The 40,860-nt window shown below is 43.0% G+C and carries 35 protein-coding genes; 17 read left to right on the forward strand and 18 right to left on the reverse strand.

The window, feature by feature from the left end; all coding sequences use genetic code 11:
- The first annotated feature begins 507 nt into the window (after window positions 1-507).
- The 4 genes from KFV02_RS03225 (at window position 508) to KFV02_RS03240 (ending at window position 5,470) form a co-directional block, all read left to right on the forward strand.
- Window positions 508-696, forward strand: a complete 189-nt coding sequence (locus KFV02_RS03225) for a hypothetical protein (protein ID WP_252380095.1) — start codon at window positions 508-510, stop codon at window positions 694-696.
- Window positions 697-722: 26 nt separating this feature from the next.
- Window positions 723-3,743: a formate dehydrogenase-N subunit alpha gene (gene fdnG / locus KFV02_RS03230; RefSeq protein ID WP_252380096.1), complete on the forward strand. Its 3,021-nt coding sequence runs from the start codon at window positions 723-725 to the stop codon at window positions 3,741-3,743.
- An 11-nt stretch (window positions 3,744-3,754) separates the two neighbouring features.
- Window positions 3,755-4,483 (forward strand): 4Fe-4S dicluster domain-containing protein, encoded by a 729-nt coding sequence (locus KFV02_RS03235; RefSeq protein ID WP_252380097.1) that lies wholly within the window; start codon window positions 3,755-3,757, stop codon window positions 4,481-4,483.
- 312 nt (window positions 4,484-4,795) lie between these two features.
- A complete protein-coding gene (locus KFV02_RS03240; RefSeq protein ID WP_252380098.1) occupies window positions 4,796-5,470 on the forward strand; it encodes a phosphoadenosine phosphosulfate reductase family protein in 675 nt (224 codons plus the stop codon).
- Window positions 5,471-6,443: 973 nt separating this feature from the next.
- On the opposite strand, the gene KFV02_RS03245 is transcribed toward KFV02_RS03240, so the two are convergent.
- The 5 genes from KFV02_RS03245 to KFV02_RS03265 all read right to left on the reverse strand — a co-directional run bounded on the left by KFV02_RS03245 (window position 6,444) and on the right by KFV02_RS03265 (window position 13,037).
- A complete protein-coding gene (locus tag KFV02_RS03245) occupies window positions 6,444-7,736 on the reverse strand; it encodes a phenylacetate--CoA ligase (RefSeq protein WP_252380099.1) in 1,293 nt (430 codons plus the stop codon).
- A gap of 408 nt (window positions 7,737-8,144) precedes the next feature.
- Window positions 8,145-9,503, reverse strand: coding sequence for a TRAP transporter large permease (locus KFV02_RS03250; RefSeq protein ID WP_353617284.1), 1,359 nt, complete (start codon window positions 9,501-9,503; stop codon window positions 8,145-8,147).
- 79 nt (window positions 9,504-9,582) lie between these two features.
- On the reverse strand, window positions 9,583-10,095 hold the full coding sequence (locus KFV02_RS03255) for a TRAP transporter small permease (protein WP_252380100.1): 513 nt from the start codon (window positions 10,093-10,095) through the stop codon (window positions 9,583-9,585).
- A gap of 67 nt (window positions 10,096-10,162) precedes the next feature.
- The gene (locus tag KFV02_RS03260) at window positions 10,163-11,185 is read right to left on the reverse strand and encodes a TRAP transporter substrate-binding protein (RefSeq protein WP_252380101.1); all 1,023 of its coding nucleotides are present in this window, start codon (window positions 11,183-11,185) and stop codon (window positions 10,163-10,165) included.
- A gap of 388 nt (window positions 11,186-11,573) precedes the next feature.
- On the reverse strand, window positions 11,574-13,037 hold the full coding sequence (locus KFV02_RS03265; protein ID WP_252380102.1) for a GGDEF domain-containing protein: 1,464 nt from the start codon (window positions 13,035-13,037) through the stop codon (window positions 11,574-11,576).
- 292 nt (window positions 13,038-13,329) lie between these two features.
- On the opposite strand from KFV02_RS03265, the gene KFV02_RS03270 reads away from it, so the two are divergent.
- The 6 genes from KFV02_RS03270 (at window position 13,330) to mltG (ending at window position 21,473) form a co-directional block, all read left to right on the forward strand.
- A complete protein-coding gene (locus tag KFV02_RS03270) occupies window positions 13,330-14,964 on the forward strand; it encodes a glycosyltransferase family 4 protein (RefSeq protein WP_252380103.1) in 1,635 nt (544 codons plus the stop codon).
- A gap of 62 nt (window positions 14,965-15,026) precedes the next feature.
- Window positions 15,027-15,239: an exodeoxyribonuclease VII small subunit gene (xseB, locus tag KFV02_RS03275; RefSeq protein ID WP_252380104.1), complete on the forward strand. Its 213-nt coding sequence runs from the start codon at window positions 15,027-15,029 to the stop codon at window positions 15,237-15,239.
- 25 nt (window positions 15,240-15,264) lie between these two features.
- On the forward strand, window positions 15,265-16,155 hold the full coding sequence (locus KFV02_RS03280) for a polyprenyl synthetase family protein (protein WP_252380105.1): 891 nt from the start codon (window positions 15,265-15,267) through the stop codon (window positions 16,153-16,155).
- Window positions 16,156-16,327: 172 nt separating this feature from the next.
- Complete coding sequence (locus KFV02_RS03285; protein WP_252380106.1) at window positions 16,328-19,870, forward strand: FAD-binding and (Fe-S)-binding domain-containing protein; 3,543 nt, start codon at window positions 16,328-16,330, stop codon at window positions 19,868-19,870.
- Window positions 19,871-20,000: 130 nt separating this feature from the next.
- Window positions 20,001-20,417 (forward strand): Holliday junction resolvase RuvX, encoded by a 417-nt coding sequence (ruvX, locus tag KFV02_RS03290; protein ID WP_252380186.1) that lies wholly within the window; start codon window positions 20,001-20,003, stop codon window positions 20,415-20,417.
- A 45-nt stretch (window positions 20,418-20,462) separates the two neighbouring features.
- Window positions 20,463-21,473: an endolytic transglycosylase MltG gene (gene mltG / locus KFV02_RS03295; RefSeq protein WP_252380107.1), complete on the forward strand. Its 1,011-nt coding sequence runs from the start codon at window positions 20,463-20,465 to the stop codon at window positions 21,471-21,473.
- An 11-nt stretch (window positions 21,474-21,484) separates the two neighbouring features.
- On the opposite strand, the gene KFV02_RS03300 is transcribed toward mltG, so the two are convergent.
- Entirely contained in the window at window positions 21,485-21,883 is a 399-nt protein-coding gene (locus KFV02_RS03300) for a response regulator (protein WP_252380108.1), read from the reverse strand.
- A gap of 48 nt (window positions 21,884-21,931) precedes the next feature.
- Between KFV02_RS03300 and KFV02_RS03305 the strand changes: the two genes are divergently transcribed.
- From KFV02_RS03305 to KFV02_RS03320, 4 genes are all read left to right on the forward strand, one after another.
- Complete coding sequence (locus KFV02_RS03305; protein ID WP_252380109.1) at window positions 21,932-22,129, forward strand: ubiquitin family protein; 198 nt, start codon at window positions 21,932-21,934, stop codon at window positions 22,127-22,129.
- A 61-nt stretch (window positions 22,130-22,190) separates the two neighbouring features.
- On the forward strand, window positions 22,191-23,096 hold the full coding sequence (locus tag KFV02_RS03310; RefSeq protein WP_252380110.1) for an adenine nucleotide alpha hydrolase family protein: 906 nt from the start codon (window positions 22,191-22,193) through the stop codon (window positions 23,094-23,096).
- A 46-nt stretch (window positions 23,097-23,142) separates the two neighbouring features.
- Window positions 23,143-24,045, forward strand: a complete 903-nt coding sequence (locus KFV02_RS03315) for a DMT family transporter (RefSeq protein ID WP_252380111.1) — start codon at window positions 23,143-23,145, stop codon at window positions 24,043-24,045.
- A 140-nt stretch (window positions 24,046-24,185) separates the two neighbouring features.
- Window positions 24,186-24,752, forward strand: coding sequence for a nucleoside deaminase (locus tag KFV02_RS03320; RefSeq protein ID WP_252380112.1), 567 nt, complete (start codon window positions 24,186-24,188; stop codon window positions 24,750-24,752).
- Here the strand turns inward: KFV02_RS03320 and KFV02_RS03325 are convergent.
- Window positions 24,740-25,138, reverse strand: a complete 399-nt coding sequence (locus KFV02_RS03325; RefSeq protein ID WP_252380113.1) for a transposase — start codon at window positions 25,136-25,138, stop codon at window positions 24,740-24,742. The two genes, KFV02_RS03320 and KFV02_RS03325, sit on opposite strands and share 13 nt — an antisense overlap.
- A 238-nt stretch (window positions 25,139-25,376) precedes the next feature.
- On the opposite strand from KFV02_RS03325, the gene KFV02_RS03330 reads away from it, so the two are divergent.
- Window positions 25,377-25,571: a transposase family protein gene (locus tag KFV02_RS03330; protein WP_252380114.1), complete on the forward strand. Its 195-nt coding sequence runs from the start codon at window positions 25,377-25,379 to the stop codon at window positions 25,569-25,571.
- 55 nt (window positions 25,572-25,626) lie between these two features.
- Here KFV02_RS03330 and KFV02_RS03335 read toward each other — a convergent pair whose 3' ends face one another.
- Window positions 25,627-27,444, reverse strand: coding sequence for an IS1634 family transposase (locus KFV02_RS03335; RefSeq protein WP_252380115.1), 1,818 nt, complete (start codon window positions 27,442-27,444; stop codon window positions 25,627-25,629).
- 137 nt (window positions 27,445-27,581) lie between these two features.
- Between KFV02_RS03335 and KFV02_RS03340 the strand changes: the two genes are divergently transcribed.
- On the forward strand, window positions 27,582-28,553 hold the full coding sequence (locus tag KFV02_RS03340; RefSeq protein WP_289510058.1) for an ISAs1 family transposase: 972 nt from the start codon (window positions 27,582-27,584) through the stop codon (window positions 28,551-28,553).
- 149 nt (window positions 28,554-28,702) lie between these two features.
- On the opposite strand, the gene KFV02_RS03345 is transcribed toward KFV02_RS03340, so the two are convergent.
- Window positions 28,703-29,305, reverse strand: a complete 603-nt coding sequence (locus KFV02_RS03345) for a diheme cytochrome c (protein WP_252380117.1) — start codon at window positions 29,303-29,305, stop codon at window positions 28,703-28,705.
- 473 nt (window positions 29,306-29,778) lie between these two features.
- On the opposite strand from KFV02_RS03345, the gene KFV02_RS03350 reads away from it, so the two are divergent.
- A complete protein-coding gene (locus KFV02_RS03350; protein WP_434800280.1) occupies window positions 29,779-30,210 on the forward strand; it encodes a DUF4143 domain-containing protein in 432 nt (143 codons plus the stop codon).
- A gap of 123 nt (window positions 30,211-30,333) precedes the next feature.
- Here KFV02_RS03350 and leuB read toward each other — a convergent pair whose 3' ends face one another.
- The 9 genes from leuB to KFV02_RS03395 form a co-directional block, all read right to left on the reverse strand.
- The gene (gene leuB, locus KFV02_RS03355) at window positions 30,334-31,407 is read right to left on the reverse strand and encodes a 3-isopropylmalate dehydrogenase (RefSeq protein ID WP_252380119.1); all 1,074 of its coding nucleotides are present in this window, start codon (window positions 31,405-31,407) and stop codon (window positions 30,334-30,336) included.
- Window positions 31,408-31,662: 255 nt separating this feature from the next.
- On the reverse strand, window positions 31,663-32,157 hold the full coding sequence (locus KFV02_RS03360; protein WP_252380120.1) for a 3-isopropylmalate dehydratase small subunit: 495 nt from the start codon (window positions 32,155-32,157) through the stop codon (window positions 31,663-31,665).
- 128 nt (window positions 32,158-32,285) lie between these two features.
- Window positions 32,286-33,545, reverse strand: a complete 1,260-nt coding sequence (leuC, locus tag KFV02_RS03365) for a 3-isopropylmalate dehydratase large subunit (protein WP_252380121.1) — start codon at window positions 33,543-33,545, stop codon at window positions 32,286-32,288.
- 94 nt (window positions 33,546-33,639) lie between these two features.
- A complete protein-coding gene (locus KFV02_RS03370) occupies window positions 33,640-35,178 on the reverse strand; it encodes a 2-isopropylmalate synthase (RefSeq protein WP_252380122.1) in 1,539 nt (512 codons plus the stop codon).
- Window positions 35,179-35,342: 164 nt separating this feature from the next.
- A complete protein-coding gene (gene pssA, locus KFV02_RS03375) occupies window positions 35,343-36,107 on the reverse strand; it encodes a CDP-diacylglycerol--serine O-phosphatidyltransferase (protein ID WP_252380123.1) in 765 nt (254 codons plus the stop codon).
- 35 nt (window positions 36,108-36,142) lie between these two features.
- Window positions 36,143-36,787, reverse strand: a complete 645-nt coding sequence (locus KFV02_RS03380; protein ID WP_252380124.1) for a phosphatidylserine decarboxylase family protein — start codon at window positions 36,785-36,787, stop codon at window positions 36,143-36,145.
- A gap of 328 nt (window positions 36,788-37,115) precedes the next feature.
- Complete coding sequence (locus KFV02_RS03385) at window positions 37,116-38,381, reverse strand: CgeB family protein (protein WP_252380125.1); 1,266 nt, start codon at window positions 38,379-38,381, stop codon at window positions 37,116-37,118.
- Window positions 38,365-38,793, reverse strand: coding sequence for an rRNA maturation RNase YbeY (ybeY, locus tag KFV02_RS03390; protein WP_252380126.1), 429 nt, complete (start codon window positions 38,791-38,793; stop codon window positions 38,365-38,367). Before ybeY ends, KFV02_RS03385 begins: the two co-directional genes overlap by 17 nt.
- Window positions 38,794-38,805: 12 nt before the next feature.
- Window positions 38,806-39,801 (reverse strand): PhoH family protein, encoded by a 996-nt coding sequence (locus KFV02_RS03395; protein ID WP_252380127.1) that lies wholly within the window; start codon window positions 39,799-39,801, stop codon window positions 38,806-38,808.
- Window positions 39,802-40,860: the final 1,059 nt, after the last annotated feature.

The raw sequence follows: 40,860 nt of genomic DNA on the forward strand, positions 1-40,860 counted from the left end.
ACATGAACAAAATGAACAACGAAACAAATCGCCTAACTTATTGCCTTTATTGAAATATTTTTAACCGGACACTAGTGATTAAATATTTACATAAATACAATCTATATTTATTGATTTATAAAATTTTTACATTAATAAACATTCGATTAGTATTAATTATAGTTCAAACTTTTACACTCAATTTCTCAAATTTTAACATATAACATCTTGATATATAAAATCATTTTTATAATATATATTTTTTGTTTTTTTATACAAAAATCTTAAAAAGATTTCTTCCATCATTAGCCTTCTAAAAAACACCTCAAAAAAACTTTTTCTTAAATCTTTACATCAGAGCACCCCCTTCTGTCTTCGTCTCTCATAACCTTCTCTCTAAAAAAATACCAAAAAAAGTTATTACCTGGAGTTTGTGTCAAACTTTGCAAAGTCTACCTACTTTTGACTTTCTCTCTCTAACATCTAAAGTCCGTATCATCGCAAAATCGTTTTCTTGGGGAGGTATCATTGAATTCTTTTTTTAATCTGCCTTTTTGTGGCCTGGGTCTAAACTTAGACCCTCTTTTAGAACGAAGCCAAACCTTAAAACTAACACCTATCCATGGGAAAAGACAAACAGTTTGGTTTCAGAACATTCCCATGACCGCAGGTATTGACCTGCTCATTTATCTTAACCGTGAAACAAGAGGCAGTTAAAAACCTTTAAACCATGAGGAGGGATTATGAAACTAGGTCGTAGAGAGTTTATAAAACTTTCAGCAGCGGCCACTACGGCAACCGCATTCGGTGGTTTAGGTTTTAATCTAAAACCTACTGCTGCCAGAGCCCAACTATTAAAACTTAGATGGGCCAAAGAAAGCACTTCCATTTGCTGTTATTGCGCCGTGGGCTGTGGACTTATTGTCCACTCTGCCAAAGAAGGTCCCGGACGAATTATTAATGTCGAAGGCGATCCGGACCATCCCATCAACGAAGGTGCCCTTTGTGCCAAAGGCGCTTCCATTTACCAGCTTGCAGAGAATGAAAACCGTTTAACCAAAGTCTTATACCGAGCTCCCGGCAGTGAACACTGGGAAGAAAAATCCTGGGACTGGGCATTGGATCGCATTGCCCGCAAAATTAAAGAAACCAGGGATCAAACCTTTGTTCGCTATAATTCCAAAGGACAAGAAGTAAACCGCTGCGAGGGTCTTGCCTCTGTAGGTTCAGCAGCCTTAGACAATGAAGAATGCTGGATCTACCAGGCCATGATTCGCGCCTTGGGTGTCACCTATATAGAACATCAGGCACGTATCTGTCATAGTTCTACAGTAGCGGCTCTTGCAGAGTCATTTGGACGCGGTGCAATGACCAATCACTGGATCGACATAAAAAACAGTGATTGCATCCTGGTTATGGGCAGTAATGCCGCTGAAAATCATCCCATTTCTTTTAAATGGGTCATGAGGGCCAAAGACAAAGGAGCCAAACTCATTCACGTTGATCCCCGCTTCACCAGGACTTCCAGCAAAGTAGATATCTATGCCCCTCTCCGTTCCGGGACAGACATCGCCTTTTTAGGCGGCATGATCAAATATATACTGGATAACGACCTTTATTTTAAAGAGTATGTGGTCAACTATACCAACGCGTCTTTTATTGTGAACCAAAAGTATAAATTTAAAGATGGTCTCTTTGCCGGATTTGATCCTAAAACCGGCAAATACGACAAGTCCTACTGGGCTTTTGAACTGGATAGAAACGGCAACCCCAAAAAAGACCATCGCCTCAGACACAGCCGCTGTGTATTCCAGCTCTTAAGGAAGCACTATAAACGATACACTCTGGATCGTGTATCAGAGATTACAGGAACGCCCAAAGAAAAACTTATCGAGATTTACAAAACTTATACAGCTACAGGTAAACCAGATAAGTCCGGAACCATCATGTATGCCATGGGCTGGACCCAGCATACAGTGGGTGTGCAAAATATCCGTGCCATGGCCATGATACAGCTCCTCCTGGGCAATATTGGTGTTGCCGGTGGCGGAATTAATGCACTGCGTGGGGAGTCAAATGTCCAAGGCTCTACTGATCATTGTCTGCTTTATCATATTTTGCCTGGCTATCTGAAAACGCCCAAGGCGTCTCAACCAACATTGGATGCGTACAATAAAAAATATACACCAGAGAGCAATGATCCGAAGAGTGCCAATTGGTGGCAAAATTATCCCAAATACTCGGCCAGTCTGCTCAAGGCTATGTATATGGACGCAGATATCCACGAGGCTTATCACTGGCTGCCTAAATTGGATGATGGGCAAAATGCTTCCTTTCTGGTCCTCTTCGATGAAATGCTAAAAGGCAAATTCAAAGGCTTTTTTGCATGGGGGCAAAATCCGGCCAATGGATTAGCCAACTCCAATAAAGCCCGTAAGGCATTAAGCCAATTGGACTGGATGGTTGTGGTCAATATCTTTGACAACGAGACCGCGTCCTTCTGGAAAGGACCGGGCATGGACCCCAAAAAAGTGAAGACAGAAGTCTTTTTCTTGCCCTGTGCGGTTTCCGTGGAAAAAGAAGGCTCTATCACCAATTCGGGCCGCTGGATGCAATGGCGCTACGCTGCAGCCAAACCGCTTGGTGACTCCAAGCCCGATGGAGATATCATTTGCGAACTGTTTGAGAGGGTAAAACACCTGTACCAGACCGAGGGAGGAGCTTATCCTGAACCTATTGTCAATTTGAGCTCGGAAAAATGGGGCAATAAAAAGAGCGTATACGACCCACATGCAGTGGCCAAAATAGTCAATGGCTACTTCCTCAAGGATGTGACAATTAAAGGCAAAACCTTCAAAGCCGGCACATTAGTGCCAAGTTTTGCCTACCTTCAAGCGGATGGTTCAACCTGTTCCGGCAACTGGCTATACTGCGGCTCATACACAGAAAAAGGTAACATGGCCGCCCGACGCGATAAAACCCAAACACCTGAACAGGCCAAAATCGGTCTTTTCCCCAACTGGTCATGGTGCTGGCCAGTCAACCGCAGAATCCTGTACAATAGAGCTTCAGTTGATCTTAAAGGACGTCCCTATGCACCACAAAAACCTGTCATTGCCTGGAATGGCCAGAAATGGGTTGGCGATGTACCTGACGGAGGATGGAAGCCAGGAACCAAGTACGCATTTATCATGCGCAAACATGGCCACGGCCAAATCTTTGGCCCTGGCAGGGTAGATGGTCCATTCCCGGAACATTACGAACCTCTGGAGTGCCCAATTAAGTCACATTCCCTGTCCAATGTACTGTACAACCCCACAGCCCTTAAGTTTGACGGTGAAATGGAGAAAAGGACATCTTGTGACCCAAGATACCCCTTTGTGTGCACCACCTATCGGCTCACTGAACACTGGCAAACTGGCGTTATGACTAGATGGCAGCCCTGGCTTTTGGAGGCGGAACCTCAACTCTTTGTAGAAATAAGTCCTGAATTGGCAAAACTACAGGGAATTAAAAACGGAGAAAAAATCATTGTGGAAAATGATAGAGGTCAGCTTGAAGCAGTAGCCATGGTTACCTCAAGAATGAGGCCATTTAAGATCATGGGACAAACAATACATCAGGTTGGACTGCCCTGGCACTATGGTTGGATCTATCCAAAAGATGGTGGAGATGCGGCCAACATCCTCACTCCCTCAGTAGGCGATCCAAACACTGGCATCCCGGAAACCAAGGCCTTTATGGTCAACGTACGCAAAAAATAAGGAGGTAGCTTATGGACGGAAAAACCTTTTTTATAGATCTCACTCGTTGTACTGCCTGCCGGGGATGCCAGATTGCCTGTAAGCAATGGCATAAATTGCCGGCAGAAAAGACATACAATTGGGGTTCACATCAGAACCCCAAAGACTTGTCCTACATCACATATAAATTGGTGCGCATGAAAGAGGTTGTCGAAAAAGGAGAGATTAAAGACTGGCTCTTCTTTCCTGAACAATGCCGCCACTGTGTCGAACCACCCTGTAAAATGACTGCTGACATGTATGATGAGCAGGCTATTTTGCAGGATGAGCTGACCGGTGCAGTAATATTTACTGAACGTACCAAAAAAATGGATATTGAGGAAATACGTGGGGCCTGCCCCTATGACATCCCAAGACAGGATGAAAACTCCAAGATCATGTCCAAGTGCGATATGTGTCTGGACAGGGTACACAACGGACTCTTGCCCGCTTGCGTGCAAACCTGTCCTACCGGGGCCATGAATTTTGGCGACCGGGAAGAAATGCTTGCTCTGGCTAAAAAAAGACTGAACAAGGTCAAAAAATACTATCCCGATGCTATACTAGGCGATCCGGAGTCTGTACGAGTCATCTACCTCTTTCAGACCAAACCGGCAAACTACCATGAATTCGCTGTAGCTGGTTTGTCCTTGCCACCGGTTATGAGCCGAAAACAAGCGCTGGCGAAACTCTTTCGCCCGTTTAAAAACATGCGTGGCTAGGTAACTGGATTTATATCCTCCTCCAGGGTCAGAGTTTCTGACCCAACCTGCCATTAAAGAGGCGCCTTAAGTGGCGCCTCTTTTTTTTGTTTATCAACAGAGTCTACAGATATTCCTTAAAAAATTGCAAAGAAAAAAGGCAAGTTCATAACATAGAGCCGTAAAAAATAATTTGCCAACGACAAGCCTTACTGTTAGGGATTTTAATATAGGTAGAAATTTCCTCAACAATTAAGAGGATAATCCAAAACACTGGTATCAGCTCCAACAAAGGCTTGCCAGGATGTGAATTTATCTGTGGGAGGTAGTCATTTGCATCTAGAAAAAAAAATTATCCAGACCCAAAAAATATTCGAACAGGTCTATGCCAGGTTCGCCACTGATAAAATAGCGGTAGCCTGGACAGGAGGCAAAGACTCTACCACAGTACTCTGGCTGTGGAAAAATTTTCTAAGAAAAAAAGGATATAGGGCGAACCCCAAGGCCTTAAACCTAGATACAGGGCTAAAATTTCCTGAAATCATAAAATTTAGAGATCAACTTCAGGCCAACTGGAAGATTGACCTTATAATTGCCCGGCCCGAAGTGACCTTGGAAACCTACCCCATTGCCCAAAACAAGGTTGCCTGCTGTCGAGATTTAAAAATAATTCCTCTGCAAAAAGCGGTTAGAGCTCATGGTTTGACCGCCTTACTCACAGGACTTCGGTTTGATGAACACCCATCAAGAGAAAAAAGAGACTATTTTGAACAAAGAAAGGACCCTGAATATATGCAGGTCAACCCTATCCTGCATTGGCGCGAAATGGATATCTGGTCATATATCATGCAGGAAAATCTTCCTTATTGCTTTCTGTATGAGCAGGGATATCGATCCTTGGGTTGTAAGCCCTGTACCCATCTTCCAGAAGGTGAAGGAGAAAGATCGGGCAGGGACAAGGAAAAAGAAGACCAACTTTCTATACTAAACAGTCTGGGGTATTTTTAAGACTGAGTAGTACCAGATGCTCATGCAAAAACCTGGGTTTTTGCATGAAATTTTGAATGTTGGGTTTTGAATGTTGAATTATCTTAACCGGTTGTGTTTGTCATGTTTTTATTAGAATCTGTGGCCAAATCCCATTTTGACTACCAGATTAGAAATCCTGGTTTCTTGAATGCATTGCAAAGGACTGGGTAAGCCATTTTGAGCTTAGCTTGCGGATAAGCAGAGCATAGGGGGACAAAGCTAAATACCTGGGACTCTTTGCCATAACTATCTATAGTTTAAATTGAGCGGTTTTTTGCAGCTCAAACTTCAAGATTGCTTCGCTACACTTTGTTCCACTCGCAATGACAGGAGCGAGATTGTCATTGCGAGGGCAGCGAAACTGTCCGTGGCAATCTCACCCATTGAGCGAAAATCACTCAACTTGGGTATAATTAAAAGATTATTCGTTTATCAAAAATAACCCATTATGCTCTGCCCGCAAGCAAACTTTTTACCCCGTTGAATCCAGCGAAGCGGGGCTGGCTTTTGCCAGTATTCAACTGGGGTAGATGGATCCAGGCATTTGCACCAGTTTGAAAGAAATCAGGATTGAAAAAGTTATGAGAAATTGTCCCCTAAATCCGTGAAAATTGACTCAATAACGATTCCTGTAACAATCCGGGGTCTTTGGAAAACAGCGAAAACTGTCTGACCGAGTTAGGCAGCCTTAATTAAAATCTTTTTAAATCGTTAGCTCCAAAATTTGCTTAAAAACCTGAAAATATAATACCCCATAAATCCAACGAATCGTGTTAAAATTTTAATTTAGGCTGCCTTCGAGGGAGTTTTTTCGCCTGTTTGACAAAAGTTCCGGATTGCTAATTGTCAATAAACAAAATTTACTCACTTTCACGGATCCAGGTTGTCCTCTTAAGTAAGGTTTGACCGTAGACTCATTAATATCTACAATTTCGACTTGTTACAATTGCATTTAATTTTCCCTTTTATCAAACACACGCTTTGTTTTGCGCTCTGACCTTGGCAAAGACTTATAGGGCAGCAACTCTACCCCAACACTGACCATCAGCTGCCCTTTTATTCTTTGTTGCACATCTTTAACAAGCTTAACATCTAAACTACTGTCTATGCCTTCAGCTCGTTCCACTTTAATCATCATATAATCTCTGCCATCATTCTTTCTTTCCAGTATGATCTGATACTCGCTGCCCAACCCTTTAATCTCTGATAGAATATGGTCTATTTGAGCGGGATAAATGTTTACCCCCCTGAAGATAATCATGTCGTCTGACCGGCCCAATATCCGATCATGCCTGGGCATAATACAACCACAGGGGCAGTCTCCACTCAACAACCTTGTCAAGTCTCTGGTACGATAACGAATAAGTGGCACCGCCTCCTTACGCAAGGTGGTCACCACCATCTCGCCTGTCTCTCCTTCAGGAACTGGCTCCAGTGTCTCGGGATCAATGATCTCGATAATGTAATAATCGGCCCAGTAATGAATACCATTATGGCAGACACATTCCAGTCCTGTGCCCGGGCCATACAACTCTGTCATGCCAGGAATATCAAACATATGCTCAAGTCCAAGTAATTCCTGGATACGTTTTCTCATGGCATCGCTAGAACGCTCAGAGCCAAAGATCATTTTCTTCAGACTAATCTTGTCTTTTATCCCTCGCCTGTTCACCTCCTCTGCCAAAAGAAGTCCCATTGATGCAGTGCAGCAAATAACAGTGCTTTGAAAATCGATCAGAAACTGGCATTGCAAATCCAGGTTGCCAGGCCCAACTGGCAAAGCCAGGGCTCCAAATCTTTCACAGGCAGCCTGAAAACCTGCTCCAGCTGTCCAAACGCCATAGCCTACAGCTATCTGCACTCTGTCTTCAGGGCTGAGCTCAGCCATTTCAAAACAACGCGCAAAAAAATGAGTCCAGTCATCTATATCTTTTTTTGTATAACAAAGCACCTTCCTCTTGCCAGTAGTACCAGACGAAGCATGAATACGCACTACATCCTTTAACGGCACAGCAAGAAGTGGGAAGGGATAGCCATCCTGAAGGTCTTTGGCTGTTGTAAAGGGAAGTTTTTGTAGATCAGCTAAACTTTGTATATCTTCCGGACGAACTCCAGCCTCGTCCATTTTTTTTCTGTAATCTTTTGAACCTTGATAAGCATGCTGGACTGTCCATTTTAATCCCTGAAGCTGCAGTTCTTTCAATTCCTCAATAGATTTAATCTCTGGCATAAAAGTCCTGGTCATAAACCTTACTCCATTCTTGAATTTACTAAATCAACTTTAGTGATAATCTAACATACTCCTAAATTGTGTTTTTTTGCAGTTCAAACTTTGAGATTGCTTCGCTACACTTTGTTTCGCTCGCAATGACAGGGACGAGATTGTCATTGCGAGGGCTGTGAAGCTGCCCGTGGCAATCTCACCCATTGGGTGAAACTCACTGGCTCAAATATACTTTTATTCCAATTTGTTTAACGTAAAACTCAATTAAAAATCGTCAAATTTAACATGCTGTAATTTCCTATCGTATAGCTCTGTCTGCATGCGACGCGCAGGCAGGAAGGCTTGTTTGTTGCACTACAAACGGCCTTGTTAGCATTGAAGCAAACATGCCTGGAAAAGCACCCCCCAAAAGTCGAGTCATTGAGTTCTTCACCCATTCACCCAACCAGGCAACAGGGTCACGATTTCAGGAAAAATTATAAGAAGGATGATGCACAAAATACAAGGCAACAAGAAAATGCTTGCGCTTTTATAAATAATACTCAGGTCAATTTCAGGCGCAAGGGCCTTGACTACATAGATGTTCACACCAACTGGCGGCGTTATGGCCCCCATGGTGGTAACCATGGTCAAAAGTATGGAATACCAGACAGGGTCAAAACCAAGCTTTACCCCTAAGGGGAAAAAGATAGGAATAGTTAAGACCAGAAAACCTAAAGAATCTATAAAACAACCGCCTATGAGATAAATAAGCAGCACAAAAGTCAAAATAATATATGGCGAGACAGGCAGGGAAGCTGCAAACTCTGCTACTGCAAAAGGCAACCTGGTGATGGCCAAGAAACGCCCAAAAATAATCGCTCCAGTGATCAGGAAAAAGACCATACTGGAAATCTTGACTGTTTCGACAATGGAATGAACAAATCCCTTCCAGGACAGGCTACGCGTGGCAAGTGCTAAAACCAGGGTAAAAAATACACCAACTGCACCTGCTTCCGTCGGAGTAAACAGGCCTGCATACAACCCACCAATGACTATAGTAAAAATAACCACGGCCTCAATAACACCGGCCAATGATTTTATTCTTTCTTTCCAGGAGGCTTTAGGCCCGGCCGGACCCAATTCAGGATTAAGACGGCAGATAAGAAAAATTGTAAGGACAAATAAGCATCCCAGAAGTAAAGCAGGCAACACGCCACCAAGAAAAAGCTTGATTATTGACTGTTCCGTCTGAAGGCCAATAATAATTAAAACTACGCTAGGCGGCATCAGTGTCCCTAATGTGCCACCAGTTACTATTGTCCCACTGCTAAGCCTTGTATCATAATTATATTTACTCATTTGAGGCAGGGCTACTGTCCCCATGGTGGCTGCTGTAGCTGTGTTGGAGCCACAGATAGCTGCGAATAATTCATCTGCGCCTATGGTGGCAATTGCCAGACCTCCGGGCCAGTGGCCAAACCATTTATAAGCCGCATTATACAATCTTTCCGCAATGCCCGAATTAAAAGCCAGGTAACCTAGAAAAATAAAAAGAGGAATCACTGTAAGGCCATAACTGGAAAATGTAGACCAGATTTCTGATCCTACCATGGTAATGGCAGCCTTTAAGGAGATCACGTACCAGAATCCGCAAAATCCCACCACAGCCATGGCAAATCCAACTGGCATGGCCAGAAAAAAAAGTGCCACTAAAAGAAAAGCTATTCCGATAATACCTATTAGCGTCAGGTCCATAATTAAATTTTGAGTTTTAAGTTCCGGGTTGTGAATGGTGGACAGGAGCAAACAGCTACATCCCTACTTCCCTGTATTCTTGAGTCCAACTTTGCCGGTCTGACTTCGGCAATGTTTAACAGGAAACGTCTCAATATTTCCCTGTTTCTTCGTTTCTCCGTTTGAGTATGGATTTCAAAAAATCAACCAGAAAAACAAGAGAAAGAACAAAACAACCTAATGCCACCCCATAGGTAAATGGATAATAAATAATCCGTAAAGTCTCGGAAAGCTCACCGGTCTGCCGCAGGGTGGCAGCATACCCGGCAATCTGCCAGGCAACAAAGCCAAAAAAAATCATACAGATAAAATAATTTATCGTATTCAAAAAATTGCGCATTCTTTTGGGGAATCTGAGAACAAATACATCAACTGCGATATGACCACGCCTTACCTGAGTGTAACCAAGGGCAAAAGCTGTCAGTACAGCGCTCAGATAGCCCATTAGCTCAAAAGTGCCTGGAATGGGCCTGCCAAAGATACGCAAAAAAACATTGGAACATGTCAAAATGGTTATAGCTAGTAAAAGACAACCTGATATCGCCAATAAAACTATGTTTAAACAGCAGATTACCCTGTCAAGAATTGAATTTATTGATTTCATGGTATTTTCAAAGGGGCGAACCTATGTGTTCGCCCCACTTTTTGCAGGTATACCTTTACGTTGTACTTTACTCGTATTTTTTAATCATGCTCTTTATGTCTTCAACAATTTGAGCGGCAGGAAGACCTTTTGCTGTCATATCCTTGACCCACTGATCTACAATTGGGTCCAGAAGCTTATCCCATCTGGCTTTTTCTTCCTTGCTAAGCTTGATAACTTCAACTCCCTGTGTCTTTTGTGACCATTCAAGAGCTTCAGCTACATGGTTATCCATATAAGTACCGGTCCATATACATTGCTCTCTACCTAAGTCTTCCATGACTTTTTGCACATCTTTTGGCAGTCTGTTCCAGGAATCCATATTCATAACAACAGCAAAAGGATATACAGCAGTGTTGGTGATTGTCACATACTTACAAAGTTCGGCGAACTTAAAATCTTTCAGTACTTCAAGAGAAGAAAATAAACCCTTGACCACGCCTTTTTGCAAGGCTTCCGGGGTCTCAGGCATGGGCATTCCCACGCGGTTTGCCCCCCACGCTTTCAATATCTGGGCTGCTCCGCCGGAGGCACGCAAGGGAACGCCTTTTATATCCTCTAAAGTTCTGATGGGAATTTTAGACATAATGTTAGACGGTGCGGTAGTAAACATGGTCAGCACCTTTACTTTGGCAAAAGACCTCGGAGTATATTTTTTATATAACTCCCATAAAACAAGACTTGCTACCGTGGAGTTGGGAAGACCCAGAGGCAGAGAAATAGCATTAGTGATAGGGAAACGTCCTGGCTGATAGGCCATACAAAGACAACCAATATCTGCTGTACCTGCAATAACCCCGTCCATCATGCCCTTGGCCTTGAGCAAGGTGCCGCCAGGATATGTCTGTATAAGAACTTTGCCTTTAGTGCGTTCTTCAACCTTTCTTTTCCACTCCTCCATCTGAACACAAGGAAAAGTAGGAGCTGGTGGAAAATTAGCATAGTTCAAGACAATTGGGCCACCGGCCATGACAGGTACAGGCATGTAAAAACAAAACATTGACAGGAAAAAAAACAAGCCCAATACAAAAGACCCTAGTTTTCTGCTCACTTATCCTACCTCCTAATTAAATCTAGACAAAGCACTGCTGAATTTGTGATCTCAATAGTTTAGCCTTATTTAAAATCAGCAGTCAATACGTAAAAAGACAAGAAAGAGGATAACCTTATAAAATTCTAACCTAAAGGCTATGAATAGCATAGTCTGGATTAGAAAAATATATGTTGGCGCGACTGTAAAAAATCTACAGTGTATCGGAGAGGGAAGTTAGAGGTAAAGGTCAAGCATTTGGAGGGTTGAGTTTTTTAAATACTATAAGCAACATATACAATTTGCTCTATTTCTCAATCCTAAATGCCTAAATAACCATGAGGACAGAGCAGGCTAATTCAGGGAAGAAGCAAAACTTTCTTCCCTATCTACTCAAACAGCTTGTTAATCAGTTACACTTTTGCAGGCACTGACGCCCAACCATATGACCACCAGTTGTGCAGACCATATTCCGACCGCTATTTTTGGCTAAATACAGCGCCTCGTCAGCCCGATTAATGAACACGTCAGCTGGTGTGAACGGATCTGGCTTTAAAGACGCAACCCCGATGCTGGCGGTAACATTAAACTTTTTACCCTGAAATGAAAAAATTATTTTCTGAATATTCTGACGAACTCTCTGAGCCAGAAGCCAAGCATCTTCTTCACTAGTCTCAGGCAAAAGTAACACGAATTCTTCGCCCCCATACCGGGCCACAAAATCAGTCTCCCGGACTGTACTTTTCAAAAGCCTGGCAATCCTTTGCAAAACCATATCCCCGGCCAAGTGACCATAAGTATCATTGATCTTCTTAAAATAGTCCAAATCTAACATAAGCAAACTCAAACTATGGCCATGGCGCTGATGTCTCTTCAACTCCAACCTTAGTCTTTTGTCAAAAGATTGACGATTATAAACTCTGGTCAGGCCATCATGATCAGCCTGAATACGCACTTTTTTATATTTTAAGGCATTCCGGATGGCCAATCCCAGATGATTACCCGCACTTTGTAAAATCTGAACCTGATCTCGTCCCAGGTTGGAAGCCTGACTGGTAACCACTGCCAAGGCCCCAAAAGTTTTCTGGCCTATTTTTAAAGGGATCAGAATCAATTGCCATGTTTGCGGCTTCAATAAGCAATCCTCCACTTTGTATGCTAGATAATTGACCTGATAATTTTTTATCATTTTCTGATTAAATCTTTGGCTGGCCTGTAAAAGATATTCAATCCACTTTTGCTCCAATCCTGGAGAAGTAGAGGGCAGGTAGATCTGAGCCTCCAGGTCATTTTCTGCTTGCCAAAACACCCCTAAAAGCGCTTTGGTTTCCAGAACTGCACCAAACTCTTTCCGGGCCATATCTAAAATCTCGGACACATCCAGACTCAAAGTAGCCTTAGCTAAAATACGATTTAAAAATGTCAGTTGTTCATTTTTCCTGGCCAAAAGCTCTCTTTCCAAGGCAATTTCTCTGGCCATATGGTATAGGTCAAGATATAAATTATGTACTTCTGCGACCCTATTCTTGAAATAAGCTAGCTTTTTACTGTTTACAGGGAGATATAAATAGCCCAAAAAATTTTCGGGCGGTGGAAAATCATAAGCATCTAAAGAAGTTCTTTCAGTAACCACCAAGACCACTTGAATACTTAAGTCGCCTCCAAAAATGTCCAAGGTGGAAATATTTTCCCACTTCTCAACGGGTATAAAAAATACTGCCGGATAATTAGGACCTGATTCCTGATTAATTTTTTCCAGTTCCTTTAAGCTAACTATCCGGCAGCCTGATGGACAATTTTCCTCAAACTGCTTTTCAATGTCAGCAGGGATATCTAACAAAAGAAAATAAATATCTTTATTTTCTCGATTCATACTTGCCCTCCTTTTCCTACTCAGATAAAGTAATTCCAGCAATTTACATACCAGGCTGTAAGTGAGTTGCTGCATTTACATTTTCCAAAGCCATTTTAAACGAAGCGAAGAAGAATAAGAAAAAAAAGACGTATCGTTAAGGAAGACATGAGAAAACGCTGCGTATCTTAATCCTGGGACGTAAGTTTTGACTAAACCAAACCCTGGCCCCCTCACTCCAATACTTATACGCATCCTGCCCAGGGCAGAAAGAATTGACTGTTTAAGCAAAGTTATTGTTAGATAAAAAATTATGGAACAAAAAATTTGGGCATCTCTTGACCCCTTTTTTGAAGCCGGACCTATTCTGGGTCGCAAAATAGCCAATAGTTCTTTCTTGAAAGCCCTCTTTAAAGCAGACCCTTTTGATGAATATCACTTTTTTTTGCCCGACCTGAAAACCATTAATCACCTAAAAGATTTTATTCGCCAATCCCTTCCCACATTGACAGGCAAAGTGCGTATTTATCCCCGATTAAAACTCTTAAAGGCCCTGCAAAAGTATAACTATTTTTGCTTTCACTTATCAGACTGCATCAATTATCCAGCAGGGCTCTCCAGGCTGCGCAATAAACTCAGTTCCACTACCTTTCCCATTACTAGTATGATCCACTCCCTAAGCTATCAGCATTACAGCCTTTATTTCTTTCGCCATCTCTGGCCGGGATGCACAGCCCGGGACGCGCTGGTTTGCTCATCAAGTAGTGGCAAAGAGGTTATTCAAAAATATTATAACCATTTACGCACATCCTATAACCTTAGCATCGATTTCAAAGAACCGTCTCTTTTCACCATTCCGCTAGGGATTTTTACGGATGAATTTCTTCCTTTGGACCCTGAAAATAAAAAACTCATCCGTCAGGAACTAGGACTCTCGAAAGAAAAAGTGTCATTGGTCTTTTTAGGCCGCATCTCTCATTATTCCAAAATGGACTTCTTGCCTCTTTTGCGGGCCATACAGGAAGTCTTTACGGCAGGAGTCCAAAAAGAGGAAATAACTCTGATTCTGGCCGGGTGGGTGAATGAGGAAGAAGATTTTCTTGAGCCTCTTAAAAACTTAAGTCAAAATATTGGTCTGACACTAAAAATATTTCCCCGGCCAGATGAAACGCTGAAGAAAAAAATCCTGGCCCAGGGGGATATTTTTGTTTCCCTGGCTGACAACTACCAGGAGACCTTTGGCCTGACTGTTTTAGAGGCCCAGGCCATGGGACTTCCTGTAATTGTCTCTGATTTTGATGGATACAAAGAGCTCGTTCAAGACCAAAAAAGCGGCTTTCTCGTTCCTACCTATGGTCCATCCTCTCAGGACTGGCTCTGCGACCTGGCTCCCCTTATTTTTGATAATCAGTCGCACCTATTAATGGCTCAAAATATAGTGGTCGATCTGCCTGCCCTGGTCAAAAACCTGCTAACCCTGATCCAAAACAAGGAGCTGAGGCTCAAGATGGGTGAGTTTGGGTCTATGTTTGTTCGTCAGCACTTTGATTGGTCTAAAATAATCTTGTCCTACCTGAACCTATGGAAAAATCTGTGGAATCAAAAAATAGAACCAGAGCAAAAAGCAGTACCTCATCCTTTGAACACTCCTTATCCTGAAATATTCTCCCATTATCCCAGCCGAATTTTAAATGAAAATGAACTTGTCAAGTGGAGCAAATTGGGACAACGCATCTATAAAGGGCAAGATTTTCCTGTCATGTATGCCGGGGTTAATGAATTTATCCAGGAAGATTGCTTGCGCATGCTCTTATTTTTGGCCCGAGGCCCCATCAGCATAAAGGAACTGGTGCTTAGACTTTGCGCAGCCAAGGGGTTAAACATTGAGATGGCCAAATATTTGATTTTCTGGAGTCTGAAGCAAGGCCTTTTGGAGTTGATAAACTAAGAAGTAAAGGGTAAGGATTAAGGGGCAGGGGCGCACTTCATACGCCCCAGGGGTAATTTAAGATGGCAAAAAAAAGCAGCGAATTTGAAAAAAATCTGCAAAAATTACAAAAAATAGTCGAGCAATTGGAGCAAGGGGACCTGCCTCTGGAAAAGGGAGTTGATTTATTTAAACAAGGACTTTCCCTGGTTTACTCCTGCCGCCAGCAACTGGAAAAAGCCAAACATGAAGTAAGCGTTTTCATCCAGGAAACAGAACAGGACAAGGAAGAGTGACAAGTAGAGAAATAGGGTAGTAACAATGAACTTTAAAGAAGAACTGAAAGTTTATGCCCAGGAGGTAAACTTCTACCTTTCCCAATGTGTCAAAGGTCAAGGGATTCCGTGCGACCTGGTCAAAGCCATGGAATACAGTCTGCTGGCCGGAGGAAAACGCATCCGCCCGGTCCTTTGCCTGACCTGGGCCAAGATGCTTGGTGTTAATCTCGAACAGGTCTTGCCTTTTGCCTGCGGCATCGAACTCATCCACACATACTCCCTTATCCACGATGACCTGCCAGCCATGGACAACGATGATCTCCGCCGAGGCAAGCCCACTAACCACAAAGTATTTGGTGAAGCTCTGGCAATTCTGGCTGGAGACGGACTTTTAACACATGCCTTTTCCCTGATGCTTTCCGCTCCCCTGCCCTCCCATTTGATTGTCTCAGCAACCCGGGAAATTGCTTGGGCATCCGGACCGGCAGGTATGGTAGGCGGTCAGGTTTTGGATATGCTCTATACCGGGAAAAATTTTCTTGACCTCAAGGAACTTCAAAAAATGCACCGCATGAAAACAGGTGCCCTGATCCAGGGATCCTGTGTCTCCGGGGCTATTCTGGCCAAGTCTGAAGGGGCCGATGAAGATGATGAAAAAATGGCCCGAGAATATGGGCAGGCCATTGGGCTGGCCTTTCAGATCGTTGACGACATTCTGGACATTGTCGGTGATGAGCAAGAACTGGGCAAACCCATTGGCAGCGACCAGGATCAGGGTAAAGTTACCTATCCTGCACTGCTGGGACTTACAAAAAGTCGCGAACTGGCCCAGGAATGCGCTCAAAAAGCCAAAGCCTGTTTAGATAAATACACTGGCCGGGAAAAAGACTTTCTGGCCGAGTTGGCCCAATACATAGTTGACAGGGTTAATTAAGGCGAAGAGACAGAAGGATAAGCCCTCTTACCCTTCTGTCTTTTAAACCTCCTAACCCCTTTAATATTTTTCACGTTTTTGCCTCTTGACCTTCTCCTTGCCTTCCAACATCTTTCGGGTTAGACTAATTATTTTTCTTCAACCTAACTGCAAATAAAAGGTTTTTTACATCATGGCTCAAAGAAAACCACATATCTCTCTTGCTTCAGAACGTCTGATAAAAAGGGTCTTAAAACTCAATTTGGAGCAGTTCCGCTCGTGGCCTGAATCCGTCCAGGAACTGGCATTAAGCCTGGCCGCGGAAATTTTCATTATCCGCTACAACCCCTTTATCAAGCCTGAACTGGTACGCCAAAGTGTCTGGTCCAGGCTGGAGACTGAAAAAAATACCCTTTCTTCAACCTATTATCAGATCATCTCAACCTGTCTGGAGAATTACTGGCGCGAATTTGAGCAAGACCAGGAATTTAAGAACAAGCTCATCAAAAGACTATCCTCTATCCTGCCTTCTGAAAACATTGGCCTGGCTCCCAACATAATTGCCGAATGTTCGACTGATGCCACTGATCTACGCATGGAACTGCCTTTAATGGTCCTTTTCCCGGAGACTACAGAACAGATACAGGAAATTACACGGCTTGCCAATGAAATGAATTTCGCCCTCATTCCCCGTGGGGGTGGTTCAGGTTTGACCGGAGGCGCTATTCCAGGGGCCCAGCGTTCTGTGATCTTAAGCACGAGCATGATGAAAAAAATCCTTTCCATCGATGAAAAGGATATGGTTTTATGCGCTCAAACCGGGGTCATTACCTTAGATGCCATCAAGGCCGCAGATGAAAAGGGACTGCTTTTTACTGTTGATCCTGCATCCAAAGCTGCTTCCTCTCTGGGCGGAAATGTCTCGGAAAATGCAGGAGGACCATTCGCCTTTGAATATGGCACAACCCTGGACAATATCTTAAGCTACAAGATGGTCATGCCCACCGGGGAACTCATTGAGGTAAGGCGTAAAAACCATCCTCGGCACAAAATTCTGCCCGATGAGACAGCTGTCTTTGAAATTTACAACGCCCAAGGTAAATTAAAAGAAGTAATCACACTAAAGGGCTCAGAAATCAGAACCCCTGGTCTGGGAAAAGACGTAACCAATAAATATTTAGGTGGGTTGCCTGGCATTCAAAAGGAAGGAGTGGACGGGGTCATTACTGAAGTCTGTTTTACCTTGCACCCGAAAATGTCTCTATCCAAAGTCCTGTGTCTGGAGTTTTTTGGCAAATCCATGCGCAACGCCATGCACGTCATCAAGGATGTAGTTGCGTTTCGTGACGAGATCAGACGAAATGGCGACCTGGTAAAGATTTCAGCCTTAGAAGAGTTCGGGACCAAATATGTCCAGGCCATTGATTACAAGACAAAATCCACCAGGTACGAAGGCCACCCCATTTCAGTGCTCATTCTACAACTGGATTCTAATGATGCCCAAGCCCTGGATGAGGCTGTGCAGAGAATAGTGGATATTGCCACCCCTTATGAGGGAGTGGATATCTTTGTGGCCAGAGATGAAAAAGAAGCCGAACACTTCTGGGAAGACAGGCATAAACTTTCGGCCATTACCAAACGCACCAGCGGATTTAAAATCAATGAAGATGTAGTCATTCCCCTGGAAGTAGTCCCTGAATTTTCTGATTTTATTGAAAATTTAAATCTTTACTATCTGGCTCTGGCCTACCGTAAGGCCCTGTTGAAAGTAAACAATCTCAAAGGGGTGGATATCGATGATGAGTTCATTCACATGGAACTGGATGTAACCTCGGATATCCTCAAAGGCAGGTTAACCAAAGATGAATTGCCGGAACAGGAACTGGAACTACAGATAAGATTCTTCTTCCAGGATCTAAAATCCAGATATCCTAAACTCCAGAATGAATTAGAAGACATTTTAGAAAACCTCTTCCTGACCCGAATAATTATTGCCAATCACATGCATGCCGGTGATGGCAATTGCCATGTAAATATTCCTGTAAATTCCAATGACCGCGAAATGCTCCACCTGGCCGAAGAAGCCGCGTCCAAAGTATTTTCTGAGGTTTTACGTATGGGAGGCCAAATTTCAGGAGAACATGGCATTGGTGTGACCAAAATAGGCTACCTGGCCGAAGAGAAAATCAAGGCCCTACGGGAATATAAAAGGATTGTTGATCCAAATAATATTTTCAATCCCAATAAACTGACCCAGAAAGAAATTCCTGTTGAACCATATACCTTTTCTTTCAATCAACTTATTGAAGATATCAAAAAAACTGCCATTTCGGAAAAAGAAAAGATAATTAACTTACTAAAAGATATTCAAACTTGTTCAAGGTGTGGAAAATGTAAACAGGTCTGCCCGATGTTTCTGCCGCAAAAAAGACTTTTGTTCCACCCTCGCAACAAAAATATCACCCTGGGGGCATTAATTGAGGCCATTTATTACTCCCAACTCTTGACCGGTGAACCTGACCCTGAACTTTTGGAACACTTACGCAAAATAATGGAGCACTGTACTGCCTGTGGCAAATGCACCTATGTCTGCCCGGTAAAAATTAATAATGCACAGGTTGCCCTGGAATCACGCTCCTTTTTGGACTCCAAAAATGCCAGTGGCCATCCTTTAAAAAAGAAAATACTTCACTTTCTAAGCCAGGATCCCCAGCATTTGTTACCCAAAGCAGCCAAGGCTGCCAGCATTGGGCAACAAATTCAAAACAAAGTGGTTGGCTTTATCCCTGCTTCCTGGCGGCAGAAACTGGACAACCCTCTATTTCGAGGCAAAGGCCCGACAACCGAATATAAGAATCTAGCCGAAGCTCTTCATTTGGAGCAGGGTTCTGTTTTTGTCCCGGACCAAACACGAGTTACACAGGCTGTAATCTACTTTCCTGGCTGTGGGGCTGGCCTTTTTTACCGCTCCATTGGCCTGTCCGCGCTCTACCTTTTACTCAAATCCAATACCGCGGTTATACTGCCACCGGTCCATCTCTGTTGTGGCTATCCATTATTGGCTTCTGGTTGTACAGAGTCTTATCACAAGATAGCCCAGGAGAACAAAAAAATTCTTCAAGAGATGGTGTTAAAAAACTATTCCAGGGGCATTGTTCCTAGCCATATTCTTACATCCTGTGGAACCTGCCGGGAAGGAATCAAAGAATACGACTTGAGTAGCCCTTCTTCATCCTTGGTTCAGATGGACGTGGTCCAGTATCTCTTGCAAAACCTGTCCATAAAGCCAGAAAACAGTCCGCAGACACTCATTTATCATCCAAGCTGTCACGCCGAGTGGTCAGGGACAAATCTAGCCAAGGCCGGGCAAATCTACGCCCTAAACCTGGGCGAATTCCTGAACAGCCAAGTTCGAATTAATCCCGGGTGCTGTGGTGAGAGTGGTATGGGAGCCCTGACCTCCCCTGAAATATATAACCGCATAAGAGACCAAAAAATTGAGCGTCTACGCGAAGTTTTACCCTCTTACTCCCAGAAGTTACCCATTTTAGTTGGCTGTCCTTCATGTAAAATCGGCATCAAAAGAAGCCTCATGGAGTTAAAAGATAAGCATAGGGTTTTGCATACAGTCGAATTTCTGGCTGAACAAGTAGGTGGGCCAAAATGGAAGACAGAGTTTTTAAAGGCTCTCAAAAAAGGAAAAGTAAAAGATAACCAGAGAGTTATAAAATTGTAGGAAGTTGGGAAGCTAAGAAGCTGGGAAGATGGGAAGTTATGAAATCAGGACACTTTATACTTCATTTACCACCGTGTTCTCCAAACTTCTTATCTTCTCAATTTCTCATCTTCCTTCCTCTAAAAAAATCATGCGCTATCTGGGTATTGATTTTGGAATAAAACGCGTCGGCTTGGCCATATCCGATCCTGAGGGACGTATGGCCTTTCCCCTGACCACCATTATCAGAACTACGCGTGATGAATTTTTTTCCCGGTTAATGCAACTAATTCGTGAAAAAAATATAGAAGCTATTGTCGTGGGCCTGCCCATAGGTCTTGATGGCCAGGAAACCTTGACAACCAGGCAGGTGCATAATTTTATTGCCAGCCTTAAACGACGCACCGCCATACCCATTCACACGGTCAATGAAGCCCTGACTTCCTATGAAGCTGAAAGTCGGCTAAAAAGACAAGGAATCAAAGGGAAAAAACGCAAAAAATATCTGGATGAGTTATCAGCAGTGCTGATTTTGGAATCATTTCTGAACAGGGCTTCACAGGGTTAATAAGTTATGATGTGGTGAACTTGAGAAGCATGGTTTTAAAACGATATGAACAAATTACGCTTGGTTCTTCTCTTTTGCCTGTTCCTGTCTGTAATTTTCCTTTCCACACTAATCTATGTATACCGGTCATGGACCCAGCCTCAGGCTGGATACGGCCCAGATAAGATTGTACACATAAAGCCCGGTCAATCTCTAAAAGAAGTTGCCGCCCTCCTTTATAACCAAAAAATCATTAAGCATCCACAAATTTTTATTCTTGGGGCCAAGTTGAACGGTGAGGCCCACAAGATCCAGGCCGGCCAGTTTAAACTCAGTCCTTCCTGGTCCTTAGCCAAAATTCTGGACCAGTTAACCAAAGGTTCTGAAGTGTTATATCCTCTTAGAATTCCGGAGGGTTTAACCTGGTGGCAAATTGGAAGATTAGTGGAAAAAAATGGTTTCTGTTCCTTTGACGAATTTGCCCGAAGTATTACAGAGCGCTCTTTTCTTGACCGTATGTCCATTCATGCGCCTTCGGCAGAAGGTTTTTTATTTCCGGAAACCTATTTTTTATCCAAATCCAAAAACTACAGCGGGCAAGAAATTGTTGGTATATTTATTCAAGAATTCTGGCAAAAGACCAGGGACCTGTGGACAGGCTTATCTTTTAATCAAATATATCAAAAGTTAATCCTGGCCTCGTTGGTAGAAAAAGAAACAGCACGGCCAGAAGAAAGAAAACGCATAGCCGGTGTTTTTTTTAATAGACTTAAGAAGGGAATGCTTTTACAGTGTGATCCTACCGTAATCTACGGGTTAGGGCCAAAATTTGATGGCAACCTGACTAAAAAGCACCTTCAAGATAAACAAAATGCATACAACACTTATACCCATAAAGGCCTGCCTCCTGGCCCAATCTGTTCGCCAGGCCTTGCATCCATAAAAGCGGCATTGAACCCGGAAAAACATAACTATCTCTATTTTGTGGCCAAAGGAGACGGCACTCACTTCTTTAGTTCAAGCCTTAAAGAACACAATATGGCCGTATATAAATATCAGATAAGAAGAAAGAGGTAAATATAGCTACATTATTCATCCAGCTTTTGGTGGGACCGAGTTTGACGAGACCGTGCAGATAGAGCCTGCTCCACTTTATCCATAAGTTCAGTCAGGTCGACAGACTTAACCACATAGTAATCCGCAGCAATAGACTTTACATCGTGCTGAAAACTGTCGTAGGCAGTGCAGAGAATGATTTTGACGTCCTGGTCTCTGGTGCGGATTTCCTGCAGGATATCCAGACCACACTTGTTGCCATCCAACTTAATATCTAAAATCACGACATCTGGCTCTTCCTTTTCGATGATTTTTAAAATATTATCACTCCCATTCGAGGTGATGACATCATAACCTTTATCTTCCAGTTCCTCTTGATAGAGCATACGGATGTGTAATTCGTCATCAATAACTAAAATTTTTCCCTTCATGACTTTCTCCTTTTAAGTTTTAACTATTAGCCCTGAGAGGATTAACTTATGAAAGTCTTTATCGAGCCTGAAAACAAAGAAATCGAGTTGCCCAGGAGGCCCAAGACAGTCCTCAGTCTTTTGAATAAATTAAATTTGCGCCCTACCCAAGCCTTGGTTATCCGCGATGGTCAACTTTTAACACCTGACAGACGCCTTTACCACAATGATAACATAACCATTCGTCTTGTTATTTCTAGAGGTTAAAAAAGAAATCATTACAAACGGCAAGATATACTCAATTTAACAGAGCCAAAGGATACAAAAAATGAAATGCAGAAGATGTCAAAAACAAGCTGTAGTGGCCTTGCCCAGCCATAACACCGCTTTTTGCGCAGACTGTTATCTACTGTTTTTTAAACGCCAGGTAGAAAAGGCCATCAAGGATCACAAACTCCTGACCCAAAATGATAAAGTCGTGGTAGCCATAAGTGGAGGCAAGGACTCTCTGGCCCTTACCTGGCAACTGGCCAATCTTGGCTATGATGTCACCGGCCTCCATATTGACCTGGCTATCCCGGATTCTTCTGAAAAGGCCAGGGAAATTACAACCAACTTTTGTAAAAAGTTTAACATTAAATTGAAAATTTTGGAAATAAAAAATGAAGGGTTGGCAATTCCGGAAGTCAAAAAAAGAATCAGGCGTCCTGTTTGCTCGGTATGTGGTCAAATCAAGAGGTATTATTTTAACAAATTTGCCCTGGACCATGGATTCACTGTCCTGGCCACAGGTCACAACTTAAACGATGAAGTGGCAAGACTGCTTTCGAACACCCTGCGCTGGGATACAGCCTACCTTAGTGACCAGGGGCCACTTCTCCCTGCTGAAAATGGCTTTATGCGCAAGGTCAAACCCTTGTATCGTTTGACAGAATTTGAAACTGCCAATTTGTGTTATCTGGTAGGAATTGAGTACGGTTTTACCCCCTGCCCGTATAGCTCCGGAGCCAGTTTTACCTATTATAAACAACTTCTGGACGAACTTGAATTTAACCAACCCGGTCGCAAACTCCAATTTTACGAAGGATTTTTAAAACGGGGACAAAAAGCCTTCAAGCTTCTGGAACAAAAACAGGGTCAGGAACTCAACCCATGCCCCGAATGTGGTTATCCTACCTCAGGGGAACTATGTGGTGTGTGCCGGATCAAGAAAATGATGGGTGTCATGAAGTAGGGGTAAAGTAGCCTCGGCTAATAATTATTGAAAAATGGTTGAGAGCATGCAAAAGAATATAAGCTTAAATATCTATAATTTACCATATCTTTTACTTACATTAGCTGTACTTTTCTGGTCTGGCAATTTTATTATAGGCCGGGCTGTACGCGCTGATGTGCCACCGGTTGCGCTGGCCTTTTGGCGTTGGTCCTGCGCATCGCTGCTGGTGCTTTGGCCGGCAATACCCCATTTAAAACGAGACTGGGACACGTTACGGAGCAACTGGCCTATACTGCTGCTTCTTTCGGCCATTGGTATCGCTTCGTTCAATACGTTGCTTTATATCGGCCTTCAGTGGACCATTGCAATCAACGCTTTCCTAATGCAGTCGATTATGCCAGTGCTGATCGTGGCCATGTCCTTCCTGATATTCCGGGAAAAAATTACTGTCATGCAAGGCATTGGTGTCGTGATCTCCTTAATCGGAGCCTTTATTATCATTGCGCAAGGCAACTTGAAGATGCTGAGTTCGCTGTCAATGAACCGTGGCGACGTCCTTATCTTCATCGCTGTGATCTCCTATGCTGGTTATTCAGTGATGTTGCGCAAGCGGCCCTCCGTACATCCGCTTAGCTTTCTGGCCACCACGTTCATTATCGGCTCACTGTTGCTGCTGCCTCTCTATTTGTGGGAGACCTTTACCATGCGCTCCATCTCCTTCAATCGCCCTACTCTACTGGCTATTGGCTATGTAGCGATTTTCCCATCGATTCTTTCCTACCTCTGCTATAACCGAGGTGTGGAACTTATAGGGGCAAACCGCGCCGGGCTATTTATACATCTGATGCCCGTGTTTGGCAGCATTATGGCCATTATATTTCTGGGAGAATCCCTTCGATGGTTTCATGGTGCGGGCATTGTATTGATTGCGTTAGGAATCATTTTGTCAACCCGTAGCAAAACATAAAAGATTTAACTGCAAAAACTCATTTTTTTGACTTTTTGCAAACTTGTAATAGTTTAACACCTTAAAAACATTGAACTTTGAACCTTGAACTAAGCCTGCTAAAACAGCGAAGCGAAGTTTTTGCAAGCGTATCATAAAATATGGACACACTGCCCATTATCCAAATTGATTATCCGGACTGGCTAAAAAAATCAGTCCGGCTAAACCAGAATATTAACTCTGATGAAGAAAAAATGCACCTGGCCCTTTCCCTGGCCAAAGCCAATGTAGAAAACAATACAGGGGGTCCTTTTGGCGCTGCTATTTTTGAAATGAATAGTGGCAAGTTAGTCTCAGTAGGTATCAACCTCGTCACCTGGTCCAATTTGAGTGTACTCCACGCCGAAATCGTGGCCTTTCTCATGGCCCAAAAAAGAGTAGGTAGCTACTCATTAGGCGATGCTGGTGATTATGAACTCTTTTCATCCAGTGAACCGTGCGCCATGTGCCTCGGGGCCACGTTGTGGTCTGGGGTCAAGCGGATTGTTTTCGGGGCTTCAGGCAAAGCTGCAAGGGCCATTGGCTTTGATGAAGGGCCTGTTTTTGATAAATCCTGGCAGTATTTAAAAAATGCAGGGATTATAGTTGAAGAGGGGCTACTCGCAAAGGAAGCAGAGGAAATCCTGAAGCTTTATAAAGATAAGGGTGGTATTATTTATAATGGATGACTGTGCCTGCTCACCATCTTCTCTATCGCCTTCTCCATCTCAGCCACCTTTTTCTTAAACCCCGTCCTTGTTCCACTCCATTCCTTGGAAGCATTGCTTGGTAATTTACAGCCGTCAATGGCAAACATATCCCTGCCGATTAATCCCTGCTCATCACAGACTAAAAGCACTACCAGAAAAAGCTGGACGATCTCTTTGTCCATGCTGGAAATAAAGTTGGCAATAGTCGTGAAATGGGGCCGGGTATCAGCGGATAAGACCATAAAAATGATATTCTCCTTACAGGCTCTGGCTATCTTGCAGCTGGAAACAATACCTCGTGAATAAGCGCAGAGGATGATTTTCAGTAATACCTTGGGGGTCGTAGGCAGGAGCACCGGTATCATCGGTTTTGAACCGGTCGTTAAATATGGAAAGTCGAATTCGTGGTCAATCCAGGGCTATCTCATCTAAATAAGTCTTGCTTAATTTTTCAGGTAGGATAGTTAAGGCTAGGGAGACATTTTTTTATTTTACCAACTATTTCAGTTGGTTATAGGTTTATTCTTTTATTTAAACGCGAATTTTTTGCTTTTTTTCTGTTTAAAAATCTTTTATACTCTCCTAAAAACTTTAGGAGGGCTTATGATTAATGACATTATCCATATTTTGGAGAAAGTGCCGGATCCAAGGGTAGATAGAACCAAGTTACATCTATTAAGTGATATTCTTTTCATTGCAATTTGCGCTATCATTGCCAATGCTGATTCTTACTATGATATGCAACTTTTTGGTGAAACGCATATTCAATGGTTTAACCCAAGTTTCCAGTGTTGTTGAGTAAATAATCTAATATTTCAATGTGTTAACCAAAAAAGGACTAATTTTACGGGCACTACTTTTGCGATGTAATTATTTTCCGTTTCCTCACAGACTCGCTGGTGATATGCATGGCTGAATAGATTTCCTGCTGTTTGAACGTAGGTGTTGTGCAATGCCGGATATGTATCACCTTACCAGCTTCTGTCGGCAAGCTTGTAGTCATGATCCGATGGGTGGATAACCATGACCTGATAGTCTTCCAGCGATGAAAAAGACCTGTTTCGTTTAGACGGTAGCGGATATAATGCAGGAGATGATAGGCCAAAACAGTGATGAAAAGATGGCCTTCAATACGTTCTGGCTTCTGATGAAAATTGGGGCGTAGGCCAAGCTCGTCCTTCAGACAGCGAAAGGCGTCTTCTACCACTGTGAGCATGATATAGATTGACCAGATTTGTTCATCAGCTAAGTCTGTCCGGTCAGTGCGCAGAAAATAGCTGCCATTATAGGGTTTGCCCAGTCGCTCTTTATCAAATTCCCAGATGATGTCCACGGCATTTTGTCCATCGGCTGTGACCTGAATGTCAAAGCCTGGAGAAACCCGGCTGTATTGCTGTCGCAGACGGCCAATCTTTTCCAAGACCTTGTCATATCTCTTGAGCCGTCTTTTGATGCCAAGGCCTTCACGGAGATATGATAATTCTTTTTCCATCTTCTCCCTGGCTTTGTTGACCATGGCATTTTCTTTCTTGGATTTGGCCTCGCTCAGACAGTGAAGAAAAAGTTCATCACCTTGATGGAAACTGTGGACTTTTATGCCCTCTTTGATTTCAACGAACTCTGGTGTTGGGAGCTCATGGGGCTTTGACCGTGAGACTACAATGTAGGAGAATCCTTCCGACTTGAGGTTGGCTAGGTTATCCTCTGTAGCAATGCCGGCATCAATGACTACGGTGGGCTTTTCAAGTGGCAAAGGCGGATGTTGTCCCTGGGCCTGTTTATGGACTTCATTGACCATATCCAGTAATGTCTTTGACTCGCTGACATTGCCTTCGAAGATACGGCTTGTCTTGAGAAAGCCCTGTTCATCCAAGACAATGCCCAGGGTAACCAAAGGACGGTCATTGCGTTTTTCTTTGGACTTGCCCCGCTTGGCCTTTTGGTAGAAGGGCACATTACCTTCAAAGTAAGTATTGGTCAGATCATAAAGAATAATGGATTCACCTAGTCCCAGAAGTTGTTTGCTGTATTCTCTTATAAATTGTTCAATCTGCTCTTTGTGCTCAAACAGGATGTCTGAGGTGTTATAGAGAGCATGTTTTGATATCCTGGAGAAGTCAGTACCCAGGATATCGTCCAAGCCACTTTCTTCTTCGGCAAATCGTTTGAGTTCCCATTCGCTGCTGGGGTGGATGAGACGGCCGACAATGAGTAATGTAGCCAACTCCATAGTTGTTTTGTTAAATCCAAGTTCTTTGAAAAGCTTAAAAAAACCAAGTTGAACCATGGCCTGCACCCCGACATGCTCAGGCCCCACAGACTTTCCTTCTGTAGAACTAATGGCATTGACGTCAACCATATGGAAATCAGCTTCATTTTCTGTGAATTCGTTCTTTTCTGCCATTTTTTTGGAGATGAGCAACTTTGCATAGTGTTGAGCCAGGGCTTCAATATGATCGTCCAAATGTAGAATGCGCTTTTGTCCGTTGAGTAGCTCTTCAATTCGTTTTGCTAGTTGTTTCCAATACTTTTTATCCAGGTCGAATGGATCAAGGGAAAGCAGAATATGTTGCCGTGGTCCCTTTTCAGTGCGGACCGACTCAACCAACTCATGGGTATAGTATATTTTACTGGATGTTTTGTTCTTTTTTGCTTTAGCACGGATAAACATGTAGTCATGCTAGCACATTTCACCTCGATTGCAAGCACTAATTTTATTTTATGGGCACTACATTGTCCCTTTGAAAAATTCTAAGTCAATAAAATCAACAGGTTATTGAATCAAAAAACCCAAAATTTGGCCAAAATTTGCTAAATTTTGGCGCTTCCGTGGAAACTTGGGTTAAGAAATATTTGAAGTTACCTAATGGTATTCCATCAAAGCATACTTTTCACCGGGTACTGACAATGATTAAGCCTGAGACTATGGTTGAATGTTTAAGAGAAATTGTAGGAGTGATTTCTCCTGAGGGTAAAGTTAATCATATAGCGTTAGATGGCAAGACTATCAGAAGGTCATATGATAAAGGAGCAAACAAGAAGTCTATTCATGTGATTAGTGCCTGGGCATCAGAGAACGGATTGGTTTTAGGTCAACTCAAGGTAGATGATAAATCTAATGAGATTACAGCGATTCCTGAATTACTGGATACTCTTGATATTAAGAAAACCACAGTTAGTATCGACGCTATGGGATGTCAAAAAGAAATAGCCAAGAAGATAAAAGAAAATGGTGGAGATTACTTTTTGGCAGTAAAAGCAAATCAGAATACGCTTTATGAAGATATTCGAGCCTTCTTTGAAGGCTTATCAGAAGAAGAGTGTGAAAGTTATCAGGAGATAACAAGCGGTCATGGTCGGGTAGAAACGCGTAAAGGTATAGTCTGGCAAGATGTGGACTGGCTTCCACAAAGGGAAGAGTGGCCAGAGCTTAAGTCAATTATCATGATAGAAAACATCAGAGAAACAGGCAATAAACGAACCATAGAAAAAAGGTATTATATCTGTAGTCGAGCATGTTGTGCATCCGAGGCCGTGCAAATTAGCCGTAATCATTGGGGTATAGAAAATTCCTTGCACTGGGTGTTAGATGTAACCTTTGGAGAAGATAGTAGTCGCATTCGGAAAGGTCATGGTCCAGAAAATATGTCAGTTCTAAGACGGATAGCTATTAACCTCTGTAAACAGGATAAAAAATCAAAACATAGTATCAAAGCCAGAAGGAAAAAGGCTGCCTGGGATATAAATTATCTTGCAAAGGTTATTTTTAATAAATTTTAGGTGTACTAGTCAAAACAAAATCTGACAGTGGTTATCCTTTCTGGCAGTTGTAAGATTTAGTTAAGGTTGTCAGATTTTGTTTTGACTAGTACACTTGAAAAAACCGCCGCCGTGCTTGGGGTCAGCTGAATACGATTGTTATGTGTGCCTTATCGGGGTATCTTTACATTATCATCGTCATAAATACCTCTTTCGGCCGTTGTATGACATGCAATACAGTTTGATAATGAACCAATGGATTCACGTTCAAAAACTTCAGGGTTTAGCTCATGATGCTCTTCTATGATATAAGGGATATCGGTAATCCTCATATAAACATGATTTCCTAATCTTCGCATAATTTTAACAGCAAGTCCTGACGAAGAGTTTTCTGCACTATTCGATTTTAGATAATCAGAAATAATTTCTTTTGAATCAGGATCAATTTCTACTACCTCTCCGAAATGATCATCTAATTGATTAAGGATCTTCATCCAAGAGGCGGAAGGCAACAGCTCTGGTTGATAAGGGAAATGACACCCACTACACTCTGCTTCATAGGTTGGATTGTTCACAGATTTTAAATAACTTTCATCATGATCATCACGGTCATCATCACCGTGGTGATAGTCATCATCATGGTCGTCATCGTAAATTTTCTGGTACCATCTTTTATCTTCCTTATGGTCGTCATCGTCTGCAATGACAACAGAAGATGGAAGCAGCAACAGAAAAAGAAAACCGATTAAAATCATAGTTTTTGATGCCTTCATGACAACTCCCTTCTGTTTTCATTTGTCTTATTAGTCGTTACCACATAACTTATTTTATATATTATTTCTAACCTCACCTTTTAAACAAAACAAACCATATTTCCACCTCAAAATCAAGAGAAGAGCTCTTTTTTCAAATTTACTAAGAAGTTAAGCATTTCAATACAATATACACAACAAACAACATTCTGCGCCCTGCAAATCTTCCTCGCTTGTAAAAAATTTTTCATTTAATTTGTCAAATTGAGCCTAGATGATTGAGCACTTACCCAATACTGTCTATATAAAATTTAAATATTAATTCTTATATTACCAAATAAGATAAAAAATAATAATTTTATCAAATATTATTTTGAAAGACGCTACTGCTAAAACTAACATATCAACTTTTTTACAAAAACATGTTCTCATAACTACTTGAAATAACTCAAAACTGCCTACAAAAACGGAATTTTTACAGGCGCATCTTTCAAATTGGGAAAGAAGTATCTTTGTCTGAACTTGGCACCAGGATTGGCCTGGCCCAACAGACAGTGGAGCGCTATCTTGATTTGCTGGAAAAGTGTTTTGTGATTAAAAAGGTTACAGGGTTTGCCCGTAACTTGCGTAAAGAAGTTTCAAAGACAGCAAGATATTATTTTCTGGATAATGGCATTTTAAATGCCGTAATCAATAATTTTAATCCTCTATCTTTGCGCAACGATGTTGGTGAGTTATGGGAAAATTTTATTTTTGTGGAAAGGTTGAAAAGGCAATCATATTTGCAAACCCACATACCAGGCATTATTTCTGGCGTACTTATGACCGGCAGGAAATCGATCTGGAGGAGGAAGTTGACGGCAAGTTGGCTGGTTATGAAATTAAATGAGTTCCCAGACGAAAAAAAGCTCAGAAGCTCTGGATAAATACTTATCCTGAAGCTTCTTTTGAACAAATTTCAAAGGATAATTTTCTGGAGTTCATAGTTTAAGATGCGCCTGCAAAAACTCCGCTTCGCTGTTTTTGCAGGCGCATGGCAGACACATGCATTAAATTTCTTTACACACCAAATCACCCATCTCAGAACAACTCACAAGTTGTTTGCCTTGTTCCAGCAAATCTCCGGTTCTGTAGCCTTTAGCCAGGACATTTTGCACTGCCTGCTCAATGGCCTGGGCTTCTTCTTTCAGGTTAAAAGAATAATCAAGCATCATGGCCACTGAAAGGATAGTGGCTAAAGGATTAGCCTTGTTTTGGCCGGCTATATCCGGGGCTGAGCCGTGAATAGGCTCGTAAAGGGCCGGGCTTTTCTCGCCCATGGAGGCCGATGGCAACATACCTAAAGAACCGGTAATTACTGCTGCTTCATCAGAGAGAATATCTCCAAACAAATTAGAGGTTACTACTACATCAAACTGGGCTGGATCGCGCACCAATTGCATGGCGGCATTATCCACGTACAAATGATTAAGCGTAACATCCGGATATTCTTTACTGACTTCTTCGACTACTTCTCTCCATAACTGAGACACGTCCAGGACATTTGCCTTGTCCACAGAAGTGACGAGATTTCTTCTTTTACGCGCCAGTTCAAAAGCCAGGCGTGCAATTCTTCTTATTTCGTCCTCATCATAAATCATGGTATTAAAGGCCACACGCTTTCCATCGCGAACTTCTTCGCCTTTGGGCTGGCCAAAATAGATCCCGCCGGTAAGTTCCCTTACCACCAAAAGGTCTATTCCCTTATCAACAATATCCGGGCGTAAAAGAGAAGCATTTTTGAGTTCAGAAAATAACTTTGCCGGCCGCAAATTAGCAAACAGGCCCAGTTCTTTTCTGATACCTAAAAGTCCCCTTTCTGGACGCCTGTCTTTGTCTATATTATCCCATTTTGGTCCGCCAACAGCCCCCAAGAGTACAGCATCGCTTTCTTTACAAATCTCTACTGTCTCCTCAGGCAAAGGAAAACCGGTTTTATCTATGGCCTCTCCACCAATTAATGCTTGTTTTAAGACAAACTCATGACCAAACTTTTGGCCAATAGCTTTCAAAACCTTGACCGCCTGCTCGACTATTTCCGGCCCGATGCCATCTCCTGGGAGCAAGCAAATATTAAACTCCATCTTTATTCTCCTCCTTTAGGCTGCTCTTAAGTACCTTTTCAATAACCAGTGGCCATTTCATCTCTCACCCGCTCCCGTTGGTCGCTAGAGGCACGGAGTCACAGAGAATGCAGGCCAAGCCAGGCCTGTATCAAAAACAGCTACCTGAGCAAAGCTCAGGGAAAACTCCGTGTCTCTGTGCCTCTAGTAAGCGAAGCAAACGGGCGAGAAAAAATTTACCCATTGCACCATGCATTGCCACAACTTCTTGAGAAGTTACGCACTTAATCTGTCCCGAACATAATTGATCAGCCCGCCTTTTTGTAAAATCTCTTGCATAAACTCCGGAATAGGGGCTGTTTTAATGGTTTGGCCCGTTGTCTTGTTTTCGATCACTCCCTTGACCGCATCAATTTGCAGCTCATCGCCTTCCTTTATTTCCTCGATCTTGTCTCCGATTTCCAATAAAACCAGACCCATATTAAATCCATTACGATAAAAAATACGGGCAAAACTATGGGCAATGACCACGTTAATTCCAGCACCTAAAATAGCTATGGGCGCATGCTCCCTGGATGAACCACAACCAAAATTCTTGCCGGCAACAATAACATCACCAGGTTGCACTCGCTTGATCCAGCCTTCCTCAAGCCCCTCAAAACAATTTTTACCCAACTCTTCAGGATCAGTAGTGACCAGGAATCTGGCCGGAATAATGGCGTCTGTGTCAATATGATCGCCTACTTTATGGACTCTGCCTGTATATTGCACATTTTCCTCCCGTTTTTTTAATGTTCAATGTTCAAAGTTCAATGTTCAAAGTTAAAAATTGAAGATTTAATATGTTGTTACCTGTTGCTCTATAAAATAATTCAACATTCATCATTCAACATTCAACATTAAATTTCCCTCGGATGAGTAATTTTTCCAGTTATGGCTGTTGCAGCTGCGACCATGGGACTGCCCAGATAAACTTCGCTATCTAAGCTTCCCATGCGGCCTTTAAAATTGCGGTTGGTGGTTGCCAGACATTTTTCTCCGGCAGCTAAAATACCCATGTGTCCGCCCAAGCAGGGACCGCAGGTTGGAGGACCAATTATGGCCTCAGCCTCAGCAAAAATTTCCAACAAACCTTCTTCCAAGGCCTGACGATAAATAGCTGGTGTTGCCGGGAGCACAATAAAGCGAACATTCTTGGCCACTTTATGGCCTTTTAAAATTCTGGCTGCATCTCTTAAATCTGAAATCCGGCCATTGGTACATGAACCAAGCACAACCTGATCCACGACAACATCCTTTAACTCCTCAACCGGCCGTACATTTTCCGGCAGATGTGGACATGCAACCTGTGGAGACATCCCTGTAACATCAATATCTACCCTGCGCACATATTCAGCACCAGGATCAGGAAAAATCTGTTCGTCACCATCTCGCCCGTGCTCTTTTGCATAGGCAAGGGTTTTTGAGTCGGCAGGAAATAATCCGACTTTTCCCCCGGCTTCAATGGCCATATTGGCCATGGTCATCCGACCCTCAATATCCATATTTTCCACTACTTCGCCGGTAAACTCCAGGGCCTTATACAGGGCACCATCAACCCCGATTTGACCAATAAGATAAAGAATAAGGTCTTTGGCACCGACATATTCATCTAATTCACCAAAGATATTAACCAGAATGCTTTCCGGCACTTTAAACCAGGTCTCGCCCAAGGCCATGGCCCCGGCAATGTCCGTGCTACCAAGACCCGTTGCAAAGGCTCCCAGGCCACCATAAGTGCACGTATGGCTGTCAGCGCCCACTACTATATCGCCCGGTCCGACCAGGCCCAGTTCAGGCAAAAGCGCGTGCTCAACCCCAACATTTCCCCCCTCATAATAATGGGTGATATTCAACCTTCTGGCAAATTCGCGCACTTTTTTAACCTGCTCAGCAGACTCAATATCTTTATTAGGAGTAAAATGATCACAGACCAGGGCGATCTTGTCCCGATCAAAAACTTTATCCGCACCCATTTTAGCCAAAGATTCTATGGCCAGGGGAGCTGTAATATCATTGGCCAAAACCAGGGAAACTTTACACTGGACAATCTGCCCAGGTTCTTTGACTTCTTCTGCGCAATTTCTTTGCAATAACTTTTGGGCTAAGGTTTGCTCCATTTATTTCTTCCTCCTGTTTTGGTTTAGTAGTTAAGTAGTTGAGTAGTTGAGTGGTTAGGTTAACCCTATTTTTTAATTCAACATTCAACATTCATCATTCAACATTAACCCGCTTCTCCCTTTCCTTCTTAGCCAACCGGTTCAAGGCATTGATATAGGCCTTGGCACTGGCAACAATGATGTCAGCATCAGCCGCTCTTCCAACAGCAGTGACCCCGTTTTCCTCCAGTCTGACTGTAACCTCACCCTGGGCATCAGTTCCGCCGGTAATGGCATTAACAGAATAACGCAAAAGTTTAGGATTGCGTTCTGTTAATCTGCAAATGGTATTAAATACTGCATCAATGGGTCCCACACCAAAGGTTGCTTCCTGTTTCTCTTCGCCATCAACCTTCATCTTCAGGGCAGCACTGGGCGAAGCCTTGTCATCGGAAATGGCAGTGCAGTATAAATAAATCAATTCGTATTTATCCGGGATACGGAAAATCTCTTCCAGAACAACTGCTTCCACGTCTTCATCATAAACCTGTTTCTTTTTATCGGCCAGACGCTTGACTGCTGCAAAAACTTGATTGATCTGCTCTTCCTCCAGAGTATAACCCAATTCATCCAGCTTCTGCTTGAGCGCATGTCTGCCCGAATGCTTACCAATGACCAAATCACTGGAAGTTTTTCCTATACTTTCCGGAGTCATGATTTCGTATGTCTGGCGATGCTTTAACACTCCATCCTGATGAATACCTGATTCATGGGCAAAGGCATTGGCCCCGACAATAGGTTTGTATGGAGGTATGGGCTGCCCGATAATCATGGATAACAGGCGACAGGAAGGGAAAATTTGCTCAGTGACAATATTGGTATCTAAATTATAATAATCCTTGCGTACACAAAGAGCCATAATTACTTCTTCTAAGGCAGCATTACCTGCACGCTCCCCTATACCGCTTATAGTGACCTCAGCCTGTCTTGCTCCAGCCTCAATCGCGGCCAAGGTATTGGCAACAGCCAGGCCCAGATCATTGTGGCAATGAACACTGAAAATAGCCTTATCACTATCAGGAACCTTTTCCAAAAGATACTTAATCAGACGTCCGAACTCCTGGGGCTGGGCATAGCCTACAGTATCCGGAATATTGATCACCTTGGCTCCGGCTTTTATGGCCACATCCACCACCTGAACCAGAAAATCCCAGTCTGATCTGGAAGCATCTTCAGCTGAAAATTCCACGGTAGGACAAAGCGAGGAAGCAAAAGAGACTGCCTCTTTTGTCATTTCCAGGACCTGTTCCCGGGTCTTACGTAATTTGTATTCCAGGTGGATGTCAGATGTAGCAATAAAGGTGTGAATGCGTGGATCCTCAGCCTCTTTTACCGCATCCCAGGCGGTTTGAATGTCGCGTTGCACTGCCCGGGCAAGCCCTGCCACCTGACAATTTTTTACAGCCCTGGCGATATTCTGCACGGCCTCAAAATCGCCCTGGCTGGCAGCAGGAAATCCAGCCTCGATAATATCTACGCCTAACTTTTCCAATTGCCTGGCAAGACGCACCTTTTCCTGCAAATTCATGGTCGCGCCCGGGGACTGTTCTCCATCACGCAAAGTCGTATCAAAAATAAATACCTTATCTGACATTTTTACCTCCTCTCAAATTGAGTTAAGTAGGTGCACAATGCTTTGTGCCCGCACTGTACAAGTATAAGTTAATTGGGCAACTTCAACCCATCAAATCAATCTAACCAGTAAGTTTTGGCTTGAAATAAGGACTTATAAACGTCCAGTATGTGGGGGTAAATAGTTTACGAGAGCTCCTTACGGGGCTCCCGTAGCTTGGAAGAATTACGTAGGGGTAGTATTAGGAAGGTGTAAATAAGACCGGATAACAGGTAGCCTATGAAGAACAAGAAACCGAGCAACTTGGGCTCGGATGCAACCAGAACAAAGAGCATGATAATGCTCACCGTCGTTGTAAAAGGATGGGCCTTGACTACTTCCACTTCTTTAAAGGAAGCATATTTTATCCTACTAACCATGGCCAAGGCCAAAACAAAGGTCAAAATCAAGGCCACTTTAGGTAAAACAGGCTCAACCCAATTTTTCGGAATATACTCGGAAAATAAGACCAGGGTAGCTAAAGTACAGGCAGCAGCCGGGATAGGCAGACCAATAAAAAACTTTTTGGGCAACTCTTTAGCTTGAACATTAAACCTCGCCAGCCTTAAGGCGCCGCAAGCCACAAGCAGAAAACTGACTACCAACCCAATACGCCCAAATTTATGCGTCTGCCATAAATAAACCATTACTGCCGGACTAATCCCAAACGAGGACAAATCCGCCAAAGAATCGAACTGAACACCAAAATCAGAACTGGCCTTGGTAAGCCTTGCCACCTTGCCGTCCATACCATCAAAAAGACAGCTGACCAAAATGGCTATGGCACAATGCTCAAACCGCCCCTCAATGGCCCAAAGCATACCCAAAAAACCAGAAAACAGACTGGCTGTAGTCAGTAAATTGGGCAGGATATAAAATCCTTTATGTTTGGGACGAATGTCCTGATCCATACCTGTATAAGTGTTATGCGTTATATTTTTTAGTATTATGCCTTTTTTCTTGCAACTATACTTTGACCGGCAAATACTTTGTCGTTTATCTTGACTAATGGTTCATATCCATCAGGAAGATAAAGGTCAACCCTGGAACCAAACTTTATCATTCCCAGCCTCTCTCCACGATGCAAATGATCTCCATGCTCAACCCAACAGACAATGCGCCGTGCAATGAGCCCGGCAATCTGGACCACTGTCCAAAATTCTCCCTCTTTATCTTTTAACAATATGGCATTGCGCTCATTATCTTTAGAAGCTTTATCCAAAGAGGCGTTTATAAATTTACCGGGAAAATATTTTATCCCTTCTACCTGTCCGGTAACAGGGGATCTGTTAACATGCACATTAAAAACATTCATAAAGATACAAATGGCCGTCTTTTCCTGGCCAGAAAAGGGGTCTGTCATTTTTTCCACTTTCACTACTTTGCCGTCAGCCGGAGCCACAGCCAGACCGTGTTCCTGAGGAACTACCCGCTGCGGATCACGAAAAAAATTGAGTACAAACAGTGATGCGGCTAAACCTAAAATGGCCAAAAAATTCCATTCCAGCAAAGCAAAGACAATGGTAGCCAAAAATGTCCAGATGATAATTGGCAAACCTTCAAGACAAAATCCAATACCTGGTTTTAACATCTTATCTCCTTTTAACCTTTTAACTCAATGTTCTGAGTTGTCTAACTCTCTAGAATTTCAACACTTTTGGCGAGCGCATTTTTTGAAATGCATTATAAACGGCTTGGGTAACACATCTTGGTAAAGCTTGCGGAAAAGCCGTGCATCGGGGGCTACCTTACAAAACTATCAAAACACAACATAAATACAGAAACTATTTTGAGCAACACTTAACCCAAAAATCCCTTTATGCACAGCCCGCAAGCAAGCCTTAGATGTGTCCAAGTCTTTGTCAGCATTGAAAAAAATGTGCTCGTAAATTACCTCCGAAAGTTGAACTCTTAAGCTTTCAACGCACATACTGTTTTTGCCACTCATCCAGAAACAGGATTGCTGTTTCCAGAGGGGTAAGCTTTCCTTGTTCCTGTCGGATGAAATGGACTATATCTTTAAAATCCACATTCTTAGCCAGTCCCAGCTTATCCAAAAGCTTTTCGAGTTCTTCCTGTAAATCTTCGGGCAAATCTGTCCACCAGGGTTCAAGGTCTTGTTTAAGTCCTTCAAAGTCGAGTTGCTCATCAATATAATCAAGCAGGGTCTGCATTCGATGTACATAAGTATGTTCTTTTAGCACCCTGGCCCTGGCCTTGCCGGCAAAAAGCTGGCGCTCTTCCTCGTGTACCAGAAAATAGTCTATCTGCTCCTGCAACTGGTCCAAGTTTTTAAAGGTGACCAGTTCATCCCGGGCAAAAAGTTCTCCAAGTAAACCACGCTCATCAACCAATTGAAAAGCACCGCAAGCAGCCAGTTCAAAGGTCCTGGGATTGACAAAGTCGCCAAGGCTTACCAGCCGATCATCTTTTATGCTGGAATGCAGATTGAGATTAATTTTACTGGCATTAAAAATCTTTACAGCCTCTTCAGGGCTTATACGCTGCCCATTTCTCTGTACCAATGGGGCAAGGGCCACATCACCATCCCATTCCGTGCCCCAAATTTTAAAATCATAATGTAAAAGCTGCTTAAAAGCCTTTCGCCTGTTGGGATAACCCGCCCCTAAAAAAGATACGTCACTACCATACATTTTTTTTTCAACAGGGCTCAAATTCAGGGGACGATGAAAATCCGGCTGGGCAGCCAGCGGAAGATAGAGAGAGTTATCCACTCCAATTTTTTTCAGTTCAGAAAAAAAAGGCTCTTTTTGGATCACGGCAAAGAAGTCGTAATAAGGAGCAAAAGCCCGCCAATAGCCAAAAACTCGATAGTCCTCCACAAACCACATGGCGGTTGCCACGCCATCCCGGCGCAATTGGTTCAAAGTCTGTCTGCTTATAGGAGCTTGGGCCATCGCCAGAACCAGGTGAGGCCCGAAATTGTCCACTTTGGCCCGCACACCGTTGGAGACTACCTGTAAAAAACTATTTTCCAGATATTCCAAATCTGTGGAACGAATTCGAAGTTTCTTTAAGGCCGTAAAAGCCGAGTAAAACTCAGGCGCATCAAACACCTCAACCAGATGCCCCATATCTTTAAGAGCCTGAGCACAGTACTGGCCTATGGGCAAAGAGCCGCCATACATGGGCAGGACAACGAGGATTTTAAGTTTCTTCTTCATCTTGCCTGACATAATCAATACAGCTTTGGGTCATATCATCCATAAGCATCCCATGCTCAAAACCAGCCAAATGTAAAATCCCATGCGCAAGCAGACGCACAAGATGCTCTTGTACCTCCTGACCATATAAAAAGATTTCCCTGCTTAAGGTATCGATGCTTAAAACCAGCTGCCCCAGGAGTTGGGGGTTGTTCTCGTCTTCTGCCGGGAAACTAAGTACATTGGTTGGACCAACGCAGCCTAAAAATTTTTTATTTAGTTCTTCAATGCTGTGATCATCAACCAGTTCCACTTCTAGATGTTTTTCAGTCAGCCCCAAAAAAGACATGATTTTTTCCAGGATGGGTAAAAGTTCACGTTTGCTTATAGGCAGCGCAGGGTTTATACGGGTATTTGTTTTTAAATATATCATCTTCTCAACTTCTTAATTTCCTCCTTTCTTCTCAACTTCTTCTTCCCGGCTCTCATATCGTTCATAAGCCTTAACAATTCGTCCGACCAAATTATGACGGATGACGTCCTGTTCATCAAAATAAACAAACTTGATTCCCTTCACATTCTCTAAGACTCTCTGGGCCTGGATCAGGCCAGATTTTGTTGTCCCCGGCAAATCAATTTGGGTCACATCGCCGGTAACCACCGCCTTGGACCCGAAACCCATCCTGGTCAAAAACATCTTCATCTGCTCGGGCGTAGTATTTTGAGCCTCGTCCAAGATAATAAAGGCGTCATTTAATGTTCTTCCTCGCATAAAGGCTAGCGGTGCCACTTCAATCACGCCTGCTTCCAACATTTCCTGGACTTTCCTAAAATCAAGCATATCATGCAAAGCATCGTAAAGAGGCCTTAAATATGGAGTGACCTTTTCCAGCATATCACCGGGCAAAAAACCGAGTTTTTCCCCTGCTTCCACGGCCGGCCTGGCCAGAATCAACCTCTTGACTTTCTTCTGCATCAAAAAGGACACTGCCACCGCTACTGCCAGATAGGTCTTGCCTGTACCAGCCGGCCCAATCCCAAAGACAAGATCACTTTCCTTTATAGCCTGCAAATAGTTTCTCTGGCTTAATGTCTTGGGGGCAATAGTCTTCCTGGGCGAAACCACAAATACTTCCTGCTTAAAAATCTTCTTTAAACTGGCATTGCTATCCTTGGAGAGTATTTTAAGCCCGGCTTCAATATCCTGTGGATAAACCTTATACCCTGACTTTAAGAGGTCATAAAATTGTACCAAACAATTTTTGGCCCAGTCCAAGGAGTGCTTGTCTCTGGCCTTGAGGTAAATGCTTGTCCCCCGGCTTTCTATCAACGTATTTGTGGTCTTGTGGATTATATCCAGATTCTGTCCATATGGTCCAAATAGTTCTTGAACCAGGGCACTGTCTTTAAAGGTAATACTTGTTTCCAAAAAATTTTCCATTATTTTCCTTTATCTTAAAAATTCCTCAAATAGACTAAACTATTGTGGTTATACGTCATGGCGAGGGGAATAACTTGGCAACTTTAAACATACTTTTGCAAACATCTCAATTCATAATTTGTGATACGGAATTTTAAAAATCACAAAAAGCTTAATCAAACCCATATTCAGGTCAACTCAACCTCAAGACGAGCAACCTCCCCTAAAAGGTAATTAAATGGCTCATATAAAAATGTCAAAACAACAAGGTTGAGAAAACCCCATTTGCCAGCGGCACCTACCACGTCAAATGTGAAAGAATTACGCAATAATTGATAAAATTTTAGCATGAAAAGCTAAGCCGGGCTCAGCTCAGCTAACAGAACATAATAAGGCTCTTGTGGGAGAAAATCTGCTAGCCCAGCAGACTGAGAATCCACCCCTCGTCATTCTGAGGGAGAGAAACGACCGAAGAATCTACCAACGTAGAAAACCAGATTCTTCGCTTCGCTCAGAATGACGTAATTAGAAAACCCCATTTGCCAGCGGCACCTACCACGTCAAATGTGAAAGAATTGCGCAATAATTATGATAAAATTTTAGCATAAAAAGCTAGACTCATCTAACAGAAGATAACAAGGCTCTTGTGGGAGAAAATCTGCTAGCCCAGCAGACTGAGAATCAACACCTCGTCATTCTGAGGGAGAGAAACGACCGAAGAATCTCCAACGTAGAAAACCAGATTCTTCGCTTCGCTCAGAATGACGTAATTAGAAGAACGCATTTGCCAGCGGCACCTACCACGTCAAATGTGAAAGAATTACGCAATAATTGATAAAATTTTAACATAAAACCCTAAGCCGGGCTCAGCTCAACTAACAAAAAATAACAAAGCTCTTGTGGGAGAAAATCTGGTGGCTCAGCAGACTGAGAATCCACACCTCGTCTCGTCATTCTGAGGGAGCGAAACGACCGAAGAATCTCCAACGTAGAAAACCAGATTCTTCGCTTCGCTCAGAATGACGTAATTAGAAAACCCCATTTGCCAGCGGCACCTACCACGTCAAATGTGAAAGAATT

Origin of the sequence: Desulfovulcanus ferrireducens (assembly GCF_018704065.1) — a bacterium.
Lineage (GTDB): Bacteria > Desulfobacterota > Desulfovibrionia > Desulfovibrionales > Desulfonatronovibrionaceae > Desulfovulcanus > Desulfovulcanus ferrireducens.

Excerpts from the sequence above, each read along its gene's own strand:
- fdnG (WP_252380096.1), top strand. The coding sequence starts at position 723 with ATGAAACTAGGTCGTAGAGAGTTTATAAAACTTTCAGCAGCGGCCACT.
- KFV02_RS03235 (WP_252380097.1), top strand. The coding sequence starts at position 3,755 with ATGGACGGAAAAACCTTTTTTATAGATCTCACTCGTTGTACTGCCTGC.
- KFV02_RS03245 (WP_252380099.1), bottom strand. The coding sequence starts at position 7,736 with ATGACCAGGACTTTTATGCCAGAGATTAAATCTATTGAGGAATTGAAA.
- KFV02_RS03255 (WP_252380100.1), bottom strand. The coding sequence starts at position 10,095 with ATGAAATCAATAAATTCAATTCTTGACAGGGTAATCTGCTGTTTAAAC.
- KFV02_RS03265 (WP_252380102.1), bottom strand. The coding sequence starts at position 13,037 with ATGAATCGAGAAAATAAAGATATTTATTTTCTTTTGTTAGATATCCCT.
- KFV02_RS03270 (WP_252380103.1), top strand. The coding sequence starts at position 13,330 with ATGGAACAAAAAATTTGGGCATCTCTTGACCCCTTTTTTGAAGCCGGA.
- xseB (WP_252380104.1), top strand. The coding sequence starts at position 15,027 with ATGGCAAAAAAAAGCAGCGAATTTGAAAAAAATCTGCAAAAATTACAA.
- KFV02_RS03280 (WP_252380105.1), top strand. The coding sequence starts at position 15,265 with ATGAACTTTAAAGAAGAACTGAAAGTTTATGCCCAGGAGGTAAACTTC.
- KFV02_RS03285 (WP_252380106.1), top strand. The coding sequence starts at position 16,328 with ATGGCTCAAAGAAAACCACATATCTCTCTTGCTTCAGAACGTCTGATA.
- ruvX (WP_252380186.1), top strand. The coding sequence starts at position 20,001 with ATGCGCTATCTGGGTATTGATTTTGGAATAAAACGCGTCGGCTTGGCC.
- mltG (WP_252380107.1), top strand. The coding sequence starts at position 20,463 with ATGAACAAATTACGCTTGGTTCTTCTCTTTTGCCTGTTCCTGTCTGTA.
- KFV02_RS03300 (WP_252380108.1), bottom strand. The coding sequence starts at position 21,883 with ATGAAGGGAAAAATTTTAGTTATTGATGACGAATTACACATCCGTATG.
- KFV02_RS03305 (WP_252380109.1), top strand. The coding sequence starts at position 21,932 with ATGAAAGTCTTTATCGAGCCTGAAAACAAAGAAATCGAGTTGCCCAGG.
- KFV02_RS03310 (WP_252380110.1), top strand. The coding sequence starts at position 22,191 with ATGAAATGCAGAAGATGTCAAAAACAAGCTGTAGTGGCCTTGCCCAGC.
- KFV02_RS03315 (WP_252380111.1), top strand. The coding sequence starts at position 23,143 with ATGCAAAAGAATATAAGCTTAAATATCTATAATTTACCATATCTTTTA.
- KFV02_RS03320 (WP_252380112.1), top strand. The coding sequence starts at position 24,186 with ATGGACACACTGCCCATTATCCAAATTGATTATCCGGACTGGCTAAAA.
- KFV02_RS03325 (WP_252380113.1), bottom strand. The coding sequence starts at position 25,138 with ATGATACCGGTGCTCCTGCCTACGACCCCCAAGGTATTACTGAAAATC.
- KFV02_RS03330 (WP_252380114.1), top strand. The coding sequence starts at position 25,377 with ATGATTAATGACATTATCCATATTTTGGAGAAAGTGCCGGATCCAAGG.
- KFV02_RS03335 (WP_252380115.1), bottom strand. The coding sequence starts at position 27,444 with ATGTTTATCCGTGCTAAAGCAAAAAAGAACAAAACATCCAGTAAAATA.
- KFV02_RS03345 (WP_252380117.1), bottom strand. The coding sequence starts at position 29,305 with ATGAAGGCATCAAAAACTATGATTTTAATCGGTTTTCTTTTTCTGTTG.
- leuB (WP_252380119.1), bottom strand. The coding sequence starts at position 31,407 with ATGGAGTTTAATATTTGCTTGCTCCCAGGAGATGGCATCGGGCCGGAA.
- leuC (WP_252380121.1), bottom strand. The coding sequence starts at position 33,545 with ATGGAGCAAACCTTAGCCCAAAAGTTATTGCAAAGAAATTGCGCAGAA.
- KFV02_RS03370 (WP_252380122.1), bottom strand. The coding sequence starts at position 35,178 with ATGTCAGATAAGGTATTTATTTTTGATACGACTTTGCGTGATGGAGAA.
- pssA (WP_252380123.1), bottom strand. The coding sequence starts at position 36,107 with ATGGATCAGGACATTCGTCCCAAACATAAAGGATTTTATATCCTGCCC.
- KFV02_RS03380 (WP_252380124.1), bottom strand. The coding sequence starts at position 36,787 with ATGTTAAAACCAGGTATTGGATTTTGTCTTGAAGGTTTGCCAATTATC.
- KFV02_RS03385 (WP_252380125.1), bottom strand. The coding sequence starts at position 38,381 with ATGAAGAAGAAACTTAAAATCCTCGTTGTCCTGCCCATGTATGGCGGC.
- ybeY (WP_252380126.1), bottom strand. The coding sequence starts at position 38,793 with ATGATATATTTAAAAACAAATACCCGTATAAACCCTGCGCTGCCTATA.
- KFV02_RS03395 (WP_252380127.1), bottom strand. The coding sequence starts at position 39,801 with ATGGAAAATTTTTTGGAAACAAGTATTACCTTTAAAGACAGTGCCCTG.